Origin of the sequence: Haloferax sp. Q22 (assembly GCF_001482285.1) — an archaeon.
Lineage (GTDB): Archaea > Halobacteriota > Halobacteria > Halobacteriales > Haloferacaceae > Haloferax.
This window is the reverse complement of record NZ_LOEP01000030.1, coordinates 14114-71010: the sequence shown is the minus strand read 5'-3', so window position 1 is coordinate 71010 and position 56897 is coordinate 14114. Positions and strand designations below refer to the sequence as shown.

The window sequence follows — 56897 nt, the reverse complement described above, 5'->3', positions numbered from 1 at the left end:
GATTCAAACACCAAGTCGACGTTACTGATGGGAGGGTTAAATAAAAGGGGACTCTGGCAACGAGCCGATCGCAAGCGGAGTATCTCCATTCAAAGTGATACTGACCTGGATTGGAGATCACTCAATGGAGATACGAACCAGAAATGTGAGCAAAAACAGAGCTAACCCCAGATATCCGATGAGATTTCCCACATCGGTCAGTACCGTGTGATTCTGTGCGAAAGAAAGGATGACTACCCCAATCAGAATACAGACCAGTCCTGCCAGCATGATGGGCCGTATCCATCGATGGGTTGGCTCAGTTTGCTGCGTAGGCTTGTTCATTATTGAAATAGTAGACGGGCTGCAAAACATGATTGTCGGATCAGAACGAGTTCAGCAGAAACGCAAGGCTGGGCGGGAGAAGAAACCGTAATGCAGTCGCTCCAGATCCGAGCCCGACGTAGCTCATTAAGACGACGAATTGCGACCGGTCATCTTCGAGACCGGTGAGAAAATGATATAAAATGAGCGACACCGTCGCTTGCACGACGAACAAGGATACGAGAGTACCTGTCAGGTAGAACCCTGGATCTCTCGTCACCGAGAGAAAATTTGGTGGGGCCCATGTGCTCTCGACTACTGTAAGACCCCAACCAATCCCGACATACCAATAAAGAGAGTAGTGCTGACGAGCACTCCACGGGAGCCCCAGATAGCCGACCACCGTAGCCACCACTCAAGGACTCCAACAATACGAGCACGCGTCGAACGCGGGGGGATTTCACTGTCCATTTGTTGTTTTGTAGGGTCGTCACCCCCGGGACCCCTGATACAAAACATACGCCACGAACACGGCAATATACGCGACGGCAATGCTCTCAGTTACGAATGACCGACCGAGGATGACGACCAACCCGATAACAAGTGGCCCAAGCAGAAGTAGCGAGTCAAAGACTCGGTTATCTGCCCCAGCCTCAAACACATAGGAGACGACCGGTAAGTCTCTCAATTTCATGAGTATAGGCCTCCACGTTTGAAGATCGTTCGGAGCATCACAAGCACTGGAATGATTTCGAGTCGGCCGATCCACATATTGAAGAGGAATGTGACTTTTCCAATTGTGGGAAGCGACTCAGGTCCCGTAATTCCCGATGAGAGCCCTACGTTCCCCTGTGCACTAGCAACCTCAAACACGACATTAGCGAGCGAGTACTCTGCAGGCGAAAGCGTGAGTAGCAAGACGAAGGTACCGACAACAAGGAACGTAATCCAGAGAACGACAATAATAGCCGCCTCCATGAATTCCCGACTGGCCTCTTTTTCATTCAGTCGACGTCCATTGATGTTCAGTCGCCGGACCGCAGTTTCGGGATAAAAGACATCTGCGATGTAATACCGGATTCCTTTCGAGAGCGTCAATCCGCGAATGAGCTTGATACCTCCTGCGGTAGATCCTGCTGCACCCCCGACGAACATCCCAAACGTGACTGTGAGTTGGGCGTACGACGGCCACCGCCCGAGGGCGACGTTGGTCGAATCTACAGCGGTCTGAAACCCGGTACAGGTAGCCGCCGAGACGAACTGAAACAGACCGTATCGTAGGGCGGCAAATGGCGTCTGATACGGCCCTCCGAAGTACAGGAAGCCCCACAGGAGGGCAGATCCGAGACCCATGTAGCCGAACACCCACCGGGTCTGGAGGTCAGTGTAGAAATTCCGAAGGTCCCCCTGAAGGATAAGGTAATGGACCGGAAACGCGATGCTTCCCAGCAACATAATCGGAATCAATACGAAATCGATCGCGACGCTGTCGTAGGTCGCGATCGAGTTGTCCGTAATTGAGAAGCCACCAGTCGCGAGGCCGGTCATCGCGTGATTGATCGCACCCCAAATCGGCATTCCAGCCAACCACAGTGCGAGGATGGAGACAAACGTGAATAAGATGAAAATCCACCAGATGGTCCGGACGGTCGAAACGATGCTCGGGTGAATCTTCTCGGAACGAGCCTCGCTTTCATATAGTGTCAGCGACCCGCTGCCAGGGCGCGAAAGAACCGCCGTCGTCAAAACGATAACACCGACACCGCCGACCCATTCGGTGAAGGTTCGCCACCACTGAAGTGTGCGTGGCAGTACCTCTTCATTGTCTGTCATGGTGAGACCAGTCCCGGTGAATCCACTCATGCTCTCGAAAATAGCATTAAGTGGATCAGTAAACGCTGCAAGCGTCGCTGTTTGAGTGGGGCCAAAGCCTGGGATACCGAGCTGAACACTCCACGCAATCAGGAGAAATGGGAGCGAGCCGAAGACACCTACCGAAGCCCAACCCAATGCAGCAACAATCATTCCGTGGAGCCGACTGGGAGCATCAGCTTCTCTGAATGTTTGATACAAGATATGACCGGCCACCAATGGAACCGCTGCCGAGATGAGGAGTGCGGGAAGTGCATAATACTCTCTCCAGACGACCGGAACGACAAGCGAGACGCACATCAGCCCACCGAGTGCTTCCAAGATACGCCCGAGGTCTCGTCCGACTGTTGCAACGGACCTGTTCATAGCTTATCTATCTCTCCTTAGCAAGACGGACGGTGTGTTAGAAATCAGCATGGTCTTCATAGTGGCCGAAAATATCAGTGATTTCAGGGTCAGCGCCAACTCCAGAATAGACGGTCAACAGGTCTCCCACTTTGATGACTGTATTCCCACGAGGCGTGATGGGGTGTTCGTTCTCGTCACGCTCGATCGCGACAACGAGCATTTCATCGGTCAGGAGCCCAGCTTGGGCGGCTTCTTGGAGTGTTTTTCCTGCGACTGGTGCCCCGTCTGTGACTGTTATCTCGAAGACTTCAGCTTCCTCACCGATGCGCATGTAGTCAACGATTGCTGGACGTGCGACAGCTCGATAGAGGTAGTCGGCGATCAACTGTTGGGGGTTCTCCATTGTGTTCACGCCAATCTGTTCGAATAACCCCATATGCTCCGGATTGTGGACGACTGACAGTATCGCTGGGATTTTGAACTCTTTTGCGAGAAGACACGTCATTACATTCGTTGCGTCCTGATCTGTCGTCGAAATGAGTGCATCAGCCCGTTCAGCACCGGCGTCTATCAACGTATCTTTCGTCGTGGCGTCGGCGTGCAGTACCAAACAATCAAACTGGTTAGCAGCTTGATTCGCACGTCCCTCGTCACGTTCAATGACAACAACCTCGTTGCCTGACTGCGTTGCAATGTCGATAAGTGGTGTTCCGATATCGCCAGCGCCGATTATGATAATGTACATATTGGTTAGACCTCCAGTCTCCGCATCAGGGCTTCACGAATTGACATAGGCGATTCTTCTTCTCCGCGTGCCATCACGACTGTTTGAGCTAGTTCTGCGCCGATTTTCTCTGGGAGTGATCCGAATACTGCCTGTGAAATCGTCCCCGCCCGCGTCGCACCGACACAAACCGTATCGTAATCTTGAGCAGCTTCGATGATGGCTTGCTCAGTATTCTCGGCCACAGACACCTTCGCATCGTAGGACATGTATTCGATTCCGGCGCGTTCAGCTAACTCGGAGATTACTGCTTCACCACGTTCGGTTGGTGAGAGTTCTTCGTCACTATCGCACTCTGGGGACTGCACGTTGAGTAGCGTCAGGGATGCCTCATCAGCCGCAGCAACGAATTCAGCAGCACGTTGGGCAGCAACCGGTGCGTGGGGGCCCTCACCAGCAAGTACCATGACATCTCCCTCACCGCGACCATCTTCCGGACCGAGTTTCACGAGCGTCGCGTCACATGGTGCGCGTCCAATAACGGGGTCAATCGTCGACCCAAGGACGTGCTCACGCCTGCTTCGGGTACCTTGCCAACCAAGCAGGACGTGATCAGCATTTTCCTCTTCGATGACGTCAAGTATGACAGACCCAGCATTACGGCCGACAATCGCACGAGTCCTGAGTCCGATATCGAGGTCAGCGGCGATGTCCCGAGCAGAGTCCAGTAGTTCTCGTTGGCGGTCGACTCGTTCTTCCTCGAAGGTGAGGTCCTGAGAAAGTGAGGTTTGGCGTGGGACTTCGATGACGTTTACCGCGATTACCTCAGCGTGTTCACTTTCATGAGCATGTGCGCTCGCCGCAGCCATTCGCAGCAGGTCACGCTCGGTCTTTGGATTCGCAACCGGGACAACGACACGATATCGTCCCTCACCGTTCACCATCGCAGTCGGTTCGGGAGCAATTGCTTCCCCAACAAGACTTTCGCTGAGTGCTCGGTCCCGTGCGTAAAAGAGGTACCAGAGCATCCCGAAGACGACGATCACGCCGCCAATCGCCTGAACAATGAAACTCATCTGGATGAGAATCACGAGGCAAGCGGCGAATCCCAAGACGGGTACGATAGGGTATAGGACGCTTGGGATTTTGAAAGATGGCTCGTACGCCTCGGGGTCCGCGCGACGTAATACGACGACAGCAACGTGAACGAGAGCGTACGTCACGAGATACATGAAGCTGGCCACCTCTGCGAGGGTCCCAATTCCGACACCGATCGCGATCAACACGAGTGTGATAATTCCCGTGACTGTAATCGCTCGGTACGGCGTTCTAAACCGGTTATGGACCTCGTTGAGCCAGTTGACGAGAATTCGGTCTCGGCCCATCGCGAAGTTAACTCGGGCGGCCGAGAGAATACTTGCATTCGCACTCGAGACAGTCGCAAGGACAGCACCGACAATCATCACTAGCGCACCGATTGAACCCATGAATTCGGTTGCCACGTCAGCAACCGGAATCTGTGAGCCAGCAAGGGCCTCGATCGAGAGTGTCCCCGTGGAGACGAACATTACCCCAACGTACATCAGCGTCGGGGTCACTACAGCCGCTATCATTGCGAGCGGGAGATTTCGACTCGGATTCTTGATCTCCTCGGCACTGGTTGCAATGACCTCAAAACCGATGAACGAGACGTAAACTGTCCCAATCGTCGCTGCAACGGCCGGCCAACCGTTTGGATTAAATTCACCAAGAGTTGGACCACTAAGGATACCTAACCCGAGGAACACGATGATAAGTCCAACAAGTGTGAGGACGATGACGTTCTGGAGCGCACCGGTTTCTTTGACCCCATAGTAGTTGACTGCAGTCAACAAGGCTGCCATCACGAGTGCCGCAATAGAGATGCCAACGTCTCCCCATCCGGCGAGGAACCCAATATACTGTCCAAGCCCCGGAAGCAGATACTGACCGAAGCCAATCATGTAGAAGGCCGACGCAAACGTCAGTCCGGCCCACATCCCCCAGCCGACGATACTCCCAAAGAACGGTCCCAGCGCGCGATTGACGTAGTAGTAACTACCACCAGCTTTTGGCATCCCGGTTGCGAGTTCCGAGAGAGAAAGAGCTGCCAACAACGAAACCAGACCCCCAGCGAAAAACGAGAGCATACTTGCAGGGCCTGCCTGCTCAGCAGCGATACTCGGGAGGACGAAAATCCCGGCACCGATCATCGTCCCCAACCCGATGGTGTACGCCTCGAGGAAGCCGAGGTCGCGGGCGAGCTCCTGTTCAGCCTCACTCATAGGAAACCTCCCCCGCCGTGTGTGTTATTCCGTATTGCACATTTTTGCACCAAGGAAACATTCATTTATTTTCAGTCTGTTCTGGGAGCGAAATGACCGGACGGTCTGCATCCGTGATTAGCTTGAGCGCTGTATCACCCGATAAGAACTGAACGAGACGGCTCCCTCCCCGCGGGTGAAATGCGATAGCACTCGCATCCACATCGGCTGCGACGTCGATAATCGCAGCAACGACATCTCTGCTGTATGCAGTTTCCGTGTCGGCCTCCGGAATGAATCCACGAAACGCCCCAAATACATCCGAAGCCCGCAGTTCTGCTTGTTCGAGGGGTAACTTGTCTGGTACTCCCCCTCCCTTCTCGATGACGTGAACGACAGTTACCTGTCCATATTCATAGCTATCGAGTACTCTTGCCGTTTCACGTGCGTCCTCTTCGTTTGCAACCGGGACAACGAGATGTTTTGTAATTGGTTTTGACATGATTATTCTTCCGTCTCGGCATTGTTCTGATTCTCAGTACCACAATGAGGGCAGACAGCTGCTTCCTTGTCGAGGATTCCTCCACAGGATCCACACCGAAGCTGCTCGGCATTATGAACGTCTCCAAGATATGCCCAATGCAAGGAGTCTGTCCCGTCCATCCGATGCTCTCGGCGGACGTGATAGAGTGATACACGATCCGTACTCACACCGGAACCGTCCGATTTGGGAGGGTGTTTTCGCACGAGCGCGTATGCACCGTGGTTCTCTATTTTGAGGACCTCTCCAGCAGCCGTCGCCTCAATCTCCTCTTCGATCGGGGTTCGAAGCGCTTCGATACGGTGCTCCACGTACGAAAGTACGGATTTTAGTTCAGGGAGCCCCAGCGAATTGAGTTGCTGAACAAGTGCTTCAGAGAGGTTATTAGGGGGTACTCCGCGATTATCTGCGTCACCCATACTCTCAACACCCACTTACAGCGATATGGAACTCGTCTGGGTTACAGAGTGAATCTATTCCTAAGTTCCCCACTTGCGTTTCGTGTCTCATCAAAGAAACGCGAGTACACAACGAGGTCATATTTGCTCTCACATTCCGTAGAGATAAATATTCACCGAATTTCTAAACGATTCCCAAAAATAATCTAGGATATCCTTCTTATCGTTTATCACTTAATATGTGGTCTCTACCCCTTGCTAAGGGCAATTTCAGTTATTCAGTTCTCGTTTGATTACTAGATTACCTATCGAATCCAAACGAATACCAAGAGTAATTTAAAAGTTATACCGGTGCCTACTTCGGAGTATAAATATGGCTCTTCAAATCGATACGATTGACGAACGGATCCTCTATTATTTGTCACAGGAAGCCCGTCACACGTCCGCACCCGATATCGCAGAGAAAGTTGACGTCTCGGCACCGACCGTGCGGAACCGGATCCGCCGACTCGAAGAGGCAGGTGTAATCAGAGGCTATCATGCTGATATTGATTACCAAAAAGTCAGCGGACGACTCACAAACCATTACGTCTGCAGTACGGGTTCCCGGGATCGCGAAGAGATGGCCCAGCGAGTCCTCGACTTGCCGGGCGTAATTAATGTTCGAGAGATCATGTCCGGCAAAGGTGATCTCCGGATTACAGTCGTTGGGACAGATACCGATGATCTCACCCGAATCGCACAGGGGATTACGTCCCTCGGTATTGAAATTGACGACGAAGACCTAGTCCACCGAGAATATTTCCGCCCATATGCCCCATTCGGTCCTCGAGATGAAAAACTAGCGTCCCCCGTCACAGGCGTTGCGGGACTGGCTGGGGATGCAGATGTCGTGGAAATTCTTGTTAGAGAAGATGCACCGATCGCTGGGAAAACGCTTCAAGAAGCGAACGAAGTAGGACTCATTCCTTCGGATGTGCTGGTCGTACGAATCAATCGTGATGAAGGAACCATTACGCCAACTGGCCAAACCCTAATCAAGGAGAGCGATTTCGTGACTATTCATTCCCGATCCGGGGTTACTGAAGAGACATTGACCGCGTTCACTGGCCAGTGACATTGCGAAAATGCGGAACAAATCCACAAGCGACTACACCAAGCGATTGAGCCATTTATATAGTGGGTAGTGTTCTAAGAAACGTTAATGTGTTTTGGGGTGCCAGCACTAGCACGGATGGGATTACTTGAGCTGCTTCGGCGAACAAGAAGAAGCGATGAGAGTACCCTGTACGAGTGTCGAGACTGTGGGACGTGTGTCTTCCCAGAGCAAGAGAAGTGTCCGAACTGTGGTTCGGTCGAAATCGCCTGCTACGAATTCTGACACGCCAAACATTGTGCTTCCAGCATCAGTCAAAGTACAACTCGAGTCAGCTACCACGCCCTGAAGAGCGCGACATTCCAGTATGGACTTCCGTTCTAACTGCTCAAGGCAGTAGGCGAATGCTCACGATTAAAGCCGGGGGTGAGCATACACAAAGCGTTTAGCCATCTCCGTTTTTGAAGAACTATGGCCGCTCAATCGCTCCACGACTGGGTTCTCGTCGATGGGAGGTGTGACAACTATTTCAGTCGGAGCGTACCTCCCGTGTTGAAAATCAACCCGGTCCTCCTCCCGGACGCTGAGATACTGTGCGTCTTATCGATCCGACTCGTCGCTCGCTGGATTTAACTCCATATTCGTTCCGGAACTCGGCTGGTATCTCACTGTTCTCGGCGGATTTTTGTTATCTGTCGCCGGAGGGTGCTACCTATCATCAATGATGCAGAGGTCGGAAAGGACGGGGTACTGAATGACTAACCTTCTGTACTGAGCGATAGGTGAGTTCCCTGTACGTGGCGATTTATTCCCCCATATTGGGTGCTGAATTAATGACTGATTCGCGTCCTATACTCAATTTTGCTCTACAACCCAGCGGTGCGGTGCGGTGCCGTGGGAATCCCCTCCGTGAACGCCGGGGAGGATGTAAAGACACACCCGAATTCACGTGTACCATGTCCTTGAGATAATACTCACATTATCGACATTTCCTGTTCAATCAGCCCTGTCTGGTTGCGTAGCATCACGGCTGATGGCTGTGCGAATATCAGAGACAGTGTACGCAATGAGTTCACGAACACTACCCGTACGCATGAGAAACAACCCGATCCCAAAGAAGGTATAGACACCAGTGTAGCCGTACAAAATAAGAAGACCAATGTCTGCAGCGGCAGGCTCGGCATACGTTTGGATGACATAGAACTCAGCAACGACCTGTGAGACAAACAGGACAAGCAGTGTCACTGCCTCACGAATACTGATCTCGAAATTCAGCAGAATAGCGAGCGCAAAGAGGCTCTGAGCAGCAGTAATCCAGATCTCGGCAGCTTGCTTTTGATCGAACGAAAGCGTCCCAATCTGACCGGCGGCGATAGAATACACGATCGCAAGGGTTCCGATAAGCAGTGTCCACTGATTGAGTTTCGACGAGATGAGTGCGTTAAACCCGGCGGTCGAGCGTGCCTTGTTTACGAGATAGGCAACGACGATGAGTTCGGGGCTCTCACTCGCCAGCGGTGCAAGCCACTGAATCATGAAGAACGGTGGAACGCCGAGGGCAGTGCCGAGTTCTTCGAGACCCAACGCGAATGGGTGGACAGCCTCGAAGATGACCACTCCAGAAAACGCGAACAAAAAGAGGACCACTGCGACTCGGGGCCCCTTTGAGTAGGCCTGGAAATACGCAGGAACCCCAATATGTGCGTCCGTCTCCTCGATATCACCGCGGATGATGATGAGGATGTATAGAGCGAAGAGTCCGACCAAGACGATCGTATCGACGATTCCGATCCCGTTGCCCAGCGGAATGAAAAAGGCGTACGCTGTGGCTGCGAGCAGAAATGTGATCTCGAGAGAGATGTCACGGTCGATCGCTACGGCGTCCGTGAGGAAGCCAGTGCGTTGGATGACTGCTGAGTCGCCGGTGCGTTTCGCCCGGTAGATCGTGAACAGGGCGATGCCAGACCATCCGAGGCCGATGAGAATTCGGTTCGCCCCAGTCATATTCGCGATGGCGAGATTGGCTGCCTCCATTCCGCGTGCGGTCCCCTCGAATGCACCAGCGTTCCATGCGTACAGTGCGTCGACAGCGTACTCGGGTGCGACGGCGAGAACTGCGAGAACTGCGATAGCGAACGCAGTGGGAACGTCTTTTTCGGCGGTTTCGGCACCCCACGCAAGCAGGAACGCCGCACCGAGGATTGCGAGACCACCAGCAAGGACGGCGACAGTAGGAGAAATGTTCGTATGTGGGTTTGTTGAAGTCGACGCTGGGTCAAGGTGATAGCCGTGCGTGACGAACAACGCGATGAATGGGAGTGTCAATAGGAGTGCCGCGGCAACAGCGACGAGCGGGTGGCGAAGACGTCCGATCATGGTTTCGTTCGACTGGTGAGCATCTCTTGATCACGTACACAATCGTCTTCTCTACTGGTGATAGATGTCATGTCTGTATCCATGCAATACCCGAACAAAAACCACAAGATAACGCATCACCCGTAGAGATCAGCTGTTTTGGGGCCTGTACGTTCGTTTTCGGGGCGATTGCGGTGAAGCGGTGAAATCAGCTCTACAACGCTGAATACATGGTTTATGAAGTGATATCGGCTTATCGAGTAGCTCCACGAAGAGAAGCGTGGCTTATACAGAGTCAGGTTCAGCAAAGCCACCGCTGAGGAGGCGAACTAATGCAGTTAGTACTGTCTGATCGCACTCGAGCAGGGACTCTGGGGGGATTTCTGCAACGAATCCGGAAGTGACCTCTGGCGACCCAGGGATGAACACGACGACACGGCCATCAGCAGTTCGATTCCCAGTATCAAACGCCAGCATCCGAGAACCGTTCCACGCAGTAATTCTCACGACTCGTGGAGATCGATTTGAGTGGCTTAGTAGTACGTCAAGTGTTGTTTTCACCGCGTTATAGATGACACGGACAACAGGAAGGCGATTAATCCAATTATGAATAGTTTGATCTACTACCCTCCCAATCTGTGTTCGCATAATCGATCCGATGGAAAGGATGACAAGGGGTGGCAATCCTACTGTGACGAGACCCCGTAAAGCGGGTGACTCGATCGATTCAATTGCGAATAACGCGTTCAATACGGAATAGACCCACCAAAGAAGACCAATGAGAATTAGAAGAGGCACGATTATCGCAGAACCTTTGACAAAGCTTTCGCTCAGAACGCTCATTCGAGGACTATCGTATCAATCATTCAATCGTCTCTGTAGTTGATTCGGTAGCTGTTCAGTCATATAGCTCTTCTACTGAATTTCAACTTCCGTAACTGGTGCACACAAGCTAACTGCGAGCCAAGAGAGACATAGACATGGCACGCACTTCACGGTTTGAACTGTATCAAGATACGGCCGGAGAATGGCGCTGGCGTCTCACTGTCCCAAATGGCAATATAATCGCCGACTCAGGGGAGGGGTACGCGTCAAAGCAAGGTGCAAAGCGTGGCATTCAAAGCGTAAAGCGGAATGCCCCGAAGGCGCAAACAGTCGTCTCAAAGTGATCTTAGACCTACTCAGGGAGGGCGTTCCTGAACATTGTTGGTCTATAGAGTGAAAAACGGAAGGTCACCACCGACTTCGGTCGTTAGACCACTCGAACTCTTCCCGAGTCCGTCGCGTATCGCCTTGCCCGATATTGTGTCGATATATAGAATAAAACAACATTAAAAATCCAAGGCCGAGGAAGATACCCTCAATCGTTTGCAGTGCTAACAACTCTCGACCAGTTAGATTATAATCACCTTTGAGCCAGAGTTGATAAACCGGCTCAACGAGCATACCGAGTGTCAAAAGCCCAAACCCGAGCGTCGCATTTCGAAATGACAGTCTGTGACGGTTTTGACGGTAAGCGTAGTAGCTCAGCAGAGTTAGGAGTGAGCCAAGGACGAAAGTCACCAGATTTGCGATAGCGAACGTCCAAAACTCAGCTGGTTCAACCATGGTTTGTCTCGTCAACGGACCCGTCAGTTGCTTTTCGTTCGAGGTCAAGTGCGCTCGATGGCTGTGACTGTTCGAATTCCGACCAAAACGACTCAAACTGGTCAACAAGGCTTTGTCGCATCTGAATATCGATATTATATCCACCGTCGTCAATCTCAAACACGACCCGCTTTAGTGTTGTTTCGAACGTCTTGAAATGGTGTCCATCTTCATCGATTTCCTGTCGCTCGGTGATTAAATCATACTCAACTAATTCATTCACCCGCCGGTATACTGTTGGTGGAGACACCTCCAAAATATTCGATAGTTCGTCAGCTGAGAAGGCACGCTCACTCGTTAATACGAGAATGTGTCGAGCCAACCGGTCCCCAAATAAATCAAAGATAGATTGTGGGTCCCACTCTTTGTTTACCATGCGTCTCGCCAAACAGTCGCATGCTAATCTAAAGTTCTTTTCGGAACGACGTAGACTCTCGCTTCAACTACCCTCAGATAAACGGAACCTCCCAACTCTCTCAGCACATCGCCCAGTTGAGGATAATATTAGAAGCAGAGCATCTGACTGCTAACTGGAAATGGAGATCTGGTGATGGTTTTGATATAGATTCATGGCAATCGTTCTCTGGGTACGCTGGTTAGATCGTACTATTGATTTCTTCTCCGGCCTATTCACTCTCGTCGGTCGCTCCGTCAGTAACCCACGACTGAAGTCGTGGGCTTGTCAGTGGACTCCCCTTCCGCCGTCGGTTCGACGGAGGCGTGGAAATGCCATTCAGGTTCAGCGTTCCTGACGGTAGCGCACACTAACAGGGTGCGCCTCCACCCGAAGACGTCTGCCCCGAGTGGAGTCGTTTGAGCAGTTTGCGAGCGATTTTCTTGCTCGCGTTGTAGTCCGCGTTCAGTTCGTACTCACACTTCCGGCACACGAGCTGATGTTTCGACCGCCGATTGTTCTCGTGCGTAAACCCGCACAACGAACACCGCTGACTCGTGTACGCAGGACTCACCTGCGCAACCTTGATGCCGAACATCTCCGCCTTGTACTCAACGTACTGGGAGAGGCGATAGAGGTACGATCCCGAATTTCGCAGATTGTAACGCTGCGGTGGGTATTATACGTCAAAGAACCCACGGTAGGCGTGGTGTAGACGACATGGACTCACCGACCCCCTCAGACACAGACGCGAATGAAATCCGCTACACTACCATCGCGATTTCATTTGCACATCAATGGAAGTCCTGGATCATCGCTGTGGGTTGCATTGCGATAACAGTATACGCACTTGGGGGCGGTGACGAAGCACCACCCGGTTACCCACATTTCTTCTTAACATTCGCGTTCTTAAGTGTGCTTCATGGAGTTGAGCAAACTGACGGCTTTCCCAACCCTGTTTCGCGGATCTGGCGCTAACACCGACTTGGTCCCTGCTGACGTACTATCTATCACCCCCGTACAAGTGCTGTACCACTGAAATCGACCAGATACGCCATTCTAAGTGGATGCCAAGGTGGCAAAGTAGGGGTACGGTCGTGGCTGCGCGCGCAGCGACGGTAGGAGCGAGCACGGAGCGGAGGGTGGGGCGGTGGGGCCTGGGTCGGCCCGGCCACCAACAAAAAAGAGGGCTGCCTCGCGCCGTTAGGCGTCCCACCAGGCGTCGCGTTCGGGGAAATGCACGGTCGTCCACCCCGTCAGCGCCACCGAGACGCGCCCATCGTACCAGTTCCGCGCCGCCCCGTGAATCCGCACGCGTTCGCCCTCACGAATCCACGGCACGTCCGAGGCCTTCCAACTCGTCAGCTTCACCTGCCCAGTTTCGTCTTCGAGGAGCCCCACTTGCTGAATCGCCGGCGACTCAGACTCCCACACCGTCGTCAGCGTCCCTTCAATGCACACTTCACGTCGCGACACACCCTCCAGTTTCCCGATCGGAACCATCGTCCCCGGTGCGCCCTCGAGTTCCTCGAACACGCTCACAGCTGCCGACAGCATGTCTTTCCCGCTCACCATCGCTTCACTCAGCCGCCGACTGATCGCCGCTCGCGACCAGCCATCCAGCTTCTCCGCCAACCGTGTTGCCTGAGAGTTCACTGCGCCCAACTGTGCTTGGGTCAGCTCCGTCCGGGGATCCGCCCGGTCGGGGTCCGCCATCGGGTTCAGACTTGCCGCGCGCTTCTGGAACTGCCGCCGTCGCTCAGCGCTCCGTTTAGCCGCAATCGCCCGCGACCGCGCCTCACGACCCTCTTGCGAGCCCAGTTCCGCACGGGCACTAATCTGTTCGAGCTCGGCTTCCCGCGCTCGAATGCGCTCTTCTTGGGCCAACGTCACGCCGTCAATCCGCTCGTTGCTCGTGTCTGCAATCCCATCTGGGTGGTTCGCATCCACCTTTGCCTGAATCTCCTGTTGCACCGTCGCCTGGAACGTCGGTGTCTCGTCGACGACCTCAAACCCGTCTTCGTCGACTGCCGTCTCGTCCGCGTGTTCGAACGCCTGTTCAGCCACCGAAACTACCTTTCGACTGGAGTTGTTACTAGACATTGGAACTTCACCAAGTTTCGAAGGCGCTGACGCGCCAACGCCCGCGACTCCACTCGCGGGATTCTCACGAACTAACCTACCCGAGCCACGGCTCCGACGTCGACCGATGACGCCGTCACCGAGGTGCCCGCGCCGCGCCTTCACGCCGGACCCTGTCCGGCGCGGCGCGGCACCGACGGCACCCCCCACAGACGAGTGCGGGGGTGAACCTCGAGGTGAGCGCGCGGTCACCACCATATACCCAGCCGGTCACCGCGGGTCGGCGCCGCGCCGAGTCCGTCCGTCACAGACGCAACGGCAGCGGCCGCGGCACCGAGGCGGCACGGCCGGGGGGTATACGGTGGTGAACGGCGTCGCATACGGCCACAGCGAGGCCGCAGAGAGCGAGGACCCGCCGGAACAGCACCGCGCCCGGACCCGCACGAGCCTGTCCCGTCCGTCGCAGACGCAACGGAAACGCCTCGTGCGGCAGCCCGGTGCGGGCTGGACGCCCGCAGACCCACAGCTCGTCGCGGTCGAGTTTGAGCGCACGCCCGGCAGGCCGCACAGCCAGCCCTGAGTGAGCCCCGGACCGTGGCATATGGGGGTGAGCACGGCGAGCCCCCAGTAGCCGCGGCAGCCCGGGTGAACGAGGGGTGAGGGCAATCGCCCGAACGGCGAGCAGCCCGCCCGGACCGCGCAAGCGGCCACGTCTGAACCAGCCGGCCGACGGCGCGACCGCATCGAGGGAGCGCCGACGCAACGGCTGGTGAAGATGCAGCCGGCCCGGTCTCGGTCACGGCCCGGACGCGGGCCGAGCGCTCGCAGGCCCGCCCTCGGGGCTGACCGGTATCGGGTGGCTGCACGCGGCCCGACCCGGCCCCGCGACCGTGCCCCGTCCGTCGCAGACGCAACGGCAGCGCGAAACGCCCGGGCCCGGCAGGAACGGACTGCCCGCCGGAGCGTGCGCAACCCGAGCAGTCGCCCCCCAAACGTACCGACACAACTCACCTCCCAAACACGTTCAGACGGTGATTTGATTCTACTAGCCGGTCGTCAAGAACGTCGGAAACGTGGGGTCCACCTGTGAACAACCTTAAAAAAGTGTGAACGGAGAGACCAGCCCGAAAGCCGAATTCAGACTGTTCGAAACTCCTCACTGGAGTCGGGAAGATACTCGAGAATACTTCGGTGGACACCGAAGTCGCTGATAATCGTCTGCAGCGCGTCGACGACCGGCTTGTGAGTCGGCTCCGTTCGAGTGAACACGTCCGGATGGACAAGTACCACGACAAGCAGCTGTACGACATCCTGAGTGCGCGGGCGAAGTGGGGGCTCGACGAGGACGTCATCACCGACGACCAGCTCTACCGGATCGCCGACGCGGCCGCCGGCGACGCCCGCCTCGCAATAGGCATCCTCCGAACGGCCGCCGGCAAGGCAGATAGCGAGAACCACGAGCGCATCACCGACGACATTCTCCTCGACGCCGCCGAGGATGCCCGGGCCCAGATCAAGCAGAAGAGCCTCGACTCGCTCACGCCACACCAGCGCGTCGTCTATGAGGTGATTATAGCACTGGTAGGTCGTGTTTTGTTGACCGAGAGCATGCACCCCCGTGATTTATTACTGCAGGAGCGATTATGTACTACTATGAGCGCAAAGGGCCAGCTCCGTCGGTTCGAGAACAGGGCGCAGTTGCTGCGCCATATCTCTGAGGAGACCGGCACGGACATCGACACGCTTTGGGACGAGTACGAAGCCCAAGTCGAATAGAGCCCTTTGCAGTTTTTGACGCGTGGGCGACGACACTGATCTCGACGTATCGTTCGAAATAGACGCAGAGACAGTCTCTCTGAGCCCTATCGGGGAATATCAGGTTCTCGATCTGGAAGGCCCGGTCGTCATCGTTGGAGATGCGTCGTACCGCGTTGTTCCGGTCGGTGAAGACTCAGACGCGTCAGAAGATGTTCGGGAACTTAGCGTCGACGAGATACGTGCTGCACTCAGCGAACTCGCTGACAACGACGACTTTCAGTCAATCGTAGACAATTGTCCGACGAATACGCCGCTCGTCTACGACGACATCGATTATTTGACTCGCCATCTCCCCACAAGTTCGCTCCAGAAGTGCCAGAAGCTGAGTGAGAGCACCCCTTTCGAGAAGGAATTACTCCTCCAAGTTGCCTACGTAGAACGCCAAAACTCTCTCGTCGGGCATTCAGACAACGTCCTCGAGTATTATCTCGAACAGCGTGCTGAAATCGCTGAAAAACTCCGGTCCACCGACGAGATCGACAGCGACATTGAGCGGTCATTCTTTTCGTATCTCCTCCTCGCCTCGGCACTCATCGAAGAGCTGACAACAGAAACAGTCCTCAACGAACTCTTTCGCGAGGAAGCTCGTCTCGACAGCATCACAGAGCACGTTCGGAGTATGGGGCACGCGAAGCGATTAGAGAAACTCTGTGATATCCAAATACTGACCGGAGGTGACCATGGATCGCTTGTCGAGGTCAAAGAACGCAGAAACAACCTCGTCCACGACGCGCAGAAGCGTGCAGGCCTTGACGAACTCGAATCGCGTCGTGAAGTCGCACAGATCCTCGAACAGACTGATCGATGTGCGTCCGTACTACTGACGATCTCGGGAAAGAACATCGAGTCAGTCATCGCGAAGCGAGGGTGTGATCCCTATATCGAACACGCTCAATCTGAGGCTGTCGCCGACACAATCACGACTTGGGAACAGGAGTATCCAGAGCGCCTATCGAGACTTCACGACTGTGAAAGAGCAACCATCGAAGAGATTCGCTGGGATACCGAAGAGAGTGACCCTGGGAACAACATCACGGAGGGATTCACGTTTGATGGATTTGATGACGAAGAGCTGTATGAGATACTGATGGAGTTCGTCGGTGATGCCTCACAGGCGTTCCTCGACCGGATTGATGCTGATGCGAACGAGAGCAATCTCGATCGCTTCGATTTCGCGTTGATGGTGCTGCTCTGTGCTGGTCACAGGTACGAGGAGATTGCCCGGTGGCTGGATACTGACGAAAAGTACGTCCAGCGGAAGGAGAACGTGATAGCCTGGAGAGCTTCGAAGTTCGAGAAGGATTTGGTAGAGGAGATTCCCCGCCCAGAGGACCCAACATGGCCATCTGAAACGGAATCAGATGATCAAGATGGGTGCTAGCCTGATAACAGACGGGTCATCGTCGCATAGTACGTATGCTCTCTCAGCGGAAGGCACACTTGGATAAGACCGAGCGTGAGCATCTCGAAGACCGCCTCATGGCAGAAGGTACCATCCGAGATCGAGAGTACTCGCTCGTCGATTCAGCGGCGGCGTCGCCGATGCAGTGACCGTGACCCCGTCAGCTATCAGGAACTGAACTCGCCGAGGCCCGATTGCTCGTGGTCCAGTGGCTCGATGACCTGGGGCTCGTCGTTACCGGGGTTGTTGACCCGCGTCGAGATCTCGTAGGCACCCAGATCGTCATTCGGGTACGGCTGGCACAGTTCCTTGCGGGTGTCCGAGTCTGCGGTGAGCCAGTCGGACTCCGCGTCCTGCGGAAGGATAACCGGCATCCGGTCGTGGATGGAGTTCATCAGGTCGTTCGGCTCCGTCGTGAGAATCGTGACGCACGAGATCGTCTCGTCGTCGCCCTCCCAGACGTCCCAGAGGCCGGCCATCGCGAACGCCGGATCGTTCTCGCGGTGAATTCGATAGGGCTGGTTGAACTCGTCACAGAGGAAGAGCGCAGCATCGAGTTCGTTTGCGAGGGTGACCGCCGCGTTCTCACCGTCATCGAGCGGAAACTCAGCATCAAGCTCGACCGACTGTGTTGTGAATGACCCCGTTTGATCGAGGACGGCGGACGCAGCGTGCCCGTGGACGTCATCGTAGGAGGCAATCTCACGGAGTTCATCGATGACCGCTGTTGGGACGACGACCTCGTACTGCGAGAGACAAAGTGCGAGTGGATCGGGCTCGTCGCCAGTAACGATCCCGAGACTGACGAGGGCGGAGGCGTCTGCGATTAGCTGCGGCATCTATGCGTCAGCGACCTCGTCGATGAAGTCCTCGTCTAACTGTTGTTTCAACACGCGAAGGTTTGCCGCCTCTTCGGCGCCGACGAGTGCTTTCAGTTGCTGGAAAGTGATCTCGTCGTCGTAATAGGCGTCGGCAATTTCCTGGACGAGTGTGTCGTCGTGAGCAGCGTCTTGGAGGTACTCCCGAAGCGCGGTTACGAGGACGTCTGTTCGGTCTTCCCCAAGGACTGCGGCTAGTGCATCCGTCCGGTCAATGAGCCGATTGGGGGGCCCGAAACTGCACGCGCTTCTTCTCGGTGCTCATGATGTGTACATTGTGAGCCTCACTTGAGCCAGACGAGGCAGGTATCAGCCGAGGATGTAGCCAATCAACTGGCCCACTACATCTGCGATTGTGGAGGAGTGTGTTGAACGAGGTGTTGGAACCCTTGTCGTTGGCGACCTCGGCGGCATCCGAGAAGACGACGAGAACGGTACACCCCGGAATTGGGGCGACCACGGCAACCTTGATTTGCATGGGTGGGCGTTTGACCGCTTCACGACGCTACTGGACTACAAGGCGGAAGCCGGAGGGATCGACGTGGAGTTGGTGTCAGAACGCGATACGTCGAAATCGTGTTCGGCGTGCGGCCACACCGACGATAATCAGCGCGTTGAACGTGGCCTGTATGTGTGTGAGAAATACGACACAGTTGCGAACGCAGACGTGAACGGTGCGGAGAACATTCGGCAAAAGGTACTCCCGAGTCTCGCCACGGATGGCGGCGATAGAGATAACGGCTGGTTGGCACAGCCAGCGGTTCATCTGTTCGACCGTAGTGAGGGCCGTTTCGCCCTACGAGAACAAGTTGCTAACCGCGAACCCTAATATCCCAACTGCGGTCGGGATTCCCGCGTTGACGAGACGCTCTGCGTCTCGTTCGCACACCAGAACGCTCTGCGTTCGAGGGACGTCTTCAAGCGTGGGAGGATGTCAATCATTTAAATCGCTTCTAAGCCACCGTGTGATGAGATTATGGTCCTGCTGGGCGAGAGTTTCGAGTTCGGTAGGGAAGAGCCGAATCACCTCGCCCTGTTTTTCAGCGTTGAGGACTATACGGGCACCAGATTCAGTATTCATCTCGTAGACGGTAACAAAGCCAAACTCATTCGAAACGGTTGTCAGCTGGGTTCGTTCAGCTGAATCATCTTCTCTGATAGGTGACCGATGAGTGGCATCCGCTCCTGATAGATTGGCAAGCGTGTCGTGGTTCTGCCAAGCGAGTGCCTCTAGTGCAACTGCGTCCAATCGAATCGACGACGTCGGCGTTTCGATTTCGAGACGCTCCCCCTTCGGCGTTTCAATCCGATTGAGACCTATTGAGTCTCCTTTCACATCCAGTTGGGTGAGTGGAATAAGGTTCATGATGGAACTCCGTTCTCAGAGGAAAAACGACAAATTCCGGGTCGCGAGGACCGTCTGGTCGAGATACACAGTCCGATCAGCTAATTTGAATTCATCATCAACGCGACGGAGCCGATCCTTTCGTTCCCCGACGATAAGGTCGTGGTTGGCAGTATCTCCCTGGCTCCGGTAGAGTAGTAGATTACTCTTCACGGTGACATCGTCCACGTTGTCGTTTGGGAGTTCGCTCGCTCGAACGTTTGAGACAAACCGACGCGTCCGTGATGGGGGATTTTCAGCCCACGCGAAGTCGTTGTCGAAACGCTCAACACGCGTCGAAAGGGTCCCATGATCGTCGCGGTAGAGAAAGCCCTTCCCGCTGAACTCCGAGCGCTCAGAACCTCGCTCGCGTGTCACCCTCCGAGGAACGCGATACTCGATGTCGTTAGTAAGCAGATCAAACCAGTCGTGGAGGCGCTTGTCGTCAAGCAATTCTGCCTCATGGTAGAGGAATTCCTCGCAATCAAGCCGTAGTTTATGAGTCATCATTTTACGCACCTCGTTGTTCCGAGTCGGTATCCGACCCATCGATACGCTGACCGGTCATCATTTGATACCAACTCTGATAGAACGTCCGCATCGTACCGTCCTCGAAAGCGGAGTTGATAACGGTACCTGGCCCGTCCCATTCATCGGAGATGTCCTCAGCTTCGCCCATCTCTCCCATGTTCATCTGGTAGTTCGATTGCCGATTGGTTCGCCGTGCGAACGAACTCCCTGCGGCTTCAGTAATACCGTCCCAGACAGCAAAATCATCTACTTCGAAATTGCCTGAGACGCTGAAGGTTGTAATTCCAGTATCGTAGGCCTGCTTTTTGAACTCCTCGGAGGCGTTTTTCGGGACGAGAATCCAGTTCCAGATCTGAGTTCTATCTGAGGCAACCGGCTGCCACTTCCGAATTGTAAGGAACTTTTTCAGTTCCCGGTTGTCCGGATCAGCGTTTTTCAGTGTATTGTTAAACGAGAGATTCGGGAACACGGTGCCGACGATGGACACGTGGTTCTTTGCGATCTTGTACTGTAACTGCGAGAGATGTTCGTCCGTGAATATCTCCTCCGGGTACCCCCCTGGGCTCTCTTCGAAGTACGAGAACGAACATGAATGGCCGCTACAATCGATCACGTCAAGAGAGGTCCGGTTGCCCGCAAGCGCCGTTAGATCTGAGGGGAAGATGTTGAGGTCCATCGTCGACTTGTGTGCCGCAGGTACATGATAGGCATCACCAGTGAAATTGTCCGCGGCAATCTTCCAGCTTGTATCGGCCTCCCAGCGAATCGGCTCGCCAACGACCTCTAAGCCACCCTCAGCGAAATCCACGGCAATATCAAGATACCATTTGAAATCACCGAGGTATTCGGCGAGCGGTGGCGTGTCTTCTGAGAGGCACGCGAAAACGAGCCCTGCATAGGTGTCGACCTGTGGTGGTGACTGGAGAGCATATTCACACGTGTCTAGCTCCTTGTAGCATTGCTCTTTGTGTGGAACACCAACGAGTTTGCCAGTATTCTTGTACGTCCAGTTGTGGTAAGGACACCGGAAATGGGTCGTATTCCCCTGTTCCGCCCGCACCACGGTAGTGCCACGATGCCGGCAGGCATCGAACAACACGCGTATCTCGTGGTTCTCGTCCCGAACGAAGATGACGGGGTTGTCGGCAATGTAGCGCTTGGCGTAGTCGCCTGGCTCTGGAATTTCCGATTCATGGCCGATGAACACCCAACCCCCCCCGAACACCCGGTCACGTTCCAACTCGAATATCTCCCTGTCATTGTGTATCCGTGCGGGAATCTCCCCGGTCTCAGAGACTTTTCCAACGTCATCGATTACGGACTGTATTCTATCTGGGACACCCTCCTGTACTGCCTCTGTTGACATACCACATTATTTAGTATCGTTTCGGGTAGCTCTGACTGCACCACTTGGAACATCATTTATATGGAATCGATGAAAGGGTCGGCTTGAAAATGGGACTAGTCCGTTGTGGTAGCAACTCAACAACTTATCGGGTGAAGAATGTCTCACCGACAATTGTCCTCGTATTAAACTTGTGGAGCGTCAACCCGATGGTCTCCGACAATGACCACGCAACGTTGACTGGAATATCAGTTTTATTGAACTCTCTTGGCGTTGGTATCAGGGAGAGATATTTACCCCCCTCATAGTGACTAGGGAAGTTATTTGCTTGTCGAGACGAGAGAGTCAGTAATGGGACGGCTGGACGATATCACGCTCGAAGAACTCCACGAGCTCAAAGACCAAATCGACGAAGGGAAGCCGCGAGAACGTGTTCTCGCGGCGATCGGCCGCAAGCAAGGTGATCAATTAGACACACTGGCTGACCGCCACGATGTTGTTGAGCGAACGATTCAAAACTGGCTCAATCGGTTCGAGGAACAACCGATTGAGCAAGCTCCCTACGACGCTGCTCGCCCAGGAGGCCCAGCAAAGATCGACGGCGAAGACCGCCACCAGCTGTTTGAACAGTTGCAACAGCCGCCGACTGAACTCGGCTACGATCAGCAAGCGTGGTCGGCGAAGCTTCTGCTTCACCACGCCAAAGAGGAGTACGGCGTCGAGTACCACGAGACCTACGCGTACGACCTGTTGAAAGAGGCCGGGCTGTTCTTGCGGACAGCGCGGCCTCGCCACCACGAGGCTGACCCCGAGGAGAAAGCCGAGTTCCAAGAAACAGTCGAAAAAAACGACCCGAACTGAGCGAGAAAACCGTCGTTGTCGTCGATCAGTTCACCAAGCACGTTGGAACCGTCCAGCGGCGCGGTTGGTACCCAATCGGCTCGGATCCCACGATAGAGACGACGAGTTCCTGGAAGTCGGTGACAGTGCTGGGCGCTGTCACCGACGACGGTGACAGCTTCTACTGCTGGACAGAAGAGAACCTCACACGAAAGCACGGAATACGGCTGTTAGAAGCACTCACCGACGAGTTCGGTGAGGAATTAGTGGTATTTCTGGACCGGGCAGGCTACTTCTACGCGAGAGATCTCTGGGAATACGTCAGCGGAGAGCGCGAGACCGAAACTGTCGGAGACAGTTCGGTCTCGTGCGTGTGCGGCGACGATCTTGAAGTGTGGTACTTTCCGTCGAAACTCCCCGAATTGAACGCCGTCGAAGGCTGCTGGGATCAGCTCCAGGAGTGGTTCAAGCACCGACTCGTTCCGGATCTCTCGACGCTGAAAGACTACATCCCGAGAGGGATCACCAAGATCGACGAACCGAATATCTGGCCGTACTTGACCAGTAAAGATTCGTCCTAGTCACTATCAGGTTCAACGCATACGGTCAAAACGTGTTCCTCAACAGGGCACAAACGTGAAAGGGGCTTCAAGAAAGCCAGATCGGACTAATTCCGCTAATTACAAAGACGAGCGGAAGACTGGACCACATGTCGGCTCACACTCATCAAAGAGTGTTTTCTTTCCGACCCCGTGCGGACTCGTCTCGGACGGTACGTCTTTGTAGTTAGGTTCGGGACTACATTGATTCAACATGGACAATCATTTTAATACTCCAATTCCGAATTGGGCTTCATGTACAAGGCGGTGTTCCACATTGACGGAGATAGTCCGTACTCACAGTCGACTAAGGGGACAGACACGGAGATCAGGCTATGGTGTAATGACCACTGTGACTTACTCTATGTCTCCGGCGAGCGACAAGAGGATGTGATCGCTCAGGTCAGCTCAGAGGTTGGTGTAGACGAACGACTTACCGACGACGACGGCGACGGACAAGTAGTTGTAACAGAAGCGTGTTTAGAAGAGGGAGCAGGCAACTACATTAAACCGTATCTCGTGGCCAACAACTGTCTACTCTTGCCGCCGTGGCAGTATCGGGATGGGATGAAGGTCGTTCGTGTGCTTGCGCTCGATCCGGCGAACCTCTCGTCATTCTATCGTGATATCTCTTCCGACTACACAGTTGTTGTCGAGTCCAAACAAGAACTAGCGAAGGCCGAATCAGGAACACCCATCTTCTCGATGGAATCATATCTTCCGACGCTTACCGATCGCCAACGCGAGGTGTTCCTCACTGCTCACGACTGTGGGTATTACGAGATACCACGTAACACAACGACGACCGAAATTGCGGATACAATAGGAGTCGGTCGTCGGACGGTTGAACACCACCTCAGACGCGCCGAAGAGAAGCTCACTGACGTGCTCGTAGATCATATCTGAAACGATACTGCTTCGTGATGATGCAGTGGAACTGTCTGTCGCCGATAGGTGTTCGTCAGTCCTCACCTACAGCTGGCACGGTTGCATCGCCTGTTGATGAGGTGCTGGCAGGTTCATTCTGGTCAGTGTGCATGATTCGCCAGCCGGTTGTTCCCATGAATAGCAAAATTAGTGGGGAAAGGAATCCGAAAAAGTAGTACGGTGCGTACTGGACTGTCGGGACGCCGAGCACTCCGGACATAAAGACAGCCCCACTAGTCCAAGGGACAAGTGCGCTCGTCGTCGTCCCGGCCGCCTCAACAGCACGGGAGAGATTCTGCGACTTCAACCCCTGTTCCCTGTAGAGGTTCCGAAGGGACAGACCCGGCACGACGATGCTGATGTACTGTTCGGCTGCGAGAATGTTCATCGAGATGGCTGAAAGGGCCGTCACGCTGGTAGTACTCGATACACCGCGACACAACTGGGTGAGATGATGTGCAAGCACCGCGAGGATGCCAGTTCGCTCCAACATCCCACCGAGTGAGAGCGCAGCGATAACGATGGTGATGGCCCACGCAGCATCAACCATGCCACCGCTCTCCAGCAATCCATTCACGAGGTCCATCCCTGTTTTTGGACCTGTCCCGTATACTGCTGCATCCCACGCGCTGGCGAATGGGACGTCCTGTACGAGGATTGATGTCAGTGCACTCACAAAGACACCCGCACCGAGTGTCGGGAGTGCTGGAATCCCATACACCGCAAGTCCAAGAATGATGAGTAGAGGAACGAAGACGAGCGGCGTTACAACGTAGGAGCCCTCAATAGCCGTCTGAATCGCCGCGATACGTCCTTCGGGGATGCTTCCCGAGACGCTCAACCCGAGCACCGTGTACAGTACGAGTGAGATACCTAACGCGAGCATGGAGCCGGGCCGCATCGCCCTAATGTGGTCGTAGAGATCGGTGTCAGTCACCGCCGCAGCGAGGTTTGTCGTATCTGAGAGGGGAGACATCTTGTCGCCAGTGTATGCACCAGTAAGGATAGCACCGGCGGTCATCGGTGCCGGGATACCGAGACCAGAACCGATACCGATGAAGGCAACGCCGAGCGCACCCACTGCGGTCCACGACGATCCAATTGCCAGCGTAATAATTGTGATGAGAATGGCAGTTAGTGGTAGGAATATCTTAGGACTGAGTAGCTCTACCCCGTAGTACATAAGTGTCGGGAGGGTCCCCGCTTGTATTAGTGTGGAGACGAGCGTGTAGGCGAGGAAAATAATGAGAATCGCCTGCAACCCCATGAGGAGACTATCACTAATGCCGTCGTACAAAGCCTCCCACGAACAGTTGAGGTGGTACCAAGCAAACAGACCAGTGAAGGCAATGCCCCAAAGCAGGGGGAACTGTGGTCCAAGTCCAAATCCGACGATACCAACGCTCAGAAAGACCACCATCCCGACAATGGGTACGAGCGATTCGATAAGTGATGGTCGCTCTTCCGGGGCAATGTCTTCAAACAAACGGGGCTTGAACTCTACCATCGACTTGTCTCCTCTTGCTTTTTTTGTTCGGGCAAGCCAATTCTTGCATTCACACTCTCAATGATGAGTGATAGTATCATGCATGATTTACCATGCCATACACCGGCGAGTATTCACTCCATCCACGTGGAAATGCTATTATAACAGATAATACATCTCGAAGCACCGGTGCTCAAAAGACTCACCTCGTGGCTAAGGAGCCTCAGGATTCACCCGCTCGTTCGACAGTAATGGTCAAGTCGCCCGATTTGTAGTTGGCATCGAAGTCGACAGTGAATGCATCCGCCTCATAAGCGGCGTGATAGGCGCAATGGCACTCAAGCGACTCAGGCGCTTGAAGTGGAAGAACGCAGCCGATGTGTAGGGTTTGCTCTGCGTCTCGATTTGCGTCTCGACAGGGGTGGGAGTGCGATTTGTGGCGTATCCGTATCGATACTTGCAGCGAATTGTTTCGCTTCCTCGACAGTCGCTCGCGAATGTGCGGGTGTCTCGCCGGTTAGTACGTTCACCGGCGTCTGCGTGTCGTCGGTGAACAGGACGCCTTCGAACGTGTGTCCCGAGAATCGTGTCGGGACCTAACTCACAATCATGGAATGGATCGTCGTCTGGCATCTTGGGCATCAAATCACGAGCCCACGATGGAGCTCACTCATACCTGCCCCAGAAAAACAGCAGCTGCCAGAAGCAGATCGAACTAAGAGTAGTTCAGACTCACCTTCTCGAAGGGCGGTTCTCTGGTCGGAATGAATAGCTCCTGTCGAGTCTCGGCACACTCGCTGAGCTTTTGCTTGCGGTACTGGTGAGCCGTCGACTGGGTGAATATACCCTTTTGTCGACCATATCGCCGACGATGTTCTTCAGCGCTCGGAACTGCCCCTTCAGATGGCCGTCGCCGACCGGCTCGCTGTCGTACCAGCGCACCGTCGCGAGCGACGTGGAAGGCGGCAGCGGCGAGCGGGGCGGGCTGCCACGGATACACCTGTCCAACCGACCACGTCGCTTGATGGGTCATCAACAGGCCTGGTGGACTCAGAAAGGGCGAGGCCATGTTGGCCGCCTCTTGACCCCGCAAGCACCGCAGGGGTGAGGCGCGCAGCGGCGTCCTCGTGAGCCGTGCGTGACCTTCGGTCCCGCTGGAAGCCGGCGCTCTGCGCCGGCGACGAAGCGAACGGGAACAAGCGAGACGCAGTCTCACGTGGTCGTGGGGCGCCGAGCGGCCGAGGGCCTTTAGGAACGATCCCTGCCTCGGAACCGTAAGTCGTTATTCGCCGATGGACTGCGATTCGTCCTCGATGATGACGTCAACACCGTCCGGTGAGACACCGAGCGGAATCCCCTCGACAGTAAACTGAACAGCGATGGTCTCATCGGCGGAAGCGATCAACTGTTCGAGCGCACCGGGGTCGACGTACTCGTGGAGTTGATAGGCGTCGTCATCGAGTCCACATGCCTCCAGTGTCTCGACGATTTCAACGAGGAGGTCGCTTGATTCACCTGAACTGCCTGTTGGTGGGGATTGCATCTGTACACTTACTATGAAGCTGGCTAGCGTTTAAAACGTTAGGAGTCACCCACAGAAGCGATACGTTTCTACATTGGATAGCACGTTCGGGATCGCGTCGGCGCAACCAGAAGCGATTCTGCGCTTTGACGCCGACTGGGTGTCTCGCGCCGATGACCGCATTCTGAAGCATCTTGCTGACGACGGCCCCGACACCCCGAAGGAAATGGTGGACAGCAACCGTGTGCGCTTTTCTCGCCATCAACGCTCGGTGCAAGACCCTCGTTACCTATGGACTCCTCGTCCACCTCAGAAACGGCGTCTACGACATCACACGAGAGGGTGGAGAGTATCTCGCCGGCGAGCTCGACGCCCGTGACCTTGCTCCCGAATAGCGTTAGCTGTTGACGGCGACCAAGTCCTCGATGAATCGGGAGCCGTTCACGAACGTCACCGAGTCACTGTACCACTCTCCCGAGTACGGTTTCAGCGCCTCCCCAGCCGCAATATCGGTCGTGTAGATGTACACGCCAGTCGCGGTCCCCGAACTGAGGTGCTGGGCAGCTAGCGCAGCGAGGGCGGCGTCCGCTCGCTCAACTTCGTCGGCGGGCCGGTTGTCTGCGTTCGCGATGTACCGCTGGACGCCATCCATCACCCGCGAGACGACAGGCTCTGAGAACTCCAGCTGCACCGCAATCGTCGCCAGCCCTCGTCGATCGCGGTGTCAATCGGCACTTCCTCGACGTCCGGGTCGTCGATGGTCAGTCCCTCGTACACCCGTTCGGGCAGGACGAAGGCGATTTCGTTTCGGCGAGCGAACCGCCGAACGGCCTGATACCGACTGTTCGACGGCTGTCCCATCGCGACGAACAGGCCGGTGTCGGCAATGTGGAGCCGGCTCACGCGTCGTCAGCGCCGTCGCCGTCGATGTCCAGCTCGTCGAGTCCCGCCCCTGACTCCTCGATGTCGTAGTATTCGTGGACGACGGGCCGGAGTGCCTGGAGGATCATCTCCGCGGCTAGCGGCGAGGTGTCGAGGTCCTCCGCCATCAGCCGGTGGGTCACCTCGCCGCGTTCGCGGGCGACCGCGTAGGTGAGCGCCGTTGCGAGGCCAGCGACCCCGTGACGGTCGATGTAGGTGTCGATGTCGGCGTCCGTCTCGCGGCGGCCGACGGCGTCGATCAGCGCCGGCGTGATCGTGTACTCGCGGTCGCCCGCGGCCGTCGTCACGGTCAGGTCGATTGCACGGGCGGCGTACCGCCGGGGCTGCTCCTCGTCGGTGACGTCGACGACGCCGGTGTCGACGAGTCGGTTGACGTAGCTGTAGGCGGTTCCCTGAGCGAGTTCGAGGTCGTCCATCACGTCTTGGACGGTCGCTTCACCCTCACGGACAAGGTACGCGTACAGCTGGGCGAGCTGTGGCTCCTCCAGCAAGTCCGCGACCGAGAGGAAGTCCCGGACGATGTCGCCCTCGGCGCGATTTGAGGTGCGTGACACGGGTCGGCCTTGTTTACAGATTACAGCGAATCAGTAAATGATGTTGGGTCACTCCGCTGACGTCGCGTACTGCGACCAACCGGAGAGCGGCCGTCATAGTGAGTTCTGACGGAGATAATGGTTGCCACGACGGGAATGTCTCAGGACGATATGTAGCCGATCACTTGGCTCGCCACATCCTCGGTGCGGTCGTCCACGAGCGATGTCAGGTAGTACTTGATGTCCTCAGCACTGTTGAGGGTCGCGAGCGACCACGGGAGGACATGACTGCGTTCACCGAGTGGGTCGCCGGCGTAGTCGTGGTCCCGAAGGGTGACTGACTCCTCGTGGTAAGTCTTTGTGGATATCAGGACTGTGATGAGTTGCACGCCGTGGTTCGGGAATTGGGGAGTCCCCAGCACGAGCATCGGACGTCCTTTCTCCGAGAGGGGATCGGTCGCCCACACGATGTCGCCGCGTTCCAGTTCTTCGAACGCCGTCACTGTACGTCTTCCATCTCGTCGGTTTGGAGGTCCGCAAGACGCTCCTCACCGTATTGGTCGTCTGCCGCCTCGTGCTGGCGGTGGAGCCGGTAGGCCGACTGAAGCCGGTCCTTGTTATCCGTGATCGCCCAGTACGGGCGCTTGTGCCGGACGAGCCCGCGTTCCTTCAGCCGAGAGAGAATCGCACTAACAGCGTCCGTGTCCAACCCGAGTCGCTCGGCGATCGTCGCCGCCTTCCACGCCCGGTCGTCATTCTTATCGAGAAACAGCACAATTCGCTCAGTGTCGTTCCGGTCCTCGAATTCGTCGGCGTCAGCGTTTTCGAACTCGTCGATATCGATAGTACCGCTCGACATGGACTACTGTTGGGAGTGTTGGAACATAGGTGTTTGGTATGTTTGTTACTTGGATGGGAGGGACATTTCGGCGCCCAGAGATGCCGGAGAGGGTCACTCCGACGGCGTCGCGACGAGATGCTCCTCGAGATCGCGTGTCCAGTACGTCGCGAGCCCGCCCGGACTACAGCGGGCGCACAACTGCAACGGGCCTTCCATATGCCCGAGTTCGATCCGGAACCGGGTGAGCGCCACGAGCGTATCGATGACGAGCCCACACCCGTCACAGGCGACGTGGTCGCGCTCGTCGGGATCTGACTCTGTCTGGATCGCGCAGTCAACGCAGATCGGGTGGGTGACCCGTTCGTCCTGTCCCCAGGTGTGCGCCTCGCCCGTTTCGGTACCGGGCGGTGCGTCGCAGAACGCACAGCCGACGAGGGTCTGCTGCATCACTTACCCTCCGCGTCGGCGTCGCGGCCGGCCGTCCAGCCACGGTGGAAGACTGCCAGCTGCGTCGTCGAGTCGAAGGCTGTGCCACTCGGTTCGTGAACCAGAATGCGCTCATCGGGGACCGGAGTGACGACGTCCGCGTCGATGAGGTCGTCGACCAAGCCACGGGCCGTCATGTCGTCGACGTCCGCCGTGTCGACGCTGCCGGCGTCGCGGTCCTGTGCGAGCTGTGCTTTCTCGAACTGTTCGTGGTCGGCACTTGTGTCGTCGTGCGAATCGGGACTAGGCATGTGAGTCACGCAGCGCACGCTGTTGCGCGCTGCACGCCTCCCGGCGCCGATAAACAACTCATGGCGTAAAGATTCGGTACCCCCTTGGATCGCCCGGCCGCAAGGGTACACTCATTCGAGGAGTAGGGTGATGGGTGGGGGCGAGAGAATGGACCCAATCCCAGTATTAACCAACACTATGCCGGTAACGGCCGAAAATGTTGGTTAAGTCGAACCCCTACGGCGTTCGGAGATCTCGAACTGGCTTCACCGCGAACGTGTCTGGCTCGCTGGCTGCTCCTTCACCAGCCCACTCCACCGATGTCGAGGGCGGCCGCGTAAGCTGGGTGATGAGCTCATCGCGAACGGTTCGTCGAGGGACGGTGGTCTGGTGCCAGCCCAGTCGGTCGTCGAAGTGCCGTCCGTGGAACTAGTCGCCGACGTCGTCGACGTACTCTGGACGGATCTCACACCAGCGGTGCCCAGCGGCCGGCCCGACTTCCTGAGTGGGAGGACGTCCAAGAACTGGCTAAGGAGTACGGGGTAACGCTATAAGAGCGCGATTCGATAGCGCATACATCCGGTCGGTACTTGAGTGCATCGGCCAGCAGCTGAACAATCCACTCACCGTCTTCTTGATTAGTGGTGGGTCGATGCGTTTCACGGACTCAAAATAGCCGTCGATACCGACGGGAGTGCGAAGAATTCTGTTGGCTCACTCGTCTTCGAGTGCGGCGTAGATCTCTGCGTGGCGGCGTCCATCAAGTGTCCCATCTCAAAGGGCGATCTTGCGACGGTCAGCGTCGGTCTCAGCCGCCTGATACCGCTCGTATAGTCGGCGAGCTTCTTCATCGACCGTCACCGAGGAATCGGTGCTGGACGCCATCTCTGTATCTGAAAGACCCTCATTAGATCCCGAAATCAGGTTGGTCTCCCCCTCAAGCTGGACTGACGGCTGCATAAACTACGTCTGCTCGTCGACGTCAAGCGCACCGATCGAATCGAGGTATTCGCGTATCTCGACGACGAACGTTCGGTACCGTTCGAGGTCTTGCAATGCGTTGTAGACCACGTCGTGGTCGATAATTCGTCCGTACGTGTGCGCAAGGACGTTCCGAAAGCGGGCACCCTGCGCCATCTGGCCAGCAGTTTTTGGTGAGAGAATACCGACTTCGTCGAGTGCTCGCATCGATGCTGGATTGCTTCGTGGTGGCTGTCCACGCTCGTGTTTGACGAGTTCTTCACCGATGTCGATTGCTGCCTCTGTCATTTTCACGAACCGGCGTTCGACGATATCTTGCGTATCCGGGTCGTGTTTGTACTCCTCTCGAGTGAGCTGTTGCTTGCGAGCGAGTGTCCCAAGACTCTCTTCAATTGTCTCAACAGCAACGAGAATACGATTGAGGCGGTCGGCTGGGAACACGTCGTCAGTCATCGCTCATCGTCATGCCCATCGGTCGCTGTGACCGCAGAACCACCGAGATGGTCATCAATCTTTGCGAGTGCACTGTCGAAGCGCTCGCGTGGAGATTTGTCGGTCGATGATGTGTCAGTCACTCGCCGTTGGAGGTCCTCGGCATGGGCCACATCGCCGACAAGCAGAACTCCGTCTTCGAAGACTGACGTCGCAACGTGTGGTGAGAGTGTGTGGATGTCCACGAGGTCTACGTCGTCCGTTCCGAGTGCATCGCTTAAATCCGCACTGAGACCGAAAAACGCGTCGTTGTACGCGGGGTCCTCACGGTCGGTCGTCTCAAGTTCCACTGCGATATCGATATCGCTCGTGGGATGTGTCGTTTCCGTGGCGTAGGAACCGAAGAGGAGTGCACACTGCACCGAATGCTCCTGTAGAATCGCTCGAAGTGTCTCGAGCGGAAGGGAATCGTCGATGTCTGCTGACTCAACGGTTCTCATTATCGTGACCCACGTGCCTGTGTCATATAAAGCCTCAGTCACTCCGGTGGTTGGACAGGAGCTGTCGGTGTTGCGTCTGGACATTTTGTGGTCTCCGTCACCCCTTCTGGGGGCGAAAAACGCTCCCAAGCGGGAGCTGTCTGACGGAACTTCGAGGAGAATGCCCTGGGCGTTAGCGTGGGGTGAATCTGCTACCCCTGTACAGACGATGTTCAACGTGTTGAACGAGTGTATGATGAATTCAAACGTCTTTGAATGGTGGGTGGGCTGAGCCCCCTGTCGCCTCGTTGACTGGGTAGGGCGCGTCAGTCTCCGTCACGGGTCTTGCTCCAGCGACGGTGGTATCGAATCGCCCTCAGACTGTTGCTGACGGACGTACTGGAGGACCGATTCGAGTGTCTCAGTATCCTCAGTTCCCTCAAGCAGCCCCACGAGTTCGCTTAGCCGTTGCTGACGGTCGACGATTTCTGGGTCGCCGTGCTCCGTCTCGATTGCGGCCACCTCGATGTGGCGGTCCTCGCTCCACCCACACGTCCAACACTGCCGGTGGAGAACAACTTCCTCGCCCTGTTCGGTATCGAGAATTGCGTTGGCAAGGGGCGTCGATGGCGGCCGCCCGGGGCCGACCTCTCGAGAGACGTACGGCTCACCACAGTCCGGACATTCCATACGTCAAACTCGATTGGCAGGCGCCTAAACCGTGTGGGTGGGCCCACGGCATGTCCAATCCAGGGGGAGAAAACAGGTATCCGCTCCTCCGGTACGAAACGAGCATGCGTTCGGACCCGTTGGTCAGGAAACGACGTATTCGGTGACGCGGTCCGCACGACCTCGACCCTTGTGGGCTCGTAGCGGGCTCATCCCGGTACGTACAATCACCATGGACGATGTTGAACTCCTCCGACGCGAACTGCGTGCCGCACGCGATGAACTCGTCCGCAAGGGCGCCGACGAGGCCGATGATCCAGTCGCGGCCGCAAGCCAGCTTCCGCTCATGCCTGAGCGTGATGACGAGTTCCTCCGGCTCGCACTCATGAGCGTGAACGAACTCGAGACACACATCGACCGTCTCGAACGAGACCTCGACGACCTCAAGAACGGTCTCGACCACCCCGACGACTAATCCACACCGACGCTGCTGGAGCAGTATCCATCGATTTCCCCGCCAAGAGGAACACAAACAACGTCGGCGTCGCAGTCACTCAGTCGGTCTGCAGACGTGTCTCCCACACTCGCCACCAATATTGTTGATGCAGTGGTCGAGTAGCGGTCGAACACCGAGATCGCGAAGGTCTTCACGCAGCCAGTTACAGTCGTAGCCCTTGTCAGTAGTGAGAAGTCTCGACTCGCCCGCATGTCGGCGGGGCGTTTTGGCTCGGGGCGTTCGAAACCGCAAGCGAACGCATATGTCTCCGACCCCCGCAGCGTCGCTATGTCTCTCTCGTTGAGCTGTTACCGTTGTGGGGAGCGCTACGACGATGGCACCCGAGTCAGGTGCGCCTGCGGGGAACCGCTCTGGGACGACATGGACCCGACGCCATTCTCGTGGGACGACTGTCGAGACCGGGATGGGATGTGGCGCTACGAGGCGCTGTTGCCGATCGATCGGCCCGAAGGCGTTGCGCGAGCCGCAGGCGGCACGCCCCTCGTCAGGAGCTCCGGACTCGACGACGCCGCGGGCGCTCGGGTGTTCGTCAAAGACGAGGGTGAGAATCCAACTGGTGCGTACAAGGACCGCGGGAGCGCGGTGGCCGTTCCTCACACGGTCGCGACCAGTGACGACGTCATTGGCACGGTCTCGTACGGGAACATGGCGGTCAGCACCGCTGCCCACGCGGCGAGCCTCGATCGGGAATGCGTCGTGTTCGTCCCGGAGCGGACCTCGTCAGTACGGCTGGAGCTCATCGCTCAGTACGAGCCGACCATCGTACAGGTCGCCGGCGACTACGGGAAGCTGTACGGGGACGCACTCGACCTGTCCGAGCGCCTCCCGATTGACGTGCTCGTGAGCGACGCACCCACCCGCATCAGCGGGTACAAAACGGCACTGTTCGAGATCTACGAGTCGCTCGCCCCGGCGACGCCCGACGTGATCGCGCTACCGGCGAGCTCCGGTGGATTCGCCTCGGGGGTCTGGCTCGGAATCCGGGACCTCGAGCGCGCGGGACTGATCGAGGAGCCGCCGCGCCTGTGTCTCGTCCAGACCGCGACCGCCGACCCGCTAACGCGGGCGTTCGAGGCCGGAGAGACGGATCCGACACCGCTGTCGCCCGACGAGACCGGCGACACGATCACTCACTCGATCGGTAACCCAGACCCACCGAGTGGCGCCCGCGCGCTCGCCGCGGTTTGCGATACTGACGGCGCCGTCGTCTCCGTTACCGACGACGAGATACGGACCGCTCAGCGCCGGTTTGCCGTCGACGGCGGGTTCTGCGTCGAGCCGGCGTCCGCGACGACGCTAGCCGGCGTGTCACGCCTCGCGAAGCGTGGCGATATCGCCGCTGATGAGTCTGTCGTCCTCGTGCCGACCGGAACGGGGTTCAAGGAGATGGGAACCGGCGAGACGGAGGTCGCGACCGAGACGGTCCACAGGGACGCCCTTCGGGATCGGCTCGAATCGTTGCTCGCCTCGTAGCGCTCGTGGTTCGACGAGAGAGATATATTTCAGTGGCTCTGTTGAAATCCTTGGAACCGGATAGAACCCGTGTGACACAGTCAGAGGGTGTAATCAGCGGGGAACTGGCAATCGATTCATGCTTTGATTGATGATTCAACCGTCAAATGGCACTACTTAGCGATTAGAATCGATACCCCTTCGTTTCTCACATTCCCCGCAAAAGTCTGAGGGAAGCTCTGATATGGAATCGACCTGTTTTTCTGAAGTGAACAGATTGTGTGTCGCGTAGTGGTCTGCCCATCCGCAGCGAGTGTTTTCTGCGAAGTGCCACATCTGGTCCTCTTTTCGTTTTATTATCACTATGAGACGTGGGTAGGCAAGATGTATCAAAGTATGGTACTGTTATTATAGTGGCCGATTCATCTCGGTCAATATCGGTGCCCCTCCTCTGACTGACTCGCGCTCTGTATTCAGCACGGCCTCAGTAACCTATCAGCGGCTGAGGATTTCAACAGAGCCATTTCAGTTAAAATCGAATTGTCTAGAATTAGGGCTCTTCGAGCAACGAGCGAGCTCGCTGCACGTAACTGTTCGCCCCCCAGCTACGGGCGTCGCTGATTTTATTGAGGAGCAACCGTGCCTCGGCAGCTGAGAGGTGTTCAGTTCGAACGAGAACCGAGAGCAGTGTCGGCGTCGTGACGAGTCGGGTATCAGCGAGTGAGGCGTGAATCAAACCCAGTTGGTTGAACTCGTCACAGAGGAAGAGCCCAGCATCGAGTTCGTTTGCGAGGGTGACCGCCGCGTTTTCACCGTCATCGAGCGGAAACTCCGCATCAAGCTCGACCGACTGTGTTGTGAATGACTCCGTTTGATCGAGGACGGCGGACGCAGCGTGCCCATGGACATCATCATAGGAGGCAATCTCACGGAGCTCATCGATGACCGCCGTTGGGACGACGACCTCGTACTGCGAAAGACAAAGTGCGAGTGGATCGGGCTCGTCGCCAGTAACGATCCCGAGACTCACGAGGGCGGAGGCGTCTGCGATAAGCTGCGCCATCTATACGCCGGCAACCTCGTCGATGAAGTCCTCGTCCAGTTGTTGTTTCAACACGCGGAGGTTGGCCGCCTCTTCGGCGCCGACGAGCGCTTTGAGTTGCTCGAAGGTAATCTCGTCGTCGTAGTAGGCGGCGGCAATCTCCTGGACGAGTGTGTCGTCGTGAGCGGCGTCTTGGAGGTACTCCCGAAGCGCGGTCACGAGGACGTCTGTTCGGTCTTCCCCAAGGACTGCAGCGAGTGCATCCGCCCGATCGATGAGCCGATTAGGGGCCCGAAACTGCACGCGCTTCTTCTCGGTGCTCATGATGTGTACATTGTGAGCCAACGTACTTAGCCGTTTTCGTGTGTACGATGTGAGCCACACGCGGACCGCTGGGTTACGTACCGATCGCGTATTCTTTTCTTCCAATGCGGTGCGCATCGAGATCTTACGTTTAGTACGTCACCGCTCCACTAGGCCGACATCGGGTACAGAGCTGGAACGGTCCTTCGAGATAACCAGTTCATGGAACCGACGGACAAACATGTCCGAGAAGACAGTAGTAAGAACACGGTTTGTTCATGGGGCGAACTCTGTGATCACAATAGAGCCCGCATCAGCAACCGCGAGGATCACGCATTCAGTCCCCACCGAACGTCGTCTTCGATAGCCTGTACCTCTTGCTCTGCTCGCTTGACGCGGTCTCGACCGACAAGGTTGATTGCGGTCTCGCGGTCGATTTCGTCGTCGATGTATCTCGAGAGAACGAGGTCAACCCAGAGATCTTCGACGCCGCGTTCCAATGCCTGTTCGAGGATCTCTGATTCGGGGATACCCCTCGCTTCGGCGATTTCTTGCACCCGTTCAGTGAGATCCGTGGCCATGGGTAGATGAGTGCTCTGTGGTGGCTTAAACATCTGTGGACCCCCTTGGGAGTTCTCAGAAACGACCTTGGACAACCGCTTCGTTCATTCTCACATCGACAGCATCCGAACCACCACTCTTCGCGAGAGGGGTTTCGTTGGCGCTCGCTGCCACGCTGTTAACCAACACCGCGGAAGTCTGCGTTCCGTATTGGTTAACGATGCGGCGGGCTCAGAACTGATGAATAGGCACCACGCGGAACGTATCTGGATCAGTGTTCGACGTCTCGTCAATTCGGTCAAGAGGTAACTTCGAGAGTCGGTTGACCAACTCCTCACGAACCGCTTCACGGCTGACTGTCGTTTCGTGCCAGCCGAGACGTTCGTCGAAATACCGCTTCTTGAACCGCTGACCGATGTCGTCGACGGCGACGAACTGTGTCCGCTTCACGCCCGCTACGCTCGTTGAGACGAACTCGGCTCCGACGTCTTCGTAGGTAAGTTCGACGAGTACACGCTCGATGAATGAGACGATGCCAGTTGGACTTCTGCCGTGGGGGAGCGACAGTTCGAGATCTGCCCACGGTTCGTCGCTCGGTTGCTCAGCCTGCTCGCTAGAGAGTCGTGATCGCTGTTGCTCGTGGTCGGAAGACATAGATTGCATGGGGGCTGCTGACTCCTCCACCCCTCAGTGGGTGATAAAAAACAGCCACAGCAATTGTTCACGTACTAACGGAGTTCATTCAGACACCCCTACCGTGGGGGATATCTTCCAGACTAAGAAGACGACCAGGAATGCTGATTCGCGAGTACACAGCCCAACGCCCGTGCCAAGGTAGTTGAATCGGTCTCGTTCAATGGATAGCAGAAGCTATAGACAGATTGGACAGCGAAGCAGAAATGTAATGTCGTGGTATATTCTCATACTCGCAGGCCTGTTTGAGATTGGCTGGGCAATTGGACTCGAATATTCAGATGGACTCTCAAAGCCAGTACCAACAGTCGGTACTATTGTCGCTCTCATCATCAGTATGGGTCTCCTGGCTCAAGCCGTCAAAGATCTCCCTATCGGGACAGCATACGCTGTCTGGACAGGTATCGGGGCCGTTGGGACAGCAACGCTTGGAATTATTCTCTTTGATGAACCAGCCGCTCTCGCCCGACTACTATTCATCGGCGTAATCGTCGTCGGTATCGTCGGTCTACACGCTGTCTCGGGTGGACATTAAAAACTACATACGAAATAAAAGTGTAGCGGTTACGCCTATCATACAACCGAGTCCTGCTTTTGTCGCACGTGATTGTGTCTTTGATTCCGCCTACACCATCAGAAATACCGGCAGTTGTGGGGTGTCTCGGAATAAAACGTTTGCCCACTGCCATTACACCATCAAATTTTGCCTAAGCCGTCCACCGGAATTTTAGCGGGTGGTATTCAGCTAAGAAGAAATTATTGAATCTAATCTGGATATATTCTTTTTGAGGAATTTTAAGTAATTATGGCGAGATGAATAGAACTATGTCCGGAGGGTTCCTCCCTACCGGACGATCTACCAGTACCGGAAGGTGATGGAGCGGCTGATCACCTCCAGGGAACGGAGATGCCCGACGTCTCGTTCCCGGTAACCGACGGCACGACGGTCAACCTACAAGACCTCCCTCGTCGAACGGTGACCTACGTCTCCCCACTGACGGGGTGGCCCAACAAGGACGTGATTCCGGAGGAGTGGGAAGACGTTCCGGGTGCCCGCGGCTGCACTCCCGAGTCACGCGGTTTCCGCAGCCACTACGACGAACTCCTCGAGAACAGCGTCGGGGAGGTGTTTGGCCTGTCCACGCAGACGGCCGAGTACCAGTGTGAGGCTCGTGACCGGCTGCACCTCCCCTTCGAGATGCTCAGCGAGACCGAATGGGAGCTGGCGAGCGAACTTGAATTACCGGCTTTCACTATCGAGGGGGATGAATATCTGAAGCGGTTAACGATGGTTATTTCTGAAGGACGCATTGAGCACGTCTTCTACCTAATCTTCCCACCAGATGAACACGCGAGTGAAGTCCTCGAATGGACGAAAGAAAATCCCCGATAGATAGGACACCGAGTAGTGCTCTGCCAGCTGGCCCGTTCTATTTTGAGGACGTTATATCGGCTCGGGATGCTATAGGGGTGGATCGGCGTCGTCACCAAACCCACTCCCGTACGCCTCAACGACTTCTGTAACGGTGACTTCGTACGCATCGTACCACTCTGTCCATCGCTGTTTTGCCTCTTTGTGGTCAGAATCTGCGCCAAACGACTCAAGCGCATCCAACGACTCCCAGTAGTACACGACGAGAATCTCTTCACTCTCAGAGGCATGCCACGTCCGCTTGCTCAGATACCCCTCTGTGTCCTCGGCAGCCACTTGTATCGCGTCATTCAACTCATGAAACTCTGCATCGTACTCCCCCGGGTCAAGGCGGAACATGACAAGATACATCACTACAGTTTACTCTCCAATGTGAATAAGAGACTTCCCTTCTGGGAGCACACCATTTGCTATAGACCGCTAGCCTGTGCCTAGTTCAGGGTTCGTCTCTGGCCAGTCTCGCCTATAACTCTACAACCCTCTACCGCTACAGAGAACACCTATGAACCACCAATTCACAGTCTCGGAGGATGGACGTGTTGTGCCTTCTGTTCAAGCACAACAACGATGAGATAGGAGCAGTCTGCCGATTCTGATTTTATGTCACACAGAAATCTTTTTAAAGTTCTCTCACCGTGCTAAATTCAAAAAAAACCACAAGGAGAGAGCCTAATCAAATTCAGTTGGCGTGAAAATAAGACACGCACCAGACCCCAAACTCCGAAACTGTGACCAATTGTATCAGATATATGTCCACCGTCCGAGTGGGTCTTGTAGTGAGTAACCTATGACACGACACGATGACCGGTCCAGCAAGAACCGATTCGCAACCACCGCCGTCGGCGCAGCAGAAACCGAGACGCATTCTCACAAAGATGGAACGAACGACGTCGTCTCGCCGATCCACCTCTCGACAACGTTCAAGTGGGCCAGTGAGGAGGATGCCAATGAACACGACTATTCGCGAGAGAGCAATCCGACGCGGGCAGCCCTCGAAGAGCAGTTAGCTCGCCTTGAAGGCGGTGAACATGCACTAGCGTTCGCCTCCGGAATGGCCGCCACATCGACGACGGTGTTGTCACTCGTCCCCCCAGGAGGTCATGTTGTCTCTTCGGACACCATCTACAGCGGAACCGAAAAACTGCTCACGGAACACATGGCCGGACATCTCGGCGTTGACATCGACTTCGTTGACGCTCGTGACCCCGATAACGTCGCCGATGCGGTCAACGCGGATACTGACCTGATCTGGGCAGAAACACCATCGAATCCTTTGATTAGGTTGTGCGATATCCAAGCGATAGCCGATCTTGCCGATGACCACGCTGCCCTGTTCGCTGTAGACAGTACCTTTGCAAGTCCGTACTACCAGGCCCCGCTCGAACTGGGTGCCGATATTGTCGTTCACAGCACCACCAAGTACCTTAACGGGCATTCTGACTCGATCGGCGGTGCCGTTATCACCGACGACAGTAGGGTGTTCGAGCAATTGTCGTTCGCACAGCGGGTTGGGTTTGGGAATATGCTGTCGCCGTTCGACTGCTATCTCGTTGCTCGAGGCATCAAGACATTGCCCGCGCGGATGGAACATCACGAGAAGAACGCGATGGCAGTTGCCAGGTTCCTCGAAAACCACGATCGAGTCACTCGTGTCTACTATCCGGGGCTTGAGAGCCACCCGCAACATGACCTTGCGAGTGAGCAGATGTCGGGGTACAGCGGGATGCTGTCCTTCGAGTTCGATGGTACTCCCATCGAACTTGAGGCGTTTATCGAGGGACTGGAGATTTTCACGCCGGGAGCGAGTCTCGGTGGGGTTGAGAGCCTTATTGAGGTACCGTCACTAATGCTTCCAGACGAATTCAGTCGAAGTGAAGATTCGGCGGAGGTTCCCGAGACGTTGGTTCGAGTATCCGTTGGCCTTGAAGACGCTGACGACCTTTGTGAAGACCTCCGGAGGGCGCTACCGTAGCGCACACGTTCTGTTTTTCGTTCTGACGTCCCGATTCGAAAGCGTGACCGTTGTCCGCCAGATATGGCAGCTGCAAGCGGGAAGACGGACGGTTTCTACACGAGGATTATTCGATCGGTTCGATTACATCTCCGGGGCGGATAATCCCATCTTCAATAATATCTGCCCGGAGCCCACCTCGGTGAGTTAGCGCCTGCAATACGCCATCCTGAGTGATGCGTTGAAGATGATTACAGGGTTCGCACAGTCGATTCCCTCGACAGATGGCGTCACCGACTCGGAATCGTTGTCCGACGAGGTGGTTGAGTGCAACATCACGGGTTTCGATGTTTCGTCGGTGTTCTCCCGGTTCGAGTTTGATTCCCGATTCCCGTTCGATTGCTGTTACAGCCTCTTGCTCAATCAACGTGAGGTCGTACCCATCGTGGCGTTCCTCATCTGATTCCCACCCGACAAAGGTCCCCGTCTCAATCTCGCTAAAGTAGCGATCTCCTCGGAGCCCCTGTCCGGCAACTGCTTCAACGTCAGTCTGTTCTTCCATCTTCGCTTCGGCTTCTGGGGCGATAAAAATCCGCTCGATAGTGCCACTCCCGGTCATGTGTGCGATGTGTGTTTAATACAGAATAAAGACTCTGGTGAGAGTGGTCTTGAAAAGTATACTGTGGGAAGATTGCACACCTACCTTTCGGCTGTTTCATCGCTGGTCGCCTGAATCGAACATCGAAGTCTTGCTGAACTCACCCTCTGTCTGTGTCACGCGGATTCTGTCAAGGTCGAAGAATTTCAACAGGGTCGTGTCGTCAGCGAGAGTATCTCACTATCAGCCCATGTTGCGGTGACCCGGTCTCATTTCAACCACGATCGTGTTCGCTCCCACACTGACGCAGATTTCGTGTCACGATCTTCATCCTGGTCACGCGGTGCTGCTGCCTCGACACGCTGCTCAAGCCGGTCAACAGTCGCTTCTAACTCCTCAATGTACGCCTGTTTTTCTGCGAGGGTCGCCTCAAGCGTTTCAACTCGCTCAGTCAACACCTGGTTCTTTTCGGCGAGATACGCCGTGTTCTGCGTTGGCTGCGTTCCCACACTCTGTTCCATCGTAGTCTCGTGGTCCTCACGAGGCTGCGTATCTGGGTCGTAGAACTCCGATGTCTGCTGGATTGCTCGTTCAAGTGTCTTCTCACCGTATGTCGACCCGTCTGCATAGTGGACTTCGTCCCATTTCTCGCGATACAGCCCCGAATCTCGAAAGAGGCGGTCCATCTGGGGGTGGTTCCCACCCGTCCAGAACGCGAGTAGACAGCAGAGTGCCATATCTGCCTCCGAGTGGCTCTCATACCCACTTGTCTGCCCCCGCCACAACCGGTCGAACTTCTCACCGTTCGCTGCCTCCCTCGCTTTTGTCAGCACAACCTCGTCATTGAGGGCAGGCTCACTCGCGTCATCACGTGCTGCTGCGGGTGGTGTTGAGCCCAGTGGCTCCGTTGTCGACGCAGTATCGGACTGGACGTATTCACGATGGATGTCGACAAGTGCATCCTGTCGACGTGTGATCTCTGTTGGCGTCCCCGCAACGTGAGACCGGTTACTGTGAAGAAGCGCGCCGTATCGTAGCACTCAACGCCTCCACGGCGATTCCGTCCTGCGGGAAGCTCACCCACAACGAGGGTGTGGAAACCCGTTCCCGATGGCGACACCTCCGTGTAGGAATCTAGCTGTGTGATTATCGCCTGTGCGTCGTCGTCAATCGTACCCGTCTCGGGGTCTCGACAGTCGTCTAAATCCACACCGACAAACGGGTCGTCATCGGTGAACACAAACCCAATCCCATCAGCGTCGTCTGACTCGACAGCCGCAACCGCAGTATTGAGATCAGACCATGTCACAGAATCAGTTGCCGAACCGAAGCCGCCAGTTGCAGGGTTGACGGGGACCTTCGTCGCTTTGTCATCTCGCATCTCACTCCGCCAGCAAACCCACTGCTCACGCTCGCGAAGTTCGGGTGGCAGCTGGTCTATATCGAGGTCAATTTCATCACACATTCGTTGTTCCTCGCTGACTCGCAGTCATTTCAGAGTCCAAATATGTCTGTGTCGTCTGCTCACTTGGACAATGCCCAGTTCCGACGGGGTCCCCCCTGTCTATACTAGTCGGTTTCTGTCGTAACCGACAATCCGAATCTGTCCAAGATACGCCGTTCAGTCCCGCTATTATCCGAATTCTATCGTAACGGCTGTCGTAACTCTGGGCGAGACTATCGTAACCTGTCGTAACCATCCGTCTGAACACTCCTTCGGCCGATTTCTTGTTGAATCGGCCGTTGTTCGTCTGACCGGGTACAAACGTTGACAGACCAGTATCATTCATTAGACAATTCCTCCTGAGTGAGGGCGAGCCCGTCGTAATGGCGAGTTGTCGCATCCCCTTCTTTCTTGACCGTACTATCGAACTCAACGTGCTGTCTCAGCCGGCGTGTGAACCACCGCTTTGAGTCCGGTGAAAGACCCTGTTCAGTCACCCACGACTGATAGCAGTTGTAAACCCGTTCAGAGGAGACAGATCCGTGGGCTGTCTCACGGAGGAACACCTCTGCGAAGCGGCCCACAACAGCATCAGGGTCGTCTGCAAGCTCCGACACATCAACCAGAGTCTCGTCTGATCCGGGGGCTACAGCTCTTTCGGCCGCTTCGGTATTGGATTGGGTTGGCTGTGCGACGAGATCCAGCTCCGAGAGTTCACTCAAGGGCCGTACTGTGCCGTCCCGATAGATTACTGCGTCACCGTCGTTCCGAAGAATGACGATGAGATACTGCTCACTACTGAATCCTGGATACGGCAGTTCGACTTCAGGGACAAATGGCCGCTTGAGCTTAGTCCAGTCAGCAGTAAACGCCTCTTTCGAGTCGTAGACATACTGCTCGCCCTCCGCGTAGACGACGTACTCATCGGCCACCGAATCATAGCTGTAAACCGCAGGCAGTCGACTCTTCGAGATTTCGTCTAATGACTCAACTCGAAGCAGTTCACCCCCAGCACCGTCTTCCAAAACAAGGCACCCATCGACTCGTGACCAGACCGTCTGTGTGCTCTCAGGCGACACGGGTCGAAGTGCCGTCAGACCACCCTCCTCGCTCGCTCCACCATTGAACGAAATCGTTGAATCAGTCGTATAGAACCGCGTGTCCCCTGACTGGAGTTCACGAAGCGGCGGCGACAGCACCTGTTCGACACGTTCTGCCCAGTAGGGTTCCGGCTCACCAGCCCGAACAACAAACATCGGGATTTCCCCCGCCTCCTGTGCTTTGCGGAGGTTCGTGAGGACTTTTGCAGGCTTCCCTGGCGTTGTCGTCTCGACCTCGATGGCAAACGGAGCGTCAAACGCTGGGTGCGTCGCACGCCCATCAGGTTTCTCGCTCCCGTCTTGGCTGAGGACAGATACTGTACAGCCATGGGTCGTCAGTTCTGCTTCGATTTGCGCGAGAGCAGCGTCATGCTTCGAACTACCAGCAGATTGGACTGTCCCAGTATCAGGGGTAGCAACCGCTTCGCCCGCTTCAGTGAGACGAATCACGAGTTCGTCTTGATCGAGATGAACCGTCGTTTCAAGGAAGTGAGAGCGCTGGCGAATCGTCGATAGTTCGTCGTACGTCAGGGCATCACCACCCGATTCGTCACACAGACGGCGGAGTTCATCATCAACGGTTTTGACTGGAACCCAGCCGTTCGTCTCACGTTCGGACAGCCGAAGTTGCACCGCTCGAACGACTTTCGCAAGAGCCGTGTCGAGTTCCCCATCGGTAATGTCAAGCGTGGTACTGAGTTTGTCGGGGAGTTCTGCCGTCGGTGCCTCAGTCGTGGTCACGCCGTACGTCTCGTCAACGTGGCCCTGCATCCGACTGAGTGTCTCACTAAATCGAGACTCCTCACTCTCGGTAAGAGGGCGGTTGCTCTCAGGATGCCCATCCGGAATCGGAAGCGGAGCGAGACTGAACGGATACGGCCCAGTCTCACCGAAGATCGGACTTGGAAGATTCGCAATCCACTCACCACGCGGAAGTGACCGAATCCGATTTGCGAACGCTGTTGGGTCCATTTCCTCGTGAGCCATCGCCCTAGCGAGCTCACGGTCAACGTTGATCTTTCCCACAATCGGACTCCCGATATTGTTGAGAACGTTGAGGTAGGCGCGCCGTCCGCCTTCTGCTTTCATTTGCTCGGGGAACTGCATCGAGAGCCCGACTGATAGCCGGAAACTCCGCCCTTGCTCGAGTAGTGTATTCATGACGTCCGAAACAGCAACCGACGCTGCCTCATCAATCAAGAGATTAACCACGTAATCGTCCGGCCGCTTACCGACATCCTGGTTCTCTTCTTTCAGGGCGTCCTCGAGGTTGGTCAGAATCACACCGGTCATGACGCGAGCGGCATCCTCGCGGAGATCACCCAGATCAAAGAGAATCACCGTGTCGTCGTCGATGACATCGCGGAAATCAAACTGTGGCTCGGTGTTGTTGAAGATTCGACGCAGGTGTGTGTCATCCGAAATAACTGAAAGGCGATTGCCGACACCACCCAACACATTCGAGAAGGTCGTCTTGTCTGCCTGTAACTGTCGTCGGAGTGACCGCGAGACAGCCTCGTCACTCGATTGCGGGGCAGCACTCAGATCTGGCTGAGGTGGCCCTGCTTGCCAAAGTTGGTCAAGCACAGACTCTAACTGCCGATGAGCGAAGTAGTCCGCTGACTCGCGATACTGGCCATTTTCGCGACCATGCGTCTCGTCAAACAACACTTTGATCAGCGACTTAATCAATCCCGGCGCGACTGTCGCCCGCTCGTAGCGGTCAACCCCCATAACGAGTTTTAGAATCTCCTCGTAATGGTCGGCCTTACGCTGGATCGCATCTTCTCGCCGGAGCCCGTTTTCGAGCGACGGTTCGAGATTAAAAAACGAGAACCCGGGAAGGACGTCCGGAAGAGAGAAGTAAATGACATTCTCTCTGAGGTCGTCCAACCCGAAACGCGCAGCATGCGCACGCATGTAGTTCTCCGCCATGCCGTCGCCCTTTGGTTCGATGAGAACCGACGGCCCAGTCGTCGTCTCGTAGAGTGAGAGGAGTTCATTGATCTGTGCCTTGGACTTACCGGCCCCAGTCGTCCCAAACCGGCCATAGTGTGTCGGCAGCAGTCCGGGAGGAAGACGCGTCGGTTGCTCCTCTGCTTCACCAGTCTCATCAAGCGCGTAGCCGATTGCCATGCCCTCACGGAACTCGCTCATGAGATCCGGATTCGGACGGGCAAGCGGGTTCCGACTCTGTTGCTCAGCACGCGTCCCACGAGAACCCTCCATTGTCAATCGTTCCGACGAAGGGACAACCACGAAGTTCGCAAGCTCGGCCCCACAGAGAACCAACTCCGGCCGGGTCTTACCACGTCCAGTCGTTACCTCTCGCGAGAGGAGTCGCTGGAGCGCTGCTCGCGCGTTTTGTTCTTTCTTCGATTGTCGGAAGCCACGGTCTCGAAGTCGCGCCGCTTCGATCTCGTAGAACGGGCCGTCGAGTGGGTCAAAGACCGGCGCGAGTGACGACAGGCGGTCATCAAGGGCGTCGCGGCCAGCCTCACTCGTTGGTACACCAATCGCCCGGATATTCGTCGTGTACGAGCGCTTGGGGTTGACCGCATCAATCGCGTCAAGCCGCTTGACGACGATGTCACTCAACTCGTCACGGGTGCGACGTTCGTACTCCAGTTCGGGGTCGAGCAGGTCGCCAAGGATCTTCTGCGACAGCGTATCCCGTCCATCATTCAAGTCCTCTTTGCGGAGTTCCGCATCCGCTTGCCAGCTCTCCCGGCGCTGAAACACGACTTGGAACGCGAGCGGTTCGCGTGCATCATTCAGGTGGTCGATCAGCGACGCAAGCACAGCTCCCGGTTCGTCGACCGCCGGCAGCGTGCTCTCGTCGGGCGTCGCCGTCAGCGGTGTCAACGACGACATCCAGTCTTGCTTCCGAACTGCCGACCCACACCACCGCACGCCCCGTGGTGAGACGGCGTCGGCCGCGGGGCGGGCGAGAATCGTCCCGTCTGCGGTCACTGTCGGCTTCTCGACCGACGTGGGCGAAGCCTCGTCAGCGAGGGAGTCAGTCGTTTCAAGTTCGACAACTGTCTCTCCAATCGACACCAGTCCGTCCGCCGTTCTGCCACCCATCTCGTCGGTAGCGTCCGTCGGTGAATCCCCAGACTCACGTGTTGTGGTTGTGCCGCCGTCAGGCACTGTGCCGGCGTCGACATCTGCAGCCGAATACTGTTCGTCGTCGGAGAACTCATACTGCAGGTCACCCTGCTGGTACCGCTCGACAAATTCCTCGTGAGACAATGCGACCGGGTGAATCAGCTTCGACGCGACGTCCACCTCGACACGCTCGATGTCGAACGTCTTCGGATAGATCGACCGAAGCCGCTCTTCGAGTGTTCCGAGATAGTCGTCAGCGCCATAGTAGAACTCAACCGGCGCATCTTGTCCCGTGCTAAGCGCAAGGAACTCAAAGCGCGGTGGGGTCGCGGATGTAAACGGGTTGAGTTTCGACCGCAGACCCGAGCTGTCAGGGGTCAATTTGTGGAGACTCTCAAGGGTCTGCGGGATGCCACGAGGAGTAAGTTCCTCTGAGGTGGGCGTCACGCGAAGATACGCACGCTCAGACATCGTCGGTACCTCCAAGCTGGCCGTTGTCAGTTGCTGTTGAATCAGTCTGCATGTCTTGTGACTCACCGTTTGCTTGCTGCGCTAACTCCGTCCGAAAGGTCTCAATATCCTCAGAGACCGCCGACCCACCAGCTCCGGGCAGCGACGCCCGGCGCTGCTCGGTCGGGTCAAAGTCGATGACTTCCTTCTCTTTGGGCATTGCTTCGACTCTGATACCGCGCCACTCGCCGTCGACGCCGACAAGCGCCTCGGAGAAACCAGCGTCTTCGTTCCCGGGCACCGCGTCCTGTACGTACCGCATCTGGGCGTGATTCAGGCCGAACTCGTCGGCCCATTCCTTGTCCATCCCATCCAAGCGATGGAACTGCTTGACAGCACACTGGTCGAGGATAGCCTCACTTTCAGCGTGTTCGAAGAACTCGTCGACGGTCTGAGTAACGAGGCGAATCGAGAGATCGTGGTGGCGGTGGTGTCGGAACACTGTTTCGAGGAACGCCAGACTCGCGGCGTCCTGCATGATGTACCGCGCTTCATCGATGACGAACACGACCTCTTTGTCCGTCTCTTTCGCTCGCTCGTAGACGAGCGAGATGAGCAACTGCATCGTCAGCGCCGTACTGCTGTCGACGCTCCCCTCCTGCTGGGCGAGGTCGAGGTAGATGACTTTCTCGTCACGGATGTCGAACTCCGATTCCTTCCCGAGGTTCGCGTAGCGGCCCGCTTCTTCGAAGGGCCGCAGTTGATCGATCAACCACGTCGCATCGTCGCTAAGTTTCTCAGCTTCCGCATCCGACCGGACGACGAACGACTCGGGGTCGTCGACCATTTCTTCGAAGACGTCCAACATGTCTCGAATCGTCGGGCTCGGGTTGCCGTGTGTCGTGATATCATCAGTAATGCCATGACGCTCGTAGGCCTGTCTGAGTCCAAGTTCGAGCGTCGTTCGGCGGTCGCCAAGTGAGATACCGCGGAGAGCGAAGAAATTCGTCAGGAAGCTCATCGCGTCGTCGAGTTTCTCGTTGAACGGACTCGCGTCTTCACCCATCGCCCGCTGGACGTGTTCGGGCGTCTGGCGGATTTCGAGCGGGTTTAGTCCGAGCGTCCCACCGACGGTAATTCGCTTGGCATCGAGCGCTTCGGAGACGCCCGCCCAGTTGTTGAGCGGTTCGAGAATGATGCCGATGCGGTCCTTGCTCTGCTCGATCGACCGGATGAAGTTCTCTTTCGCACCGAACGATTTGCCAGAGCCGGTGTCGCCGACAGTAAACATCGCATAACCGTTATCGCGGGCGAACGGGTCGATGACGACCGGACTCTGGTTGTCCTTGTGGATTCCGAACTCGACGCCGCCTTCTTCGAGAATCGTCGCGTTGTGTGGCGACGCCAGAAGCGAGCCCACAGCGCCACCGAGGGCAATCGACTCCCGGCCGAAGACGTTGTCGCCGATTGGGGCGGCGGACTGGAGCGCGAGGTCCTGCCGGCAGATAGCCGTCTTCGGCGTGAGATTCGCCGGTTCGTCACGGAGCGCGCTTTTGACTGCTCTGACGGCGTCTTGGAGGTCGTCCGTGTCGTCGGCGCGGACGGTGACGAATAGCCCTTGGTCGAACACACTCGCACCACTCTCGACGGCCTTGTACGTCGCCGCTGCCTCGTTGGCTCGCTCTTGGAGGTACTCACTCCGGACGCTCTGTTCTAAATCGGCGTCGACCTGCAGGTCGTCCGCAATATCCTGTAGTTCGTTCCGCGCGCGTTGCTGGTTCTTCGGTGTAATGTGCGCCGTCAGGTCGAACTCGACGTCGGTCAACTCGAAGAGGTCACTCAAGTAGCCGTCATTCGGGTAGTCGGCGTAATCAGCGATGTACAGCGTCGTCGTCCATTGCTCACCGACACGGGCGGCTCGCGTCTCCCATTCGATTGCCGCCGGTGCTGTCGCCGTCTTGTGTGACTCCGAGATGTCGTCGAGGAGTTGGCCTTCTGCCTCGCCGGCTTCGAGAGTTTCCTCGTCGAGGACATCCGAAAAGTCGACTTCCGGCTCGTCGTCGGTGCGGTACCGCTGCCAGAGGGCTGTCCCGCCGACGCCGAGTACCACGATAGTCCCCAGATAGAATGCTGCACCTTCGGGGGATGTCGGCTGTTGAGCCCACTGGGTGAGTTGCGTGAGAATATCACGACTCGCCTGCAGCGGGAGGTTACGCATCGAACGCCTCCTCCCGGCGTGAGCGACCGAGAATCGGCTGTTCGCGAATTACGTCTGCTTCGGTCTCGAAATCGTGTTCCTCGCCGTTCCAGAAGTCCATGTTCAGAACGAACAACTCGACCGTGCTGAGTCGGTGGGCAGACCAGCCGGAGGCCTGCTGGATGAACTCGGAACGGACGTCTGCGATCCGGTCGTCCAGCTTCTCGAACATCTGGGCGCGCCGTTCGACGTCGGAGAGGTCCTCTCGTCGTGTGACGAACGGGTTGAAAAGAATGCCAATCACGGGGAACTGCGTCAGCTTTTCAGCCGGCGTTCCCTCGTCACGGTATCGGTCGTAGACTTCGAGTGGCGAGACTTCCACGCCGATATAGTATCGAACCTGCTGAATGCCGCGGTCACGCATCTCTTTAGGCCGCGTCTCCCGATACTCCTCGAGGAGTTCCCGGAAGATTGGGTTCTGTGTGACGTCTTCGTCGGTGAGTCGCTCCTCGATCGTCTCGGTGATCTGTTCGACCGGGAATGACCGGGTTGTTGCGTGGAATTTGAGCTTCGAGTCGAGTTCTTTGTTGGCGAACTCGGCGCCTGCATCCTGAAGTTGGGCCCAGTCGTCGGCCATCGCGAAGTCCATGTTCCCCGGGTCGATTTCGATGAACGCCTCCATCGCGCCGTCAGTCCGCTGAATCGCGCCGGCGCCGGGCCACGCTCGCTCGATATTCGTGAGGTCTTGGGTTCGCTCGTCCGGTGTGAATGGCGTGTAGTTCGCGAGTCCGCCCTCGTTGCGCACGGTCTCGTTCGTTTGGCCGTCAGGGTGCTCTGGCGCACTCAGCGTAATCCGGGGCCGTTTGGCGTATCGATAGACGTCTTTCGTCCAGGTCCACGCGTTCAGATGGTCGGGGGTGACGTAGACGATGGCCGCGCCCATCCCGAGGCCGCTTGCGATAAGCGGGACGGCGAGTGATTCAATGCCCGTGAGGCCGGCGAGGAGCAACCCACAGATGGGGAGAGCGATGAGGATACCGACGTCACCCTCTTCGATATTGAGGTAGGGGATGCGACTCGCTTCGCCGAACTGGTCCATGATGCGCCGAGCGGCTGTGTCTTGATCTGTCGACATAGTTAGCGGGTTCGAGGTTCGTTTTCGGTCCGCCGGTACGATGGCAGTCCGTCGCTGTAATCAGTCGAGTCACGCTGTGCGGCTGCTCGCTGGGCGAGGGCTTGGCCGGCGGCGGCTTTCGGCCCCCAGCGGGCGGCAGTCGTCGCAACGCCAGCACCACCGACATACGCGCCGGCTGCGACGCCGCCGACGAGGGCTGCGCCTCGCGTTGCACCACCAATCACCTTCGCGGTGAGGGGTGTCGCGTACGTGAACGTCTTCCACGTCACATAGAGTGAGATGAGTGGAAGAGATACAGAGACGAGATAGCTGAGAAACGCTGAATCAGGTGTTAGCGACGCTCCAACGTACAAGAGATCGTATCCCTTGAATATTATTGCAGCTGGAAGTGGAAGAACAGCCAACGGGACGAAGCGTTTAGCGAATCCCATTGCAACATCCGAGACAACTGGGATGTTTCCGTAGGTGAGAGCGAATGCGATCGGCATCCCATACAGATAGACGAAGAGGAGAATTGTCCGAATGTAGAACACCGCTTCCAGGGCCCACATAGAAACACCACCCAGAAAAGCGAACAGCAGGCCTAAGCTCGGGTTGGTGATGGAACCCCCTAGAAAGCGCAGCATCGCCGTGGATACTGAAGAGACATCCGGCAGTAGAGCGATGGTGAATCCATCAATAAGGAATAGTGAGAGGGTACTAATCCAGTACCAAGAGATAATCAAGACGGCACCGACCCAGGCAGTTTTCTTGGTTTTTCGTGCTTCGTATGCACTACCGATATTGAATATTCGGATCGTATGACGGCCCTGGACACTCATTATGAGCAATAAGAGTGCAATGAGCGTTATTTCGCCACCAATGAGTCCATCGTGAATCGCTGGCCAAGGCGTATTGGTTGGATCACCAAAGATGAACACACCATCGGTCTGAGGCGTCGGGGTTCCAAACATGCCCTCAGACAACGTTCGGTATCCAGACCGCAAACCCTCCATGAACGAAGAGATAATCCACTCAACGATGTCTTTGAACCCTTCTAGTACGACATCGATTAAGTCAACCATTAGTCAGGCCTCCGTGATAGTGACCTCACATTCACTCATACTGCTGGACCCAGAGTACGTCACATCGAACGACTTCGAGACTTGATCTGCATCAACTCGGGTCTCAATAATGGTTCTAAATTGTCCAGAGTTCCCCTCAGAGGAACAACCCATGCCTTTCTCTGATTCTGAACCGAATGGGAATGAGTTACTGAACAGGTCAACTGTCTCTCCCGGCGCAACAACGACTTGTTCAGTTTCGTACATTCCACTCCCACGAGGGTCCGAAATAGGATTTGGAACGTCTTCAGCAAATATCAATTCAACAACTGCGTCAGGACCTGTTCCATGATTCTCCACGGTGACTACTGCTTCACCGTTTTTGAGACGGTCTGTCTCAGTATCTCCATAGACCTCGTCCCACGGCTTATCCGGGACATTTCGAAACAGCCCAACGTCCTGAATCTCAATCTGAGGGCTAATCTCGAGAGAACCCTCAGCAACAGTTTCGTCACCATCCAACGCGACGACACGGTACTCACCGGGCTCGTAGGCAGTCCCGATTTCGAACGAAACCTGTCGTGCGCCGGCGGCAAGCCCACGTCTCCCGAAGAGTTCCCCATTCGGCTGAATGAGGTTCACCTGTTCGACGGGTGCGTCAGCATCAACTTCCACAACGATGGCTTGCCCCTCAACAGCGATGCGTGAGAGGGGACCAGCACGCTCGGTCGTCGCCGATGTCTGGTCGGGCGTCGTTGTGCCCGAGTTACGGCTACCATCGAGGCAGCCGGCAACGCTGGCGAGCGCGGCCCCGCCAACGGTTCGAAGGACGGTACGTCTATCAAGCGGTGAATCGGTTGGAATCATTGGTTTCGGTAGTCGCTATCTGTCGGTCCAAACATGCGGAGGAGTCGGCGACCGGCGTAGAACGTCACGACGAACGGAATTGCCTGCCAGCCGACTTCGAATACGAACGCAACCCAGCCGTCGAGAGTCCCGAGTGGGTGCCAGCGAACGGAGGCCGTGTCGCCCACATATGCTGGGTCGTGGCCAAGCCACGTGCCGGGGTGGTAACGGACCGTGTAGATCCCCGGCTCGTCCAGTGTGACGACTGCGACGCCACTCTCGTTGGTCTCAACGCGCTGGTCACCCACCGTGATGTAGCCGCTGTGTGACGGCCCGCCAATCGGGTACTGTCGGTCACTCCCATTCGACGCGATTGGCGCACCCGTCTGGTTATCGCGCAACTCAACTCGAAGCGTCGCGTTCGACGTCGTCTGCGAAACGAGCTCAACAGAGAGGTTACTCTCGCGAAGCTGTCGCGCCGACCCGACTTGGGGGTCGACAATCGTGGCATTCACGCCGCGAACGATCCCGCCTACCCGAAGCGCCTCCCGGTCGACGGACTCTGCACGGACGGCCAGCCCGTACGTGGGCGTGTACGACTGGTTGACGACTTCGACAGTCACGTTCTCGCCGATCGTCTCACGGGGTGACGCCCGGTCAGCCCCCCACGTGTCGATGATATCCGGTCCATCACGAACGGGCTCTGCTCGCGGCCCGATCTGCGAGGGATACGCGTGAACCCTCACGGGAATCGCATCCGACTGTTCCGTAGTTGTCGACGTCCCGGTCGACGTAACGAGTGTGTCCCAGTTCGTGTTGCGAGCGGTGTAGAACCGCCACACACCACGGACTCTGGAGGTCTCATCGTCGGTGAGCGTATAGCCCTGCCACGGCCGGGACTGGAAAATCGCGACGCCAGTATCCCCGTTCGGGTACTGCGCGTAGTAGGGGTACGCCGCGAGGTCGTAAATCTCGGCATCGAGTGTATCTGAGACGGTTCGTGTCTCCGTCCGGTAGTTGACTGTTGCCTCGGATTCGCCACCAACCGTCGTCTCGACGGTCTTCTTGAGGCGGACAGAGATGGTCGCTTCGAGCGTGAGATTCGCGCTCCACGAGTGAGTGGTGTGATACTGTAATTCTGGCGTGTGAGTGCCAGCAGTCGAGGCAACGGTGATGCCATCGATTTTCAGACGGGTGTTCTCAATCTCGTGAGAGACGAGTGCCCAGTCGACGGTCTGATTGCCCGTTTCGTTCCCGGTTGGAACGCGAACACGATAATCGACGAGGCCACGAACTGTCCCGTTAGGAGCGATATAGAGGGGTGTCTCACCTGCATCGAGATGGCCACGCGTCGATGGGGTGACTGCGAAAATCGTCGCGTGCGCATCGTCGATGAACGTCCCATCTTCGAGTGACGCATGAGGCGGGTACGTCGACGTGTCGGGCCCGCCGGCGTCGAGATCAGCGAAGTCGTTGCGCGTCCACGTTGCGGCCGTCGCCGGCGGGCGCGTGAACGTAATGTCAGTCCCGTTGGCGAGTTGGTGGAGTGCCGTTCGGTCGTCGCCGTACTGCTGCTGGTAGGCCTGTTGGCTGACGTAGCGGTCGCTATCGCGAGACCAGAGCGTTGCCGACTCGTTTTCCGTGAGGCCGTTTGTCTCAGTCCCTGGTCTCGGGGGCTGTGCCGTGGCGAGGCCGATAATGGAACTCGACACGAGCAACGCGGCTACCAGTACGGAGGGTACTCGATGCTTCATGGGAGGGCAAAGGTGGATTGGTGGGGCGCTTACCAGGGAGTGAGGTTCACGCAGTCCCCGAGTGGGAGCCCCATAATCGACGCTACGACGGTGTACAGCGGGCCGAGCACCGCCAAGATGAGGGCGGATTTGAGTGCTGCGCGCTTGTGGACTTTGAGTCGCTTTTTCTGTTCGGGGCTGGCGGTGAAGATCTCAGCGAGGGAGTCGGCCTGCCAGATGACTGCTAACCCAATGAAGCCGAGTGTCGTCGTAATCTGGAAGAAGCCCTCGACCATCCCCGGCAATTTCTCAGCGCTGCAGACCACGCTGTCTTGTGCGGCAACTGGCTGGACAGCAGCGATCGTGAACAGGACGCTTCCGATTGCGACGTGTCGGAGGATGGATCGGGAGGGCCGTCGCTGGTCGGTGGAGCGAGCGTCAGTAGGGGAGTGTGAGTCAGACATGAGGTCACTCGGTGTGGTCGTACACGAGCGCTTGGAGGTCGGCGTAGCGACTCGTCATGGTTGCAATCTCATCGAGCGAGTAGCCCAACTCACGCGCCTCGGAGAGTTGTGCGCGGAGTTCGTGCGGCTCAACGTCGCGAAGTTGCATCTCGTCGCGGAGGGCTTGCCGATAGAGGGCCGATGCGTTGAGATGGTCGTTCCACCTGAGGAACAACTCATCGATGTCTTCGACGGTGACTGAGCGGGAGATCATGTGTTCGGTATCGTTCCACACCGATTGTCTTGCGGTGCGTACATGTCAACCAGATTGATGGAATATTATATATTTACTGGCCGATATGAAGTGTGGTAGCATGCCAAACTAGGTGCTAGAGTACCTAAGGCAGATAGGTACCAGACTATTGCTGTCAATCCATACTGGTTGAGATATTGTCCCGCCGAAACTGAGAACTCACTCTTCAATGCCAAACTTCGAAGGATACTGTTGGTTCCGCCACCAACATATTTATTATGTTGGCATACATACCAACACTCGTAGATGCCACCCTCCGATGAAGTCGAAGTTCTGTATCAAGACACCCGCGAGTTTGATAACAAAATTATTCATATCCGTATCCTCAGCGTTCCCAAATCGGAGAAATTCCCAGAAGGTGTCAAATACGGGCTTCACTACGGTCGGAAGGGAGGCGACGATCCTATCGTTCGTTACGACAACCATCACGGTGTACACGAACGACACGAGGGAGATACCGTCGAAGAAATCCCATTCCCAGGGGTAGAAACACTACTTCGACGCTTCCAAGACGAAGTTGAAACACACCGATAAACCAGTAGGGGCCATCTACACCAACCAACAAACCATGACCGAAAACACACTCACCGTCCGCGTCGAATCGAACGACGAGTTCTTCGACCGTGCACTCGAAGCCGCAGCGAAAGCCGACGCTGGTGAACTGACTGATGACCACACTGGCGTCTCACTTCCAGACGAGGCTGCACTTGCACGTGTTCTGAGCGAAAAAAATCTCGAACTTATCCGGACTACTGCCCGCGAAGAACCGAAGAGTCTCCGCGAGCTCGCACGACTCGTTGATCGTGACATCAAGAACGTCTCGAACGCTATCAACGACCTCGCAGAACTCGGACTTGTCGAATTTGAGCAGGATGGCCGATCAAAGCGGCCGGTCGTCTGGTACAGCGATATCCACGTAGAGTACGACCTTGGCGTTGGGACTGACGATACCGAGGTCGCTGCACAAGGGTGAAGAACGTACTCAACTTTCTACTTCCTTCGTGAAGTGGCTTCATCTCTATCTACAACAGAACAGTATCACATGCGTCTCCACAATCCCCTATGACGAGTGATTCGACGATACTTGGTCGATGACTTGACTGTGGCGAAGAGATTGAGGCATACCTCAATCATCGAGCTTGAGGATAGCGATGGCTCAACTGGCGTGTTCGCAGAGTACTATTCATGCGACGAAGTTGTCGCCCAGAGTGACGAACTGGCGCTACTTGTCCACGAGGAGGTCTATGCTTGCGCCCGAATGTTGGACGATGCGTCGCAGCACGTTGTAACCTAGCTCGAAGCAGGAAGTCGGCGTCATCAATTTAACCAACAAAATTTTTGATTAGCGTCGGTTGTTGGTTAACACGAGTCAACAGCCGATGTCCGACGAGCCACCGACGCCGCCGACGAATCTCCCCAGCGAAATCGTCAATGCCCTCAATGAATCATCACCGAACCGTCTTCGAGACGTTGCCCGCTACGCCGAAGAGTTGGCCGAACACGAGGAGCGCGCGGCTCGTCGCGAGGAAGATACACCGGAAGGGGAACTCAAAGAGCGGCCCGACGACCTTCCAGATGATGTCCCCACGAAGGCGACGATTACGATCAAAGAGATCAACGACAATCGCTACTACTACTGGCAGTGGCGAGAGGGTGACAAAATCAAATCCAAATATAAAGGCCCAGTCAACGACAACTGAGTTGGTTCTGGTTGGGTCTCCTCAGTGAGGTGAGTTATTACTATATCTTTAAAATATAGATGTATACTATAGTTATGAAGTATAGTTGTAGTTTGTATGCTACTGCTGAGCTATTCCGTTGATGCCTCTAATCTGGCCGATTGACGTGTGCTGCTGGAAAGTACGCCTATTCTTGACGTCGATCTCGCACGACCACACACTTGATAATCTTCTCCAGATCCTCATTTGGGCATGGAACTGCTCAGTGTTGTAGGATAGTGAGCGGCTATTACTGAAGAGTATAGGTAGGAAATACAACTATAGTCTGCAACTGCTCTTGTCTATGATCGCCATTCAGGGTGGCATTGATTGTGAAATTAGTATAGTCAGATAGTATAGTTATGAACTATAGCTATATCAAAAGAGGTGTCTGGCCTACCCACTCGTCAACCCCCAGTCAAGAAGTACGGGGAGTATAGCCAGTCA

55 protein-coding genes and 10 pseudogenes are annotated in these 56897 nt (G+C 56.1%); 19 read left to right on the top strand and 46 right to left on the bottom strand.

The genetic code is table 11. The features are described 5' to 3' along the window. Positions 1–793 precede the first annotated feature (793 nt). From AM590_RS21390 to AM590_RS20015, 6 genes are all read right to left on the bottom strand, one after another. Positions 794–997 (bottom strand): hypothetical protein, encoded by a 204-nt coding sequence (locus tag AM590_RS21390; protein WP_058827899.1) that lies wholly within the window; start codon positions 995–997, stop codon positions 794–796. Next, positions 994–2541: a TrkH family potassium uptake protein gene (locus AM590_RS13320; RefSeq protein ID WP_058827898.1), complete on the bottom strand. Its 1548-nt coding sequence runs from the start codon at positions 2539–2541 to the stop codon at positions 994–996. The genes AM590_RS21390 and AM590_RS13320 overlap by 4 nt, the downstream gene beginning before the upstream one ends. 37 nt (positions 2542–2578) lie before the next feature. Continuing rightward, positions 2579–3268: a TrkA family potassium uptake protein gene (locus AM590_RS13315; protein ID WP_007273878.1), complete on the bottom strand. Its 690-nt coding sequence runs from the start codon at positions 3266–3268 to the stop codon at positions 2579–2581. 5 nt (positions 3269–3273) lie between these two features. Continuing rightward, positions 3274–5550, bottom strand: a complete 2277-nt coding sequence (locus AM590_RS13310; RefSeq protein ID WP_058827897.1) for an amino acid permease — start codon at positions 5548–5550, stop codon at positions 3274–3276. 61 nt (positions 5551–5611) lie between these two features. After that, positions 5612–6031, bottom strand: a complete 420-nt coding sequence (locus tag AM590_RS20020) for a universal stress protein (RefSeq protein WP_082677731.1) — start codon at positions 6029–6031, stop codon at positions 5612–5614. Between the two features lie 2 nt (positions 6032–6033). Then, positions 6034–6489, bottom strand: coding sequence for a zinc ribbon domain-containing protein (locus AM590_RS20015; RefSeq protein ID WP_253805945.1), 456 nt, complete (start codon positions 6487–6489; stop codon positions 6034–6036). 352 nt (positions 6490–6841) lie between these two features. Between AM590_RS20015 and AM590_RS13305 the strand changes: the two genes are divergently transcribed. Both AM590_RS13305 and AM590_RS20010 read left to right on the top strand, forming a co-directional pair. Then, a complete protein-coding gene (locus AM590_RS13305; protein WP_042662358.1) occupies positions 6842–7585 on the top strand; it encodes an Lrp/AsnC family transcriptional regulator in 744 nt (247 codons plus the stop codon). Positions 7586–7672: 87 nt separating this feature from the next. Then, positions 7673–7849, top strand: coding sequence for a zinc ribbon domain-containing protein (locus AM590_RS20010; protein WP_338041843.1), 177 nt, complete (start codon positions 7673–7675; stop codon positions 7847–7849). A gap of 711 nt (positions 7850–8560) precedes the next feature. Here the strand turns inward: AM590_RS20010 and AM590_RS13300 are convergent. Both AM590_RS13300 and AM590_RS21440 read right to left on the bottom strand, forming a co-directional pair. Next, positions 8561–9940 (bottom strand): sodium:calcium antiporter, encoded by a 1380-nt coding sequence (locus AM590_RS13300; RefSeq protein WP_058827896.1) that lies wholly within the window; start codon positions 9938–9940, stop codon positions 8561–8563. A gap of 264 nt (positions 9941–10204) precedes the next feature. Further along, on the bottom strand, positions 10205–10762 hold the full coding sequence (locus AM590_RS21440; RefSeq protein ID WP_082677730.1) for a DUF502 domain-containing protein: 558 nt from the start codon (positions 10760–10762) through the stop codon (positions 10205–10207). Positions 10763–10899: 137 nt separating this feature from the next. Here AM590_RS21440 and AM590_RS20000 point away from each other — a divergent pair, with 137 nt between their 5' ends. After that, complete coding sequence (locus AM590_RS20000; protein WP_082677729.1) at positions 10900–11088, top strand: HVO_2922 family protein; 189 nt, start codon at positions 10900–10902, stop codon at positions 11086–11088. 431 nt (positions 11089–11519) lie between these two features. Here AM590_RS20000 and AM590_RS19990 read toward each other — a convergent pair whose 3' ends face one another. From AM590_RS19990 to AM590_RS13290, 3 genes and pseudogenes are all read right to left on the bottom strand, one after another. Next, positions 11520–11942 (bottom strand): winged helix-turn-helix domain-containing protein, encoded by a 423-nt coding sequence (locus AM590_RS19990; protein WP_082677728.1) that lies wholly within the window; start codon positions 11940–11942, stop codon positions 11520–11522. 275 nt (positions 11943–12217) lie between these two features. Continuing rightward, a pseudogene (locus AM590_RS19985) lies at positions 12218–12591 on the bottom strand (zinc ribbon domain-containing protein); the annotation flags it as partial. 572 nt (positions 12592–13163) lie between these two features. Next, a complete protein-coding gene (locus AM590_RS13290; RefSeq protein ID WP_058827894.1) occupies positions 13164–14063 on the bottom strand; it encodes an SOSS complex subunit B family protein in 900 nt (299 codons plus the stop codon). 1203 nt (positions 14064–15266) lie between these two features. On the opposite strand from AM590_RS13290, the pseudogene AM590_RS13285 reads away from it, so the two are divergent. From AM590_RS13285 to AM590_RS21285, 3 genes and pseudogenes are all read left to right on the top strand, one after another. Next, positions 15267–15614: pseudogene (locus AM590_RS13285) on the top strand (AAA family ATPase); the annotation flags it as partial. Between the two features lie 226 nt (positions 15615–15840). Further along, a complete protein-coding gene (locus AM590_RS13280; protein ID WP_058827893.1) occupies positions 15841–17241 on the top strand; it encodes a hypothetical protein in 1401 nt (466 codons plus the stop codon). 35 nt (positions 17242–17276) lie between these two features. Next, on the top strand, positions 17277–17411 hold the full coding sequence (locus AM590_RS21285; protein WP_256364943.1) for a hypothetical protein: 135 nt from the start codon (positions 17277–17279) through the stop codon (positions 17409–17411). 18 nt (positions 17412–17429) lie between these two features. Here the strand turns inward: AM590_RS21285 and AM590_RS21175 are convergent, their stop codons facing one another. Then, positions 17430–18101 (bottom strand): SOS response-associated peptidase family protein, encoded by a 672-nt coding sequence (locus AM590_RS21175; protein WP_058827892.1) that lies wholly within the window; start codon positions 18099–18101, stop codon positions 17430–17432. Next, a pseudogene (locus AM590_RS21170) lies at positions 18102–18405 on the bottom strand (hypothetical protein). It lies immediately after the preceding gene. A 78-nt stretch (positions 18406–18483) separates the two neighbouring features. Between AM590_RS21170 and AM590_RS13265 the strand changes: the two are divergent. Next, positions 18484–18969, top strand: a pseudogene (locus tag AM590_RS13265) (zinc ribbon domain-containing protein); the annotation flags it as partial. Positions 18970–19074: 105 nt separating this feature from the next. On the opposite strand, the gene AM590_RS20545 reads toward AM590_RS13265, so the two are convergent. Genes AM590_RS20545 through AM590_RS13255 form a run of 3 tightly spaced genes read right to left on the bottom strand, consistent with a single transcriptional unit; the run spans position 19075 to position 21421 of the window. Then, on the bottom strand, positions 19075–19506 hold the full coding sequence (locus AM590_RS20545) for a hypothetical protein (RefSeq protein WP_157575467.1): 432 nt from the start codon (positions 19504–19506) through the stop codon (positions 19075–19077). Between the two features lie 15 nt (positions 19507–19521). Next, the gene (locus AM590_RS13260; protein ID WP_253805944.1) at positions 19522–20034 is read right to left on the bottom strand and encodes an aromatic-ring-hydroxylating dioxygenase subunit beta; all 513 of its coding nucleotides are present in this window, start codon (positions 20032–20034) and stop codon (positions 19522–19524) included. A gap of 1 nt (position 20035) precedes the next feature. After that, complete coding sequence (locus tag AM590_RS13255; protein ID WP_058827890.1) at positions 20036–21421, bottom strand: Rieske 2Fe-2S domain-containing protein; 1386 nt, start codon at positions 21419–21421, stop codon at positions 20036–20038. A gap of 330 nt (positions 21422–21751) precedes the next feature. Here AM590_RS13255 and AM590_RS13250 point away from each other — a divergent pair, with 330 nt between their 5' ends. From AM590_RS13250 to AM590_RS13240, 3 genes are all read left to right on the top strand, one after another. Next, a complete protein-coding gene (locus AM590_RS13250) occupies positions 21752–22261 on the top strand; it encodes a winged helix-turn-helix domain-containing protein (RefSeq protein ID WP_058827889.1) in 510 nt (169 codons plus the stop codon). Beyond that, on the top strand, positions 22258–22821 hold the full coding sequence (locus tag AM590_RS13245; protein ID WP_082677726.1) for a transposase: 564 nt from the start codon (positions 22258–22260) through the stop codon (positions 22819–22821). Before AM590_RS13250 ends, AM590_RS13245 begins: the two co-directional genes overlap by 4 nt. Positions 22822–23094: 273 nt before the next feature. Further along, the gene (locus tag AM590_RS13240; RefSeq protein WP_058827887.1) at positions 23095–23745 is read left to right on the top strand and encodes a helix-turn-helix domain-containing protein; all 651 of its coding nucleotides are present in this window, start codon (positions 23095–23097) and stop codon (positions 23743–23745) included. Between the two features lie 55 nt (positions 23746–23800). On the opposite strand, the gene AM590_RS13235 is transcribed toward AM590_RS13240, so the two are convergent. From AM590_RS13235 to AM590_RS13230, 4 genes and pseudogenes are all read right to left on the bottom strand, one after another. Next, positions 23801–25273 (bottom strand): Na+/H+ antiporter NhaC family protein, encoded by a 1473-nt coding sequence (locus tag AM590_RS13235; protein WP_058827886.1) that lies wholly within the window; start codon positions 25271–25273, stop codon positions 23801–23803. 202 nt (positions 25274–25475) lie between these two features. Beyond that, positions 25476–25894, bottom strand: a pseudogene (locus tag AM590_RS21165) (hypothetical protein). 73 nt (positions 25895–25967) lie between these two features. Beyond that, positions 25968–26206 (bottom strand): annotated as a pseudogene (locus AM590_RS21160) (DUF6735 family protein); the annotation flags it as partial. A 328-nt stretch (positions 26207–26534) separates the two neighbouring features. Next, positions 26535–26795 carry a HalOD1 output domain-containing protein gene (locus AM590_RS13230; RefSeq protein WP_058827885.1) on the bottom strand — a complete coding sequence of 87 codons (261 nt, stop codon included), beginning with the start codon at positions 26793–26795 and terminating at the stop codon, positions 26535–26537. Between the two features lie 118 nt (positions 26796–26913). Here AM590_RS13230 and AM590_RS21385 point away from each other — a divergent pair. Further along, positions 26914–27169 (top strand): annotated as a pseudogene (locus AM590_RS21385) (MarR family transcriptional regulator). Between the two features lie 2 nt (positions 27170–27171). Here the strand turns inward: AM590_RS21385 and AM590_RS13220 are convergent. From AM590_RS13220 to AM590_RS13175, 11 genes and pseudogenes are all read right to left on the bottom strand, one after another. Next, a pseudogene (locus tag AM590_RS13220) lies at positions 27172–27677 on the bottom strand (hypothetical protein). Continuing rightward, positions 27674–28270: a helix-turn-helix domain-containing protein gene (locus AM590_RS13215; RefSeq protein WP_058827884.1), complete on the bottom strand. Its 597-nt coding sequence runs from the start codon at positions 28268–28270 to the stop codon at positions 27674–27676. The pseudogene AM590_RS13220 and the gene AM590_RS13215 overlap by 4 nt, the downstream one beginning before the upstream one ends. Before the next feature lie 140 nt (positions 28271–28410). Further along, entirely contained in the window at positions 28411–28752 is a 342-nt protein-coding gene (locus tag AM590_RS13210; protein WP_058827883.1) for a type II toxin-antitoxin system PemK/MazF family toxin, read from the bottom strand. After that, on the bottom strand, positions 28749–29108 hold the full coding sequence (locus AM590_RS13205) for a helix-turn-helix domain-containing protein (RefSeq protein ID WP_058827882.1): 360 nt from the start codon (positions 29106–29108) through the stop codon (positions 28749–28751). The genes AM590_RS13210 and AM590_RS13205 overlap by 4 nt, the downstream gene beginning before the upstream one ends. Positions 29109–29201: 93 nt before the next feature. After that, positions 29202–29537: a hypothetical protein gene (locus AM590_RS13200; RefSeq protein WP_058827881.1), complete on the bottom strand. Its 336-nt coding sequence runs from the start codon at positions 29535–29537 to the stop codon at positions 29202–29204. Further along, the gene (locus AM590_RS13195; protein WP_058827880.1) at positions 29537–29827 is read right to left on the bottom strand and encodes a hypothetical protein; all 291 of its coding nucleotides are present in this window, start codon (positions 29825–29827) and stop codon (positions 29537–29539) included. Before AM590_RS13195 ends, AM590_RS13200 begins: the two co-directional genes overlap by 1 nt. 217 nt (positions 29828–30044) lie before the next feature. Further along, positions 30045–30269: pseudogene (locus AM590_RS21150) on the bottom strand (hypothetical protein); the annotation flags it as partial. A gap of 197 nt (positions 30270–30466) precedes the next feature. Then, the gene (locus tag AM590_RS20895; RefSeq protein WP_172795806.1) at positions 30467–30658 is read right to left on the bottom strand and encodes a hypothetical protein; all 192 of its coding nucleotides are present in this window, start codon (positions 30656–30658) and stop codon (positions 30467–30469) included. Positions 30659–30770: 112 nt separating this feature from the next. Then, positions 30771–31241 carry a DUF86 domain-containing protein gene (locus AM590_RS13185; protein ID WP_058827878.1) on the bottom strand — a complete coding sequence of 157 codons (471 nt, stop codon included), beginning with the start codon at positions 31239–31241 and terminating at the stop codon, positions 30771–30773. Next, the gene (locus AM590_RS13180; RefSeq protein ID WP_058827877.1) at positions 31238–31720 is read right to left on the bottom strand and encodes a nucleotidyltransferase family protein; all 483 of its coding nucleotides are present in this window, start codon (positions 31718–31720) and stop codon (positions 31238–31240) included. Before AM590_RS13180 ends, AM590_RS13185 begins: the two co-directional genes overlap by 4 nt. A 315-nt stretch (positions 31721–32035) precedes the next feature. Further along, positions 32036–32389, bottom strand: a complete 354-nt coding sequence (locus tag AM590_RS13175) for a hypothetical protein (protein ID WP_058827876.1) — start codon at positions 32387–32389, stop codon at positions 32036–32038. Between the two features lie 211 nt (positions 32390–32600). Between AM590_RS13175 and AM590_RS13170 the strand changes: the two genes are divergently transcribed. Together AM590_RS13170 and AM590_RS13165 are read left to right on the top strand one after the other, a co-directional pair. Beyond that, on the top strand, positions 32601–32843 hold the full coding sequence (locus tag AM590_RS13170) for a hypothetical protein (protein WP_058827875.1): 243 nt from the start codon (positions 32601–32603) through the stop codon (positions 32841–32843). 450 nt (positions 32844–33293) lie between these two features. Continuing rightward, positions 33294–34358, top strand: coding sequence for a pyridoxal-phosphate dependent enzyme (locus AM590_RS13165; protein WP_058827874.1), 1065 nt, complete (start codon positions 33294–33296; stop codon positions 34356–34358). A 529-nt stretch (positions 34359–34887) separates the two neighbouring features. Here AM590_RS13165 and AM590_RS13160 read toward each other — a convergent pair. The 4 genes from AM590_RS13160 to AM590_RS13145 all read right to left on the bottom strand — a co-directional run bounded on the left by AM590_RS13160 (position 34888) and on the right by AM590_RS13145 (position 36897). Continuing rightward, complete coding sequence (locus tag AM590_RS13160) at positions 34888–35400, bottom strand: hypothetical protein (protein WP_058827873.1); 513 nt, start codon at positions 35398–35400, stop codon at positions 34888–34890. Then, positions 35401–35703, bottom strand: coding sequence for a hypothetical protein (locus AM590_RS13155; RefSeq protein ID WP_058827872.1), 303 nt, complete (start codon positions 35701–35703; stop codon positions 35401–35403). It lies immediately after the preceding gene. A 308-nt stretch (positions 35704–36011) separates the two neighbouring features. Continuing rightward, on the bottom strand, positions 36012–36263 hold the full coding sequence (locus AM590_RS13150; RefSeq protein WP_042662470.1) for a ribbon-helix-helix protein, CopG family: 252 nt from the start codon (positions 36261–36263) through the stop codon (positions 36012–36014). Positions 36264–36474: 211 nt separating this feature from the next. Beyond that, the gene (locus AM590_RS13145; protein WP_058827927.1) at positions 36475–36897 is read right to left on the bottom strand and encodes a hypothetical protein; all 423 of its coding nucleotides are present in this window, start codon (positions 36895–36897) and stop codon (positions 36475–36477) included. A 250-nt stretch (positions 36898–37147) separates the two neighbouring features. Here AM590_RS13145 and sugE point away from each other — a divergent pair, with 250 nt between their 5' ends. Beyond that, positions 37148–37471: a quaternary ammonium compound efflux SMR transporter SugE gene (gene sugE / locus AM590_RS19955; RefSeq protein ID WP_082677725.1), complete on the top strand. Its 324-nt coding sequence runs from the start codon at positions 37148–37150 to the stop codon at positions 37469–37471. Positions 37472–37843: 372 nt separating this feature from the next. After that, the gene (locus AM590_RS13140) at positions 37844–38329 is read left to right on the top strand and encodes a peroxiredoxin (RefSeq protein ID WP_082677724.1); all 486 of its coding nucleotides are present in this window, start codon (positions 37844–37846) and stop codon (positions 38327–38329) included. A 69-nt stretch (positions 38330–38398) separates the two neighbouring features. Here the strand turns inward: AM590_RS13140 and AM590_RS13135 are convergent, their stop codons facing one another. Then, on the bottom strand, positions 38399–38719 hold the full coding sequence (locus tag AM590_RS13135; protein ID WP_058827870.1) for an antibiotic biosynthesis monooxygenase: 321 nt from the start codon (positions 38717–38719) through the stop codon (positions 38399–38401). 436 nt (positions 38720–39155) lie between these two features. Between AM590_RS13135 and AM590_RS13130 the strand changes: the two genes are divergently transcribed. Next, positions 39156–40340, top strand: a complete 1185-nt coding sequence (locus AM590_RS13130) for a PLP-dependent aspartate aminotransferase family protein (RefSeq protein ID WP_058827869.1) — start codon at positions 39156–39158, stop codon at positions 40338–40340. A gap of 106 nt (positions 40341–40446) precedes the next feature. Here the strand turns inward: AM590_RS13130 and AM590_RS19950 are convergent, their stop codons facing one another. From AM590_RS19950 to AM590_RS13080, 10 genes and pseudogenes are all read right to left on the bottom strand, one after another. Then, entirely contained in the window at positions 40447–40938 is a 492-nt protein-coding gene (locus tag AM590_RS19950; protein ID WP_082677723.1) for an MOSC domain-containing protein, read from the bottom strand. A 248-nt stretch (positions 40939–41186) separates the two neighbouring features. Then, positions 41187–42382, bottom strand: a pseudogene (locus AM590_RS13120) (hypothetical protein). 317 nt (positions 42383–42699) lie between these two features. Further along, entirely contained in the window at positions 42700–47043 is a 4344-nt protein-coding gene (locus tag AM590_RS13115) for a type IV secretory system conjugative DNA transfer family protein (protein ID WP_058827867.1), read from the bottom strand. After that, positions 47036–49240, bottom strand: coding sequence for a VirB4 family type IV secretion system protein (locus AM590_RS13110; protein WP_058827866.1), 2205 nt, complete (start codon positions 49238–49240; stop codon positions 47036–47038). The genes AM590_RS13115 and AM590_RS13110 overlap by 8 nt, the downstream gene beginning before the upstream one ends. After that, positions 49233–50354 carry a hypothetical protein gene (locus tag AM590_RS13105; RefSeq protein ID WP_058827865.1) on the bottom strand — a complete coding sequence of 374 codons (1122 nt, stop codon included), beginning with the start codon at positions 50352–50354 and terminating at the stop codon, positions 49233–49235. The genes AM590_RS13110 and AM590_RS13105 overlap by 8 nt, the downstream gene beginning before the upstream one ends. Before the next feature lie 2 nt (positions 50355–50356). Beyond that, positions 50357–51418 (bottom strand): hypothetical protein, encoded by a 1062-nt coding sequence (locus AM590_RS13100; protein WP_058827864.1) that lies wholly within the window; start codon positions 51416–51418, stop codon positions 50357–50359. Positions 51419–51421: 3 nt separating this feature from the next. Then, positions 51422–52264, bottom strand: a complete 843-nt coding sequence (locus AM590_RS19945; protein ID WP_082677722.1) for a hypothetical protein — start codon at positions 52262–52264, stop codon at positions 51422–51424. Further along, positions 52261–53997, bottom strand: coding sequence for a hypothetical protein (locus AM590_RS13090; RefSeq protein ID WP_058827862.1), 1737 nt, complete (start codon positions 53995–53997; stop codon positions 52261–52263). The genes AM590_RS19945 and AM590_RS13090 overlap by 4 nt, the downstream gene beginning before the upstream one ends. A gap of 29 nt (positions 53998–54026) precedes the next feature. Continuing rightward, complete coding sequence (locus AM590_RS13085; RefSeq protein ID WP_004967631.1) at positions 54027–54440, bottom strand: hypothetical protein; 414 nt, start codon at positions 54438–54440, stop codon at positions 54027–54029. A gap of 4 nt (positions 54441–54444) precedes the next feature. Then, positions 54445–54693 carry a hypothetical protein gene (locus tag AM590_RS13080; RefSeq protein WP_004967632.1) on the bottom strand — a complete coding sequence of 83 codons (249 nt, stop codon included), beginning with the start codon at positions 54691–54693 and terminating at the stop codon, positions 54445–54447. Between the two features lie 285 nt (positions 54694–54978). Here AM590_RS13080 and AM590_RS19940 point away from each other — a divergent pair, with 285 nt between their 5' ends. The 3 genes from AM590_RS19940 (at position 54979) to AM590_RS13065 (ending at position 56432) form a co-directional block, all read left to right on the top strand. Further along, a complete protein-coding gene (locus tag AM590_RS19940; RefSeq protein WP_082256344.1) occupies positions 54979–55266 on the top strand; it encodes a DUF6516 family protein in 288 nt (95 codons plus the stop codon). Positions 55267–55300: 34 nt separating this feature from the next. After that, entirely contained in the window at positions 55301–55705 is a 405-nt protein-coding gene (locus AM590_RS13070; protein ID WP_004967633.1) for a winged helix DNA-binding protein, read from the top strand. A gap of 406 nt (positions 55706–56111) precedes the next feature. Next, a complete protein-coding gene (locus tag AM590_RS13065; RefSeq protein ID WP_058827861.1) occupies positions 56112–56432 on the top strand; it encodes a hypothetical protein in 321 nt (106 codons plus the stop codon). Positions 56433–56897 lie beyond the last annotated feature (465 nt).

Coding starts and splice junctions, on each gene's coding strand:
- AM590_RS13165 (WP_058827874.1), top strand. CDS start 33,294: ATGTGGCGCTACGAGGCGCTGTTGCCGATCGATCGGCCCGAAGGCGTT.
- AM590_RS13100 (WP_058827864.1), bottom strand. CDS start 51,418: ATGGTTGACTTAATCGATGTCGTACTAGAAGGGTTCAAAGACATCGTT.
- AM590_RS13180 (WP_058827877.1), bottom strand. CDS start 31,720: ATGAGAACCGTTGAGTCAGCAGACATCGACGATTCCCTTCCGCTCGAG.
- AM590_RS13140 (WP_082677724.1), top strand. CDS start 37,844: ATGCCCGACGTCTCGTTCCCGGTAACCGACGGCACGACGGTCAACCTA.
- sugE (WP_082677725.1), top strand. CDS start 37,148: ATGTCGTGGTATATTCTCATACTCGCAGGCCTGTTTGAGATTGGCTGG.
- AM590_RS13315 (WP_007273878.1), bottom strand. CDS start 3,268: ATGTACATTATCATAATCGGCGCTGGCGATATCGGAACACCACTTATC.
- AM590_RS13155 (WP_058827872.1), bottom strand. CDS start 35,703: ATGAGCACCGAGAAGAAGCGCGTGCAGTTTCGGGCCCCTAATCGGCTC.
- AM590_RS20000 (WP_082677729.1), top strand. CDS start 10,900: ATGGCACGCACTTCACGGTTTGAACTGTATCAAGATACGGCCGGAGAA.
- AM590_RS20545 (WP_157575467.1), bottom strand. CDS start 19,506: ATGAACCTTATTCCACTCACCCAACTGGATGTGAAAGGAGACTCAATA.
- AM590_RS13130 (WP_058827869.1), top strand. CDS start 39,156: ATGACACGACACGATGACCGGTCCAGCAAGAACCGATTCGCAACCACC.
- AM590_RS13320 (WP_058827898.1), bottom strand. CDS start 2,541: ATGAACAGGTCCGTTGCAACAGTCGGACGAGACCTCGGGCGTATCTTG.
- AM590_RS13105 (WP_058827865.1), bottom strand. CDS start 50,354: ATGTCGACAGATCAAGACACAGCCGCTCGGCGCATCATGGACCAGTTC.
- AM590_RS13250 (WP_058827889.1), top strand. CDS start 21,752: ATGGGACGGCTGGACGATATCACGCTCGAAGAACTCCACGAGCTCAAA.
- AM590_RS13195 (WP_058827880.1), bottom strand. CDS start 29,827: ATGCCTAGTCCCGATTCGCACGACGACACAAGTGCCGACCACGAACAG.
- AM590_RS13110 (WP_058827866.1), bottom strand. CDS start 49,240: ATGCGTAACCTCCCGCTGCAGGCGAGTCGTGATATTCTCACGCAACTC.
- AM590_RS13150 (WP_042662470.1), bottom strand. CDS start 36,263: ATGGCCACGGATCTCACTGAACGGGTGCAAGAAATCGCCGAAGCGAGG.
- AM590_RS13175 (WP_058827876.1), bottom strand. CDS start 32,389: ATGGAATGTCCGGACTGTGGTGAGCCGTACGTCTCTCGAGAGGTCGGC.
- AM590_RS21175 (WP_058827892.1), bottom strand. CDS start 18,101: ATGCCGCAGCTAATCGCAGACGCCTCCGCCCTCGTCAGTCTCGGGATC.
- AM590_RS13080 (WP_004967632.1), bottom strand. CDS start 54,693: ATGATCTCCCGCTCAGTCACCGTCGAAGACATCGATGAGTTGTTCCTC.
- AM590_RS20020 (WP_082677731.1), bottom strand. CDS start 6,031: ATGTCAAAACCAATTACAAAACATCTCGTTGTCCCGGTTGCAAACGAA.
- AM590_RS13090 (WP_058827862.1), bottom strand. CDS start 53,997: ATGAAGCATCGAGTACCCTCCGTACTGGTAGCCGCGTTGCTCGTGTCG.
- AM590_RS13260 (WP_253805944.1), bottom strand. CDS start 20,034: ATGATGACTCATAAACTACGGCTTGATTGCGAGGAATTCCTCTACCAT.
- AM590_RS13305 (WP_042662358.1), top strand. CDS start 6,842: ATGGCTCTTCAAATCGATACGATTGACGAACGGATCCTCTATTATTTG.
- AM590_RS13310 (WP_058827897.1), bottom strand. CDS start 5,550: ATGAGTGAGGCTGAACAGGAGCTCGCCCGCGACCTCGGCTTCCTCGAG.
- AM590_RS13065 (WP_058827861.1), top strand. CDS start 56,112: ATGTCCGACGAGCCACCGACGCCGCCGACGAATCTCCCCAGCGAAATC.
- AM590_RS20010 (WP_338041843.1), top strand. CDS start 7,673: ATGTGTTTTGGGGTGCCAGCACTAGCACGGATGGGATTACTTGAGCTG.
- AM590_RS19945 (WP_082677722.1), bottom strand. CDS start 52,264: ATGATTCCAACCGATTCACCGCTTGATAGACGTACCGTCCTTCGAACC.
- AM590_RS19990 (WP_082677728.1), bottom strand. CDS start 11,942: ATGGTAAACAAAGAGTGGGACCCACAATCTATCTTTGATTTATTTGGG.
- AM590_RS19950 (WP_082677723.1), bottom strand. CDS start 40,938: ATGACCGGGAGTGGCACTATCGAGCGGATTTTTATCGCCCCAGAAGCC.
- AM590_RS13230 (WP_058827885.1), bottom strand. CDS start 26,795: ATGCAATCCCCACCAACAGGCAGTTCAGGTGAATCAAGCGACCTCCTC.
- AM590_RS13085 (WP_004967631.1), bottom strand. CDS start 54,440: ATGTCTGACTCACACTCCCCTACTGACGCTCGCTCCACCGACCAGCGA.
- AM590_RS13240 (WP_058827887.1), top strand. CDS start 23,095: ATGTACAAGGCGGTGTTCCACATTGACGGAGATAGTCCGTACTCACAG.
- AM590_RS20895 (WP_172795806.1), bottom strand. CDS start 30,658: ATGAAGAAGCTCGCCGACTATACGAGCGGTATCAGGCGGCTGAGACCG.
- AM590_RS21390 (WP_058827899.1), bottom strand. CDS start 997: ATGAAATTGAGAGACTTACCGGTCGTCTCCTATGTGTTTGAGGCTGGG.
- AM590_RS20015 (WP_253805945.1), bottom strand. CDS start 6,489: ATGGGTGACGCAGATAATCGCGGAGTACCCCCTAATAACCTCTCTGAA.
- AM590_RS13170 (WP_058827875.1), top strand. CDS start 32,601: ATGGACGATGTTGAACTCCTCCGACGCGAACTGCGTGCCGCACGCGAT.
- AM590_RS13200 (WP_058827881.1), bottom strand. CDS start 29,537: ATGCAGCAGACCCTCGTCGGCTGTGCGTTCTGCGACGCACCGCCCGGT.
- AM590_RS21440 (WP_082677730.1), bottom strand. CDS start 10,762: ATGAGCGTTCTGAGCGAAAGCTTTGTCAAAGGTTCTGCGATAATCGTG.
- AM590_RS13290 (WP_058827894.1), bottom strand. CDS start 14,063: ATGTCTAGTAACAACTCCAGTCGAAAGGTAGTTTCGGTGGCTGAACAG.
- AM590_RS13145 (WP_058827927.1), bottom strand. CDS start 36,897: ATGTCTTCCGACCACGAGCAACAGCGATCACGACTCTCTAGCGAGCAG.
- AM590_RS13185 (WP_058827878.1), bottom strand. CDS start 31,241: ATGACTGACGACGTGTTCCCAGCCGACCGCCTCAATCGTATTCTCGTT.
- AM590_RS13115 (WP_058827867.1), bottom strand. CDS start 47,043: ATGTCTGAGCGTGCGTATCTTCGCGTGACGCCCACCTCAGAGGAACTT.
- AM590_RS13300 (WP_058827896.1), bottom strand. CDS start 9,940: ATGATCGGACGTCTTCGCCACCCGCTCGTCGCTGTTGCCGCGGCACTC.
- AM590_RS21285 (WP_256364943.1), top strand. CDS start 17,277: ATGCTCTCTCAGCGGAAGGCACACTTGGATAAGACCGAGCGTGAGCAT.
- AM590_RS19940 (WP_082256344.1), top strand. CDS start 54,979: ATGCCACCCTCCGATGAAGTCGAAGTTCTGTATCAAGACACCCGCGAG.
- AM590_RS13255 (WP_058827890.1), bottom strand. CDS start 21,421: ATGTCAACAGAGGCAGTACAGGAGGGTGTCCCAGATAGAATACAGTCC.
- AM590_RS13160 (WP_058827873.1), bottom strand. CDS start 35,400: ATGGCGCAGCTTATCGCAGACGCCTCCGCCCTCGTGAGTCTCGGGATC.
- AM590_RS13235 (WP_058827886.1), bottom strand. CDS start 25,273: ATGGTAGAGTTCAAGCCCCGTTTGTTTGAAGACATTGCCCCGGAAGAG.
- AM590_RS13135 (WP_058827870.1), bottom strand. CDS start 38,719: ATGTATCTTGTCATGTTCCGCCTTGACCCGGGGGAGTACGATGCAGAG.
- AM590_RS13205 (WP_058827882.1), bottom strand. CDS start 29,108: ATGTCGAGCGGTACTATCGATATCGACGAGTTCGAAAACGCTGACGCC.
- AM590_RS13070 (WP_004967633.1), top strand. CDS start 55,301: ATGACCGAAAACACACTCACCGTCCGCGTCGAATCGAACGACGAGTTC.